This is a genomic window from Microbacterium candidum (assembly GCF_030315975.1).
Lineage (GTDB): Bacteria > Actinomycetota > Actinomycetes > Actinomycetales > Microbacteriaceae > Microbacterium > Microbacterium candidum.
In genome coordinates this window covers 417335-474206 of sequence record NZ_JASXSZ010000003.1, presented here as the reverse complement: position 1 = coordinate 474206, position 56872 = coordinate 417335, and the positions used below count along the sequence as shown (strand labels likewise).

Sequence of the window (56872 nt, the reverse complement as noted above, 5' to 3'; positions counted from 1 at the left end):
CATCGGCCTCAAGGCCTTCACCGCCGCCGTCATCGGCGGCATCGGCAACCTGTACGGGGCGATGCTCGGCGGGATCGTGCTCGGGATGCTGGAGTCCTTCGGCTCCGCCTGGTTCGGCGGCGAGTGGCGCGACGTCTTCTCGTTCGCGTTCCTCATCCTGTTCCTGACCTTCAAGCCCACGGGCCTGCTCGGCGCCCGCGTCGTGGAGAGGATGTGACATGGCACGCGACCTCGCTCTCGCGCTGAAGAACGTGCCCCTGCGGGCACCCGCCCCGCTCTTCGAGCGGACCCGGCCGCCGCGCGGCATCCTGAATTCGCAGATCGGATTCATGCGTGCGCTCGGCGCGCTCGCGTGCGTGTTCGTCGTGGTGCTGCCGTTCATCGACGCCTCGCGCTACACGATGTCCATCGCGACGAGCGCGCTCATCTACGTCATGCTCAGCATGGGCCTGAACGTGGTCGTCGGCTACGCGGGGCTCCTCGACCTCGGCTACATCGCGTTCTTCGCCGTCGGCGCCTACATCTCCGGCATCCTCACGACGACCCTCGGGTGGCCGATGTGGGCGGCCCTGCCGGCGACGATCCTCGCCTGCATGCTCGCGGGCATCATCATCGGCGCGCCGACGCTGCGGCTGCGCAGCGACTACCTGGCGATCGTGACGCTCGGGTTCGGGGAGATCATCCGCATCACGGCGAACAACCTCGACGTCACGGGCGGTCCCTCCGGCATCCACGGCATCCCGACCTGGACGTTCGGCGGCTGGAGCTTCGACGACGGCTTCACCCTCGGCGGCATCCAGTTCCCGCCGTACGTCGTCTTCTACTACTTCGTCGCGCTCATCGTCGTCACGGTCGGTGTCATCGGCGCGGGACGCCTGGCGAAGGGCAAGATGGGCCGCGCGTGGAAGGCCGTCCGCGACGACGAGGATGCGGCGGAGGCGATGGGCATCAACACCTACATCGCCAAGATCTCCGCGTACGTCATCGGGGCCGTCTGGGCGGGTCTTGCCGGTCAGCTCATGGCGACGCACCTGTCGGCGATCAGCCCGAACAGCTTCCAGTTCCTGTACTCGGTGCTGATCCTGATGGCGGTCGTGCTCGGCGGCATGGGCTCGACTCCCGGCGTCATCATCGGTGCGCTGTTCGTGTCGCTGACGCCGGAGCTGCTGCGCGACTTCGCCGAGTGGCGGTACCTCATCTTCGGCATCATGCTCATCATCGTCATGCTGTTCCGCCCGGCGGGGCTCTGGCCCGCGACGGCAGTGCTTCCGTGGCTCAAGAAGAAGGGCCGGGCTGAGGCGCCCGACTTCATGGAGGAGCCGGCGGAGCCGAGCGTCATGGAGTCTGCATCCGGTCTCCCCGCCGAGATGGCCGAAGAAGGAGAAGGACGATGACCGCGCTTCTCGAGGTCCGCGACCTGCGCCTGCAGTTCGGCGGCGTGAAGGCCGTCGACGGGCTGAGCTTCGACGTGCGCGAAGGCGAGATCCTCGCCGTCATCGGCCCGAACGGGGCCGGCAAGACGAGCGCGTTCAACTGCATCTCGGGGTTCTACCTTCCGACGTCGGGCTCGGTCGTCTTCCGCGGCCGGGACATCGTGCGCGAGGTGCCGGGCATCTGGCACCGCCTGCGGCTCGTGAACCTGCTGCAGAGCTTCGGGTTCTATCGCGTGCTGCCCTCGCGGGTGACGAAGTGGGGAATGGCCCGGACGTTCCAGAACCTGCGCCTGTTCCGCGAGCTGAGCGTCCTCGACAACGTCAAGACCGCGATGCACGCGAATCTCCGCGAGGGCTTCTGGTCGACGCTGCTGCACCTGCCGCGCTACCGGCGTGCGGAGGAGGCGTGCGCGCAGGAGGCGCGCGGATGGCTCGATTTCGTCGGCTTCACGGAGGACGAGGACCTCTACGTGACGCAGCTCCCGTATGGCGAGCAGCGCCGCGTCGAGATCGCCCGCGCGCTCGCCACGAGCCCCCGGCTGATCCTCCTCGACGAGCCGGCGGCGGGCCTGAACTTCAACGAGAAGCAGGCCCTCGCCGACCTCATCCGGAAGATCCGCGACATGGGGGTCGCCGTCGTGCTCATCGAGCACGACATGGGGCTCATCATGCAGCTCGCCGAGCGCATCGTCGTGCTCAACTACGGCAAGGAGATCGCCGACGGCACGCCCGACGAGATCAAGCACGACCCGATCGTCATCGAGGCGTACCTCGGCGTCGACGAGGAGGCGATCGACGACACGAAGCTGAAGACGGGCACCGTCTCCGCGGACATGATCGCCGAGGCGCTGGGGGGAGATCCGCGCAAGAAGAAGCGCGGCACGTCCGACGGAGGAACGGGGGAGAACCGATGACCACGCTCGAGGTGCGCGACGTCGACGTCTACTACGGGCGGGTGCACGCCCTCCGCGGGCTGAGCTTCACGGTCGAGGAGGGCGAGATCGTGTGTCTGCTCGGCAACAACGGCGCGGGCAAGTCCACGACCATGAACCTCCTCTCCGGGCTCGTGCGGCCGAAGGCCGGGTCGGTGCTCTGGGACGGGATGGATCTCGCCGCGGCGTCGCCCTGGAACATCGTGTCGGCAGGCCTCATCCATGTTCCGGAAGGCCGCCGGATCTTCTCGACGATGACCGTCCATGAGAATCTCCTCCTCGGCGGCTACACCGTCGGCGATCAGAAGAAGGTGGCCGAGCGGCTCGACCAGGTGTACAGCCTGATGCCGCGGCTCGCCGAGCGGCGCAAGCAGCAGGGCGGCACCCTGTCCGGCGGCGAGCAGCAGATGGTCGCCATCGGCCGCGCCCTCATCGGCGGACCGAAGCTCCTGCTGCTCGACGAGCCGTCGATGGGTCTCGCACCTCTCGTCGTGCGTCAGGTGATGGACATCGTCGCGGCCGTCAACGCGCAGGGGACGACCGTGCTCCTGGTCGAGCAGAACGCGAGGGCAGCGCTGAAGATCGCGCATCGCGCGTACGTCGTCGAGACCGGAGCGACCACGGTGTCGGGACCTGCGGCCGACCTCGCCAGCGACCCGCGCGTGATCGAGGCCTACCTCGGCGGCTGAGAGGATGCGGCGCGCCCGGCGCGTCGCATGCTCGCAGCAGGTAATATGTCACACACCACCACGATGCGAGAGGATTCCGGCATGCGGGTCATGGTGATCGGTGCAGGCGCGATCGGCGCGGCGTGCGCACTCGCGCTCGTCGAGGCCGGCGCGGACGTGGTCGTCGTCGACCGCGCCGGCGTCGCGGCGGAGACCTCCAGCCGCTGCGAGGGCAACATCCTCGTATCGGACAAGGCGCCGGGACCTGAGGCCGACCTCGCCATCCTCGCCCACACGGCATGGCGCGAGCTTGCGGACCGGCTCGACGCCGACCGTGCGCCGGGACAGCCGGCCACGGAGTTCGAGGCGAAGGGCGGCGTCGTCGTCGCATTCGACGGCGGAGCAGAGGCCCTCGAGGCGTTCGCCGGGGCGCAGCGGGGGATCGGCATCCGTGCGGAGGCGCTGGATGCGGCGCAGCTGCGCGAGCTCGAACCGCACCTCAGCCCGGCGGTGGCGCGCGGCATCCACTATCCGGACGATGCCCAGGTGCAGCCGAGTCTTGCGACGCAGGCCATGCTGGCCCGCGCGCGACGCTTCGGCGCGCGACTCCTGCTCACGGAGGTCACCGGCGCGCAGATCGGCAGCGGACGGATCGTCGCCGTCGACACCGCCGAGGGGCGCATCGGCGTCGACGCGGTCGTCAACTGCGCGGGCCCCTGGGCCGGCGAGGTCGCGGTGCGCCTCGGATCGCGGCTCGACATCCGACCGCGCCGCGGGATGATCCTCGTGACGACGCCGATGCCGCAGCGCGTGTTCCACAAGGTCTACGACGGCGACTACGTCGGCGCCGTGTCGAGCGGGGATGCGGCCCTCCAGACGTCGACCGTCGTCGAATCGACGGACGCGGGCACCGTGCTCATCGGCTCGAGTCGGGAGCGCGTCGGTTTCTCCGCATCCGCCGCTCTTCCGCCGCTCGCCGAGATCGCCGCGAAGGCGACGAAGCTCTTCCCCTTCCTCGCCGACACCATGCTCCTCCGGACGTACTTCGGGTTCCGTCCGTACGCACCCGACCACCTGCCCGCGATCGGCGCGGACGGTGAGGTCGCCGGTCTCTTCCACGCCGCCGGCCACGAGGGCGCGGGCATCGGACTCGCGCCGACCACCGGCGCGCTCATCGCGCACGCGGTTCTCGGCGCCGAACTGCCGCTGTTCGGCGGGAAGCCGTTCGATGCGACGCCGTTCCTCCCGACGCGCGAGAGCCTGAGGGCCGCGGCATGAGCGTCGGGATCCGCTTCGACGGCGACTCGATCGACGGGCGCGACGGGCAGACGATCGCGGGCGTCCTGCTCGGCGCCGGCATCCGCAGCTGGCGGACGGCCGGCGGCGCGGAACGCGGGGTGTTCTGCGGCATCGGCGTCTGCCAGGACTGCGTCGTCACCGTCAACGGCGTCGAGGGCGTGCGCGCGTGCCAGCGGCCGGCCGTGGACGGCGACATCGTCGAGAGGGAGGCGCGATGACCAGGGTCGCAGTCATTGGCGCCGGCCCCGCAGGGCTGGCGGCCGCGCAGAGCGCGCTCGCCGCCGGGGCGGACGTCGTCCTCCTGGACGAGGGCGAGCGGGTCGGTGGCCAGTTCTGGCGACACTCCGACCTCACCGACCGCAGGATGCAGCACCAGTGGGCGCGGTTCGAGCGGCTGCGCGATCTCGTCGAGCACGACGAGCGCGTGACCCTGCACCGGAGCACGAGTGTGTGGCGCATCGAGACCGAGGGCGGCATCCGCGTCCACGCGCTCGTCGGACCCGTGGACGGCACCGCCCGCACCGGGCTCACGATCGAGGCGGATGCCCTCGTCATCGCCACCGGGGCGCACGACCGCGCCCTGCCCGTCCCGGGCTGGACGCTTCCCGGAGTGGTCACCGCCGGTGCTGCGCAGGCGATCGCGAAGCGGGATGGCATCCCCATCGGGCGCTGTACTGTCGTCGCGGGGGCCGGCCCTTTCCTTCTCCCGGTGGCCGCGAGTCTCAGCATCGCCGGAGGAGAGGTCGTCGAGGTCGTCGAGGCGACCGGCTTCAGGGCGATCGTGAGAGGGTGGGGCCGCTCGCCGTGGCAGCTGGCGGGCAGCGCCAGCGCGAAGGTGCCCGAGCTCGCCGAGTACGCGCGCAGCCTCGTGAAGAGCCGGACGCCGTATCGCCTCGGCAGTGCCGTCACCCGCATCCACGGGGACGACCGCGTCGAAGCCGTCGCGATCCAGCGCGTGGCCGCCGACTGGCGTCCGATCCCCGGCACCGAGCGCATCGTCGAGTGCGACGCCGTCGCGCTCGGCCACGGGTTCACACCACGACTGGAGGCGGCGATCCAGGCCGGATGCGCGATCGGTTCCGACCGCTTCGTCGCGGTGGACGACGTGCAGGCCACGACGGTCGATGCCGTGTACGCGGCGGGGGAGATCACCGGGATCGCGGGCGCCGACGCGGCCCTCGCCGAGGGGGCTGTCGCCGGCTTCGCCGCCGCCGGGGGAGACCTCGCCGACGACCGCATGCGTGGCGCCCTCGCCGCCCGCCGCCGCATGCGACTGTTCGCGGAGCGGCTGCGGACCCACGACGTCCGCCCCGGCTGGACCGCCTGGCTCGACGACGAGACGATCGTCTGCCGCTGCGAGTCGGTCACACGCGCCCGCATCGTCGAATACGCCGGCACCTCGAGCCGCGGCATGCGGCTCGCCACGCGCGCCGGCCTCGGCGCCTGCCAGGGGCGCACCTGCGGGCGGACCGTCGAGGAGCTGACCGGCACGCCGATCGGCTACGACGCGCGGCCCGTGCTCGGCTCGGTCCGCATCGGCGAACTCGCCGCCATCAGCAGCACTCACCAACACAAGGAGCAGAAATGACCACCCAGACCATGGACCTCGGCGGTGTCGTCGTCGCCACCACCCTCGCCTTCAAGGAGGACGCCTCGGCGCCCGCCGGCCTCGCGGTGGACTACGACAAGTTCGCCCAGCACGTCGACTTCCTGATGAGCAACGGATGCCGCGGCGTCGGCCCGAACGGATCGCTCGGCGAGTACTCGTCCCTCACCGACGAGGAGCGCCGCAAGGTCATCCAGGTCGCCGTCGAAGCCGTCGACGGCCGCGGCATCGTGATCGCGGGCGCCCACGGCGTGGGCAGCCACCAGGCGCGAAAGTGGGCCGAGCTCGCCCGCGAGGACGGCGCCGACGGCGTCCTGCTGCTCCCGCCGACGATCTACCGCGCCAACGAGGGCGAGGTCATCGCGCACTACGAGGAGGTCGCGAAGGCGGGCCTGCCGATCATGGCGTACAACAACCCGTTCGACACGAAGGTCGACCTCGTCCCGTCGCTCGTCGCGAAGATCGCCGAGATCCCGGAGGTCGTCGCGATCAAGGAGTTCTCCGGCGACGTGCGGCGCGTGTTCGAGATCAAGGAGCTGTGCGACATCGACATCATCGCCGGTGCCGACGACGTGCTCTTCGAGCTGATGGTCAACGGTGCGGTCGGCTGGTTCGCCGGGTACCCGAACGCGTTCCCGCGTGAGGCCGTCGAGCTCTACAACCTGTGCGTCGAGGGCAAGTGGCTCGAGGCCCGCGACCTGTACACGCAGCTCGTGACGGTCTTCCGGTGGGACTCGCGCACCGAGTTCGTCCAGGCCATCAAGCTCTCGATGGACATCTGCGGCAACTCCTACGGCGGTCCGACCCGTCCGCCGCGCGGCCCGCTCAGCGCCGAGCAGCGCGCCCAGGTCACGGCCGACACCGAACGGGCGCTCGCCGCGCTCGCCGCTCGTTCCGCGGCGGTCGCCTGATGCGCGCTCGTCGCGTTCTCCAAGCGGTCGACTCCCACACCGAGGGGATGCCGACCCGCGTCGTCACCGGCGGGGTCGGCCGCATCCCGGGCGCGACGATGAACGACCGGCGCCTGTACGCGATGGAGCATCTCGACGACCTGCGCGGGTTCCTCATGAACGAGCCGCGCGGGCACGCCTCCATGTCGGGGGCGCTCCTCCAGCCACCCGCCCGTGATGATGCGGACTGGGGTGTCGTCTTCATCGAGGCGTCCGGGTTCCTGCCGATGTGCGGGCACGGCACGATCGGCGTCGCGACAGTGCTCGTCGAGACGGGGATGGTCGAGGTCACGGAGCCCGTCACCGAGATCCGGCTCGACGTGCCTGCGGGCCTCGTCATCGCGCGCGTCACCGTCGAGGACGGCAAGGCGAAGAGCGTCACGATCGAGAACGTGCCGAGCTTCGTCGAGCGCCTCGATGAGCGCATCGACGTGCCGGGCTACGGCGAGATCTCGTACTCGGTCGCCTTCGGGGGCAACTTCTACGCGCTCGTCGACCTCGACGCGGTCGGGCTGCCGTTCGACCGCGCGCGACAGGACGACATCGTCCAGGCCGGGCTCGCGATCATGGACGCGATCAACACGCAGCGTCCGCCTCGCCATCCCGAGATCGACGGCGCGAACCACGTGCACCACGTCGAGTTCATCGCACCGGGTTCGGATGCGGTGCGCTCCCGCCACGCGATGGCGATCCACCCCGGTTGGTTCGACCGTTCGCCGTGCGGCACCGGAACGAGCGCGCGGATGGCGGAGCTCTACGCGCGGGGGGAACTCGCTCTCGAGACGCCCTTTGTGAACGAGTCGTTCATCGGGACCGAGTTCACCGGGCGACTGCTCCGGGAGACGACGGTCGGCGACATCGCCGCCGTCGTCCCGACCATCACCGGCCGGGCCTGGATCACCGGGCTCGGCCAATACATGCTGGACGAGGACGATCCGTTCCCCGCCGGCTTCGTGTTCTGAACCCCGGAAGGATCCCATGGACATCGAACAGGTCGTCGCCCGTGCCGCCGCCGCATCCCGTCCGTTCGCGCAGACCGCTCCGCGCGAGCGCGCTGCCGCTCTGGTCGCCGCGGCGGACGCGCTCGATGCGAACGCCGGCGAGCTCATCGACATCGCGATGCGTGAGACGGGGCTCGGGGAGCCCCGACTCGTCGGCGAGCTCCGGCGCACCTCGAATCAGCTCCGCCTGTTCGCGGAGGTGATCGTCGACGGCGCCTACCTGGATGCGCGCATCGACGACGCCGATCCGGACTACGTGATCGGGCCGCGCCCCGACGTGCGCCGCGTGCTGCAGCCGGTCGGGCCGGTGCTGAACTTCGCGGCGTCGAACTTCCCGTTCGCGTTCTCTGTCGCCGGCGGCGATTCGGCGGCCGCGCTCGCCGCCGGCTGCCCGGTCATCGTGAAGGCGCATTCCGGCCACCCGGAGCTGTCCGCGCGGACGGCGGGGATCGTGGCCGGTGCGCTGGCCGGCGCGGGCCTGCCGGACGGCGTGTTCCAGCTGATCAGCGGGCAGGCGCACGGGGTCGAGGCGCTGCGGGACGACCGCATCCGCGCCGCCGCGTTCACCGGCTCCACGCACATCGGGACGATGCTCGCCCGCATCGCCGCGGAGCGTCCGCGCCCCATCCCGTTCTACGGCGAGCTCGGCAGCGTCAACCCCGTGTACGTCACGGCGGGCGCCGCCGCAAGGGAGCAGGACCTTGCGGCGGGCTTCCTCGGCTCGGTCACCGGGTCCGCCGGGCAGCTGTGCACGAAGCCCGGGTTCCTGTTCGTCCCGGCGGGAACCGAGCTCGACCTCGAGGCGGCGGCGGCCGTCGCGGAGCATCGCCTGCTCACCCCCGGCATCGGCGACGCGTTCGCGCGCCGGCGCGACGAGGTGTCCGAGACGGACGGGGTCACGGTCCTGTCACAGGGCACGGTGCGGGTCGACGACGCGGGGCACGCCAACGTCACCCCGGTCATCGCGCGCACCGACCTCGCCACCCTGCTCGCCGAGCGGGACCGGCTCCTCGAGGAGTCGTTCGGCCCGCTCGCCATCGTGGTGGAGTATCCGGATGCGGCGGCTCTGCCCGCCATCCACCGCGAGCTGTTCCCCGGCAACCTGACCTCGACGGTCCACGCGGCGGCGGGAGACGACATCGACGCGCTCGTCGAGGCGCTCGCCGAGACGAGCGGGCGCGTTCTGTTCGGCGGCTGGCCCACGGGGGTGTCTGTCACGAGCGCGATGCAGCACGGCGGACCGTTCCCGGCGACGACGACGGATGCCACGAGCGTCGGCACCGCGGCCATCACGCGATTCCTGCGCGGCGTCGCCTACCAGGGCGCACCGCAGGAACTCCTCCCGCCGCCGCTGCGCGACGACAACCCGTGGGGCGTCCCGCAGCGCCGCAGCCCCGCCGGTCTCTCCCAGAAGTGGGGAGCCCTCACCGGGGCGCACTGACCGCGACGAGGATGCACGTTCAGCGCAGGCTGAACCCCGAGGCCAGCGGGTCGGCAGGGTCGAGCTCGAAGTCGACCGTGCCGACCCGGAAGGCCTGTCCTGTGATCTCCGGGATGACCCCCTCGTCGGTCCGCTCCGCGACGCGGCCGAGGAAGGTCGTGCCGATGATCGAGTCGTGGGTGAGGGTCTCGCCCTCGGCGAGCTCTCCGGTCGCGGCGAGCAGCGCGATGCGCGCCGCGGTGCCCGACCCGCACGGGCTGCGGTCCACCTCTCCGTCGGCGAACACGGTGACGTTGCGCTGATGCGGGCCGTCGGCCGTCCGACCGAGGTCGTCGACGAGGATCGTGCCGTAGACGCCCGACAGGCGATCGTCGGTCAGCTGGGCTGCGGGATGCTCGTTGAGCGCCCACTTGATCTCGCGGCCCAGACGGATGAGGTCAGGGGTGTGCGGGGGCGTGACCTCGAGGCCGAGGGATGCGGCGGGCAGCGTGGCGTAGACCGCACCGCCGAAGACGAGGTCCGCCGTCACCTCGCCCAGTGAGGTCTGCACGGGGATTCCTCGTGCCAGCACCCGCGACTCCACGTTGCGGAAGACGATCGCGACGGTGCGTCCGCCGGCGCGCTGCACAAGCGCCTGCACGCGTCCGCTCGGCACGTCGATCGAGACGATCGCCTCGCCGTCATCCGGCGCTGCGACGATGCCGCGGTGCACCGCCCAGGCGCCGAGCGCCATCGTGCCGTGCCCGCACGCGGTGGAGAAGCCGTCCTTGTGCCAGAAGAGCACGCCGAAGTCCGCGCCGTCGTCGTCGGGCGGGGTGATGAACCCGCCGTACATGTCGTCGTGCCCGCGCGGCTCGAGGCACAGGAACCGTCGTACCTCGTCCGCGTGACCGGTCATCGCCGCCACGCGACGTTCGGCGACCGTCGCACCGTCCGTGGGGACATCCGTCACGATCCGGAACGGCTCGCCCGCGGTGTGCCAGTCTTCGCAGCTCCAGCGCATCATCGCGCTCCCTCGTCCTCTCGTCTCATCGCCGCGTGCGCGACGACGAGGTCCTGCCAGCCCATCCCGCAGGTCTTGATGACGCGGGGACGGTCGGACGGCGGGATGCGGCCGCCGAACACGTCGTGGAAGGTGAAGAGCTCGGCATCCGTCAAGGGCCCCTCCGCGATCGCCTGGATGACGTCCCCGGCCTCGGTGCGCGCGACGGCGCGCGACTCGACGATGACGTGAGAGCGGCCGAGAAGGTCGGCAGGCAGCTCGCGTGCGTCCGGCTCGTGGGAGCCGACCGCCACGACCACGGCACGGTCGGCGAGCGCGTCGAAGGATGCCACCGGAGTCCGTGCCGTGGTCGCGCACACGACGATGTCGGCCTCGACGAGCTCGTCGGGGGAGCCGACGGCGACGTCGAGTCCGGGTGCGGACGCGTCGGCGACGGCCCGCGCCGCGCGTTCCGGGTCGCGCCCGACGAACCGGACGTGCTCGATCGGACGGATGGCGCGCATCGCCCCGACATGGCGGACGCCCTGCGGACCGGTGCCGAAGACGACGAGGCGCATCGCATCCGGCGCCGCGACGACGTCGGCGACAGCCGCCGACACGGCGGGCGTCCGCAGCGCCGTCAGCTCGGTGCCGTCGATGAGCGCGGTCGGCGTCAGGGTCTCGCCGTCGATCAGGATGTAGAGCCCCTGGATGCGGTCGAGCCCCCGCCCGGGGTTGCCCGGTGCGACAGTGGCGAGCTTCTGGCCGACGAGCGGGCCGACCCGGCCGGGCATCAGAAGGAGCTGTCCGGCGTCGACGTCGACGATCGTGCGCGGGCTGTCGTCCTGCGGATCGAATCCGCCCTCGAGCGTCTCCTGGAGCGCGCGGATCGCGCGACCCATGGAGAGGCGACGGCGGAGGGATGCCGCATCCACCGTCGTCAGTGCCGAGAGGATCTCCGTCATGCCGACCATGGTATCCGGGTGATGTGTGACATTGCACCAGACTTTCCGCACGACTCGCCGCGGCCCGAGCGACACGCGTGTTCGCGGCACCCGTCGCGATCTGGCAGAATTGATGGTTGGACCGCCGCCCGACCCTCTAATCCGGCGAGCGGGCCGACTCTCGAGCTTCCGCCGGGTGTGCACCCCACGCTTCTGGCGACGTTCAACGTTCACACACACCATTCAGGAGAATCGTGGCTGTCAAGATCCGTCTCAAGCGGCTCGGCAAGATCCGTGCCCCGTACTACCGCATCGTCGTCGCCGACTCGCGCACCAAGCGCGACGGTCGCGTCATCGAGGAGATCGGCAAGTACCACCCGACCGAGGAGCCCTCGTTCATCGAGGTCGACTCCGACCGTGCGCAGTACTGGCTCGGCGTCGGCGCGCAGCCGACCGAGCAGGTCCTCGCCATCCTCAAGCTGACCGGCGACTGGGGCAAGTTCAAGGGCGACGCGAACGCCGTCTCGACGGTGAAGACCAAGGAGGCCAAGTCGGAGTTCTCCGTCGACGCCGCCAAGAAGTCGGTCATCAAGCCCAAGGCGGAGAAGAAGGCCGAGGAGGCCGCTCCCGTCGAGGCTGCGGACGAGGCCGCCGAGGCCGAGTCGACCGAGTCGGCCGAATAATCGTGCTGGCCGCCGCGCTCGAGCACGTCGTCAAGGGGATCGTCGATCATCCCGAAGACGTGCGGATCGTCTCGTCCACGTCGTCCCGCGGGGACGTGCTGCAGGTGCACGTGCACGCCGACGACCGTGGCCGGGTGATCGGGCGCGGCGGCCGAACCGCGAAGGCCCTGCGCACCCTCATCGCCGCCCTCGCTGACGGCCGCCGCGTGCGCGTCGACGTCGCGGACGACTGATGGCCGAGGTCAAGGTCCCGCGCAACTCCCCAGACTCGAAGCCCGCGCGCACGCAGCTGCGCGTGGGGCGCCTCCTGAAGGCCCATGGCCTGAAGGGCGCCCTGAAGCTCGAGCTCTACACCGACGACCCGGATGGGCGCTTCGTCCCTGGGGCCGTCTTCACCCTGCAGGTGCCGGAGTCCTCGCCGTGGCACGGCAAGTCCGTCACCATCCGCGAATTCCGCTGGATGAACTCGCACCCCGTCGTGTTCCTCGAGGGCGTCGACGACCGGACAGAGGCGGAGAGCCTCGTCCGTGCGATCCTCTGGATCGACCAGGACTCCGCAGAGGAGGCGTCGGAGGACGACGCCTGGTACGACCACCAGCTCGTCGGGCTCGACGTCGTCCGCGACGGCGCCTCCGTCGGCCGCGTCCTGCGCGTCGACCATTTCCCCGCACAGGATCTCCTCATCGTCAAGAGCGGCGATCGCGAAGTGCTCGTTCCGTTCGTGAAGGCGATCGTCCCCGAGGTGGACATCGCCGCCGGTCGCGTCGTCGTGACGCCGCCGCCGGGTCTGTTCGAAGACCTCGCCGCGTCGGATGAGGACGAGTCGGGGCCCGCCGAGGACGCCGCCGATACCGCCGCAGGCGATGCATCCGCCGCAGGCGATGCATCCGCCGAGGGCGAGTCGGCCGAGGCCTGATCCCTCACATCCTGCGCGCGAGTCGCGTGAGTCTGTCGTGACGGCGACTTAATCCGCGCGAACGCGCTCCGGAACATGGTTTCGCGATCATCGGGCCATGAAGCCCGTCACGCACGCCGTCTGCTCGTACTGCGGCGTCGGGTGCGGTGTCGCCGTCACAGCGGCGCCGGGTCCGAACGGACCCAGGGTCGAGAAGGTCATCGGGAGCCGGACGCATCCCGCCAACAGCGGGCGCCTGTGCACCAAGGGTGCGACCCACGTCGAGTTGATGGCAGCGCCGGGTCGCCTCACGACCGCGCTCGTCCGCCCGACCCGTGAGGAGCCCGCGGCCGCGGCGGGGTTGGACGAAGCGATCGCCGAGACCGGTGCGCGCGTGCGGGCGATCATCGATGAGCATGGTCCGGATGCGGTCGCCCTGTACGTGTCGGGCCAGATGTCGATGGAGGCGCAGTACCTCGCGAACAAGCTCGTGAAGGGCTGCATCGGCGGCATCCACATCGAGTCGAACTCGCGGCTGTGCATGGCGTCGGCGGGGAGCGGCTACAAGCAGTCCCTCGGCGCGGACGGCCCGCCGGGTTCCTACGAGGACATCGATGTCGCCGACCTGTTCCTCGTCATCGGTTCGAACATGGCCGACTGCCACCCCATCCTGTTCCTGCGGATGGCGGACCGGTTGAAGCAGGGCGCGAAGCTGATCGTCGTCGATCCCCGTCGCACGGCGACCGCCGACCGCGCCGACCTGTACCTGCCGATCGCGCCGGGAACGGATCTGGCGCTCCTGAACGGCCTCCTCCATCTCCTGGTCGTCGGCGGCGCGATCGACGCCGACTTCATCGCCGCTCACACCGATGGCTGGGGCGGGATGCCCGAGTTCCTCGCCGACTATCCGCCCGCACGCGTTGCGGAGATCACCGGACTCGACGAGGCCGACATCCGCACGGCCGCGCGCTGGATCGCGGATGCGGACGAGTGGATGACGCTGTGGACGATGGGTCTGAACCAGTCGACGCAGGGCACGTGGCACACGAACGCCATCTGCAACCTGCACCTTGCCACGGGCGCGATCTGTCGCCCGGGCAGCGGACCGTTCTCGCTCACCGGTCAGCCGAACGCCATGGGCGGGCGCGAGATGGGATACATGGGGCCAGGGCTCCCGGGGCAGAGGAACGCGCTGGATGCCGACGACCGCGCGTTCGTCGAGGAGGTCTGGGGTCTTGCTCCGGGGACGATCCGCGCTGAATCCGGGCGCGGGACCGTCGACATGTTCCGGTCGATCGCGGCGGGAGACATCAAGGCGGTCTGGATCATCTGCACGAACCCCGTCGCGTCGGTGGCGAACCGTGCGAACGTGATCGCTGGACTGGAGTCGGCCGATCTCGTCATCGTCCAGGACGTCTTCACCGACACCGCGACCGCGCGCTATGCGGATGTGCTGCTTCCCGCCGCTCTGTGGGTGGAGTCGGAGGGGGTCATGGTCGGCAGCGATCGCACGATGAATCTCGTGGAGCGTGCGATCGATCCGCCCGGCGACGCGTTGCCGGACTGGGCGATCATCTGCCGTGTCGCGGAGGAGATGGGTTACGGCGAGGCTTTCGCGTTCGACACAGCAGCCGAGGTCTTCGACGAGAGCCGGCGCTTCTGGAACCCGCGGACCGGGTGGGATATCCGTGGGGTGACGCACGAGCGGCTCCGCACCGGACCCGTGCAGTGGCCTGCACCTCCCGACGACCCCGAGACGCGGCATCCGATCCGGTACCTCAACGACGGGGTGAGCCAGACGCCGCATCGGGAAGCAGACGGCTCCACGCCTCGGCTCGCCTTCGCCACGCCGTCGCGGCGCGCGCAGTTCCTCGCCCGTCCGCACCTCGGCCCCTCGGACCTGCCCGACGACGAGCACCCGTTCGTCCTGAACACCGGGCGTCTGCAGCATCAGTGGCACACGATGACGAAGACGGGGCGCATCGAGAAGCTCACGCGGCTCGCACCCGACCCGTTCGTCGAGATCCATCCTGACGATGCCCGCACGCTGGGCATCTCCGAAGGCGACCTCGTGGAGATCGCCTCGCGCCGCGGGACCGCCGTCCTGCCGGCCGTCGTCACCGAGCGCGTGCGCCCCGGATGCTGCTTCGCGCCCTTCCACTGGAGCGACGGGCAGCACGCCGTCAACGCCGTGACGAGCGATGCCGTCGACCCGGTGTCCCTCCAACCGGAGTTCAAGCATGCCGCGGTCGCCCTCCGGCGGCTGGCTCCCGCCGCGCGCCCCGTGCTCGCTTCGCCGGTCGTGGCGGCCGGCTCGGGGGAGCCCGCCGGCGTGACGGTGATGTGGGGCTCGCAGACCGGAACGGCGGAGGAACTCGCGGCGACGTCCGTCGCTACGCTCGCCGGACGCGGCATCCCGGCTCGCTCCGTCAGCATGGCGGACATGTCCGTCGACGATCTCTCGGAGCTCGACACGCTGCTGGTGGTGACCTCGACGTTCGGCGACGGAGGCCCCCCGGACAACGCCGCGAACCTGTGGGGTCAGCTCTCGACGGCGGAAGGTCCGCGCCTCGACGGCCTCGACTATGCGGTGTTCGCGATCGGCGACCCGAACTACGACGACTTCTGCGGCCACGGGCGCGGGCTCGACACGCGCCTCGGCGCGCTCGGCGCGACCGCACTCCTGCCGCGCGTGGATTGCGAACCGGACTACGCCGACCGCGCCGCCGCATGGATCGACCGCGTGATCGCAGAGCTCGCTCCCGGCGTACCGGCGGCTCCCGCCTCTGCGGCCCCTGCGGTGAAGCGTCTGTTCACGCGCGACAATCCGGTCCACGCCGAACTCGTCACGAACGTGCTGCTGAGCGGTCCGGGCTCGGCGAAGGAGGTGCGGCAGCTGGGACTGGACATCGCCGACGCCCGGGTCTCGTACGATGCCGGAGACGCGCTCGGCGTCGTGTGTGCGAACACGTCCGCCACGATCGCCGAATGGCTGGATGCGACGGGTCTTGTCCCGCGGAGCATCGTGGAGGTCGACAATGCGGAGCGCTTCCTCGTCGATGCGCTGGCCGGCCTCGACATCACCGCCGTCACCCCCGACCTCCTCGCGTTCGTCGCCGCCCGCAACGCGGATGCGACGCTCGCCACCCTGCTTCGTCGCGAGAACAAGAGCAGGCTCGAGCAGTACCTGTGGCGCACGCAAGCCGTCGACCTCCTGCGCGACTTCCCGGTGGCTGCGAGCACGCAGGAGTGGATGACGGTCCTCAAACGCCTGCAGCCGCGCCACTACTCGATCTCGTCGAGCCCGAAGGAGAGCCCCGGCGAGGTCCAGCTGACCGCATCCATCGTGCGGTTCGAGACCGAGTCCGGTCGCCCCCGGGGCGGAGTCTGTTCGACGTTCCTCGCTGACGGCGCCGGCGCGCCGGTGTTCCTCCGCCGGTCGTCCTCGTTCCGTCCGCCTGCCGATCCCGACGCGCGGATGATCATGGTCGGCCCCGGCACGGGGATCGCGCCGTTCCGCGGCTTCCTGCACGATCGTCGCGCGGACGGGCACACCGGGCGGAACTGGCTGTTCTTCGGCGAGCAGCACGAGGCGACGGACTTCTACTACCGGGATGAGCTCGAGGGCATGCGTGACGACGGCTTCCTCACGCGCTTCGACGTCGCATTCTCGCGCGACCAGCGGCGGAAGATCTATGTGCAGGACAGGATTCTGGAGCACGGCGTCGAGCTGTGGCGATGGCTGCAGGACGGTGCGCACTTCTACGTGTGCGGCGACGCGAGCCGCATGGCGAAGGACGTGGACGCCGCGCTCGCGCTCATCGCACGGCGCCACGGCGGGCTGTCCGAGACGGATGCGGCCGGCTTCCCCGGCTCGCTCATGGCCGAGGGACGCTACCGTCGCGACGTCTATTGACGAATGCGTGAGCGGGCCGTCCGGAGACGGCCCGCCCCGCGCGGAGGCTTAGATCCGCTGCATCCGGAGCGAGCGCCGCGGCAGCACGTAGAAGACGAGTGTGAGCGCGAGCAGGATCGCATAGGCGACGACGAAGCCGACGAAGGCTGCGGTGTACGAGCCGCTCGCCAGGCGAGCGGCGTTGAGGGCCTGCGGGATGATGAACCCGCCGTACGCGCCGATCGCCGAGACGAGGCCGAGGGCCGCGGCCGCCTGGCGCTGAGGCAGCCCCCGCGCGGCGAAGACCGCGGGGATCATCCGGTACGTCGACCCGTTCCCGGCTCCGGCCGCGGCGAAGAGGACGAGGAAGCCGCCGAGGAAGATCCAGAAGCTGTGCAGCGGCATCGTCCAGACGACCGCGCCGGCGACGCAACCCATGACGGCGAACGCGGCCACCGTCACGCGGGCACCTCCCAGTCGGTCGGCGAGGCGTCCGCCCCACGGCCGGGCGAGCGACCCGATGAGAGCGCCGAGGAAGGCGAGGGAGACTGTCGCCCCACCGACCTGGATGCTGGAGTACGTCGGGAACTGATCCGCGATGAGTTTCGGGAAGACGGCTGCGAACCCGATGAAGGAGCCGAACGTCCCGATGTAGATGACGGCGAGCATCCAGAGGTGCGGCTCGCGAAGCGCGGCGAGGGAGGCGCCGACATCCGCCTTCGCGGACGACAGGTTGTCCATGCGGCGCCACGCGCCCCACACCGCGAGAAGGATGAACGGGACCCACATCCACCCGGCCAGCGACATGCCGAGCGCAGCGCCGGCGCCCAGCGCGACGACGACCGGGACGGCGAACTGCGCGACCGACGTACCGAGGTTCCCTCCTGCGGCGTTGAGGCCGAGCGCCCAGCCTTTCTCTCTCTGCGGGAAGAAGTAGGTGATGTTCGCCATGGAGCTGGCGAAGTTCCCGCCGCCCAGGCCCGCAAGCGCTGCGACCCCGAGCAGCACCGCGAACGGCGTGTGCGGGTTCGCGACGACGACACCGAGGGCGATCGTCGGAACGAGGAGGAGACCGGCAGAGATCATCGTCCAGTTGCGTCCGCCGAAGCGCGCGACCATGAACGTGTAGGGGAAGCGGAGGGTCGCGCCGACGAGGCTCGGCAGGGAGATCAGCCAGAAAGCCTCCGAGCTGGACAGGGTGAAGCCGGCGCCCGGCAGCAGCACCACCACGATGCTCCAGAGCTGCCAGACGATGAAGCCGAGGAACTCGGCGAGGATCGACCACGCCAGGTTGCGCCGGGCGATCGCACGCCCCTCGGCATTCCAGAACGCGGCGTCTTCCGGGTTCCAGCCGTGGATCCAACGGCCGGGGCGGTGGATGAGGACGGATGTCGAGCGGTCGGGGGCGGTCGTCGTCGTCATGGTGCTCCTCTCGCCGTGCTGCACGGCTCGTCGTGTGACACGACGCTAGGGACGCTGTGTTCCGGCCTGAGACGCGCGGGGTTGCCGCCGGGTCACACTCTCGTCACGACGAGGGTGCGAGACCGGTGAGGGCCGCGTCACGCCGGCGAAACACGAGGCTCGGCGAGGTCGAGCCGATAGCCGCGCTTCACCACGGTCTTCACGACACCGGCGCCGAGCGCGTCCCGTACGCGGGCGACGGCCATCTCGACCGCGTGCGGATTCTCGCCGGAGCGGGGCAGCGCTCGCTGGATGGCGGGGCGCGACAGCACGGCGCCGTTCGCGTCGAAGAGGGTGCGCACGACGTCGGCGCCCGTGCGCGAGAGCGGGATGAATCGCCCGTCCAGCACCGCACCGGAGCTGCGCAGTTCGAGCCTGCCCGCGGCAGTCTCGCGACTCGGCGCGCGCCCTGCGCCGTAGTGGCCGACCACGGCCCGGACGAGGGAGCCCAGGCGCCCGCGTTCGGCGACGAGCGGCATGAGGCCGGCGCGTTCGAGCGGCTCCGCGGTGATAGGTCCTACGGCGGCCGCGAGGACGCGCTCCGCGTCGACGAGGGCGCGGATGCCGTCGAGGACGCCCGCAGAGCCGGCCGCGCCGACCCATGCGGCCGCGCCGGGCGCCGACGTGAACAGGACGGCGTCGATGTCGCCGTTCGCGGTGTCGGTCACCGAGCGTGTGACGGCATCGGGATCCGGCGGCGGCCCCCATCGGTACACGGTGAGGCTCACGACATCCGCTCCGGCGCCCTCGAAGAGATCGTCGAGACCGTCCGCGCCCGAGCCGTGATGCTGAACCGCGATGCGCCGGCCGGCCACTCCTTGCGCAAGGAGATACTCGCCCAGCTCGGCGGAGGTCTCCGACTCCGCGACCCAGTCGGCCGTCAGTCCCGCCTGCTGGATGGCGCCCCGGGCCTTCGGGCCGCGCGCGACGATGCGAGCCCCACGGAGCGCGGCGAGGAGCTCGTCGAGGTGCCCGGCCTCGTCAGCGGCCTCCATCCACCCGCGGAAGCCCACCCCCGTGGTGGCGACCACGATGTCGGGCCGGTGTTCCATGAGCTCCCGCGTTCGCGCGAGCAGCGTCTCGTCGTCGATGTGGGGGAGGATCGTCAGGGCCGGCGCGTGCCGTACGACAGCACCGTGCCGTTCGAGCGCGGCGGCCAGCTCGCCCGCGCGCCGGTCGACGGCGATCACCATCGTGCAGCCTGCGAGGACGGTCGAGAGCGGAGGTCGGGGCGCGGACGTCACGGGACGACCCCGTTCGCCACCCCGGCCGAAGGAAGGAGCAGATCGGCGCGCGCCACGTCGCCGACCACGATGACGGCCGGGTTGCGGATGCGTGTGCGCCCCGCGTCGAGGACGATGTCGCCGAGCGTGCTGCGCGTCGTCCGCTGATCGTGATGATGGCCGCGTTCGACGATCGCGACGGGGCGGTCGGCGGGGACACCGGCGCGGAGCGCGTCGGCGACGATCCGGGGGAGCGCGCTCACGCCCATCAGGATGACGGTCGTCACCTGCTCGTCGCGCAGCGCCGCACGTGTCGAGGCGGTGAGCTCGGTCTGCCCGTGGACGACGTGGACGGCCGTCGCGACGCCGCGGTGCGTGACGGGGATGCCCGCGGCCTGAGGGACCGCGACGGCGCTCGTGATCCCCGGCACGACCTCGACGGGGATGCCGGCGGCGAGGCACGCGGCGACCTCCTCGCCGCCGCGTCCGAAGACGAAGGGGTCGCCGCCCTTCAGCCGCACGACGTGGAGGCCGGCGCGCGCGCGATCGATGAGGAGCGCGTTGATCCGGTCCTGGGGCACGGGGTGGTGTCCTGGATGCTTGCCGACATCGATCACCTCCGCGTCCGGCTTCAGCTCGCTCCGGATGTCGACCGGCCCGAGCCGGTCCATCACGACGACGTCCGCATCCGTGAGCCGCCGCCATGCTCGCAGGGTCAAGAGGTCGAGGGGGCCGGGGCCACCGCCGATGAGATCGACACGCCCGATCCGGGTCATCGCACCGCCTCGATGCGGAGGAAGACCTCGCCGTCGTCGACGGCCGCGGGCCATACCCGCAGGTCGTGACGCTCCTTCCCCTGCGTGTCGAGGCACACGCCGGTGCGCAGGTCGAAGACCTGCTTGTACATGGGGGAGGCGACGGTCGGGGCATCCGCGCGCGTGCCGACGATGCCGCGCGCGATGACATGCGCACCGCAGTACGGGTCGAGATTCGCGATCGCGTGGACCCGACCGCCGTGCGTCAGGAAGAGCGCGACCTGCTCCTCGCCGACGAGCGCGGCGCGTCCGCGTTCGACTTCCAGGTCGGAGAGCGAGCAGACGTGCACCCATGAGGGGGCATCCGTCTGCGAATCGATCGTGTCGGTCCATGTCATCGGCGCACCTCCAGCGTCGTTCCGGCGATGACGACGTGTCCGTCGGCTCGGTCCTGCGCGGTCGCGGGTCGCGGCTGTCCGCGCTCGGCCGCGTAGGCGAGCGAAGGGTCCGGCATGGTCGGCGCGTTGACGAAGGAGGCGAACCGCCGGAGGCGGTCGGGGTCCTCCAGCGTCGCGCGCCACTCGTCCTCGTAGGAGCCGATGTGCCGGGCCATCGCGGCGTCGAGGTCCGCACAGAGGCCGAGACTGTCGTCCAGGACGACGGCGCGCAGGCCGTCGACACCGCCCTCGAGCTCCTCGAGCCATGGCGCCGTGCGCTGCAGTCGGTCGGCGGTGAAGATGTAGTACATCAGGAACCTGTCGATCGTCCTGATCAGCGCATCGTCGTCGAGGCCCTCGGCGAGGAGCACGGCATGCCGTGGCGCGAAGCCGCCGTTGCCGCCGACGTACATGTTCCAGCCCGACTCGGTGGCGATCACCCCGACGTCCTTCCCGCGTGCTTCGGCGCACTCGCGTGCGCACCCGGACACACCGAGCTTCAGCTTGTGCGGAGAGCGAAGGCCGCGATATCGCAGTTCGAGCCGGACAGCCATGCCGACCGAGTCCTGGACGCCGTAGCGGCACCACGTCGATCCGACGCACGACTTCACCGTGCGCAGGGCCTTCCCGTACGCGTGGCCGGACTCGAAGCCGGCATCCACGAGTCGCCGCCAGATCTCGGGCAGCTGTTCGATCCGCGCACCGAACAGGTCGATGCGCTGGCCGCCGGTGATCTTCGTGTAGAGCCCGAAGTCTCGTGCGACGGCGCCGATCGACAGGAGTCCGTCGGGTGTGATCTCGCCACCGGGGATGCGGGGGACCACGGAGTAGCTGCCGTCCTTCTGGAGGTTCGCCATGACGTGATCGTTGGTGTCCTGAAGCGTCGCGTTCTCGCCGTCCAGGATGTGCCCGCGGACGAGCGTCGCGAGGATGCCGGCCAGGGTCGGCTTGCAGATGTCGCAGCCGCGACCGCTCCCGAACCGTTCGATGACCGCGCTGAACGTCGTGAGTCCGGACACCCGGACGGCGTCGAACAGCTGGCGCCGGGACAGGTCGAAGTGCTCGCACAGCGCGCTGCTCATGACGGCGCCCGTGGCGGCGAGTTCGGCGCCCACGATCTTCTTCACCGTCATGACGCACGAGCCGCAGGCGGCCCCCGCCTTGGTGCAGCGCTTGACGTCGGCGACGTCGGCACACCCCTCGTCTCTCACCGCATGCCGGATGGCTCCGGCGGTCACGCTGTTGCAGGAGCACACGAGTGCGTCGTCGTCGAGGTCGCCGGATGGTGCGGCGAGGCCGCCCTCGGGCAGGAGATAGGCCGCGGGGTCGCCCCCGAGCGCGCCGCCGACGAGTGGGCGCAGCGCGCCGTAGGCCGAGGCGTCGCCCACGAGGACGCCTCCGAGGAGTGTCTTCGCGTCGTCGGAGAGCACGAGCTTCTTGTACAGGCCGGCGACGGGATCGGAGTACACGACGTCCAGGGCGCCCGGGGTCGTCGCGAACGCGTCGCCGAAGCTGGCGACATCCACTCCGGACAGCTTGAGCTTCGCCGACAGGTCGTATCCGGGGAACGTGGCGTCGCCGCCGAGGAGGCGCGAGGCGACGACCTCGGCCATCGCGTAGCCCGGGGCGACGAGCCCGACGCACTGTCCGCCGAAGTTCGCGACCTCGCCGATCGCGAAGATGCGCTCGTCCGAGGTCCGGCAGGCGGCGTCGATCAGCACTCCGCCGCGCGGGTCGACATCCAGCCCGGAGGCGCGCGCCAGTTCGTCGCGAGGACGCACCCCCACCGTGAACACCACGACGTCGGTGCGCGCGTACGTGCCGTCGCGGAATTCGAGCCCGGTGACCTGACCGGTGCGGTCGGGGTCGAGCCGCGTCGTGATGGCGCCTGTGCGCACGCCGATCCCGCGCGACTCGATGAGTCGACGCAGCGCGTCGCCCGCCGGCAGGTCGAGCTGGGCGGACATCAGCCGGTCCGAAGCCTGGATGACGGTGGATGCGACTCGGAGTCCCTGCAGCGCGCCCGCGGCCTCGAGCCCGAGCAGACCACCCCCGACGACCGTGCCGGTGAGCGGCCGCGCGAGCTGCTCCGCGCGGCGCTCGACGAAGGCGCGCAGCCGCTCGACGTCGTCGAGCGTGCGATAGACGAAGCATCCTTCGAGGCCGAATCCCTCGACCGCGAGCCGCGCGGCGTAGGAGCCCGTCGCGAGCACGAGCTGGTCGTATCCGACGCTCGTCCCGGTCCGTGTCGTGACGCGTCGCGCGGACCGGTCGATGCGGGTCACCGGGTCGCCGGAGAGGAATCGGACCCGTGGGTCGTCGAGGACCGAGCGCTCGAGCGTGAGCTCGTCGGCGGTCGAGCCCGAGAAGAACGACGTCAGACCGACGCGGTCGTAGGGGTGCCGCCCCTCCTCGCCGACGACGGTGACCCGCCAAGAACCGTCCGACCGGCTCAGCAGGCTCTCGACGAAGCGGTGGGCGACCATTCCCGCGCCGACGACCACGACGTGCGCCGGACGATCGCGGACGGTGCTCATGGCCTCACCGTACGAGGACGTTGTTGCGCGGGTGTCAGCGGATTGTTTCGGGCTGTTGACGTCGCGTCGGTGCATGTGCGCGGTCATGGCGTCTCCGTTCCACGAGGGGCCTGGCGTGGCGGCCACGCTAAGCGGGCGGTGTTTCGCGCGCGGCGGCGCGGGATTGCCTGCAGCGAACGGTTCCCTCACATCGGCGTGCGACCGTTGGTGAGGACGGGGACTCGGCGGGTCGCCCGGCTAGCATCGACGGGTGCGCATCGACGTCCTGACGATCTTCCCCTCCTTCTTCGACGTGCTCGAGGTCTCGCTCCTCGGCAAGGCTCGGGGTGCAGGGCTCCTCGACGTCCGCGTGCACGATCTGCGTGACTGGACGCATGACCGGCACCGCACCGTGGACGACACGCCCTACGGCGGCGGGGCCGGCATGGTGATGAAGCCGGAACCCTGGGGCGAGGCGCTGGATGCCGTGACCGAGGGGTCCGAGCGTCCCGTCATCGTCTTCCCGTCTCCGGCCGGTGAGGTCTTCTCGCAGCGCACGGCGCGCGCTCTCGTCGAGACCGACCACCTCGTCTTCGGCTGCGGGCGGTACGAGGGGATCGACGAGCGCGTGTTCGCGTATGCGGCGACGCTCGGGGAGGTGCGCCTCATGAGCCTCGGCGACTACGTCCTCAACGGCGGGGAGGTCGCCGCGATGGCGATGATCGAGGCGGTGGGCCGCCTCATCCCCGGCGTCGTCGGCAACCCCGAGAGCCTCGTGGAGGAGTCGCACGAAGACGGCCTGCTCGAGTACCCCTCGTACACGAAGCCGTCGTCGTGGCGGGGATACGAGGTCCCGCCGATCCTCTTGAGCGGCAACCACGGCGCGATCGCGGATTGGCGTCGCGCGCAGCAGATCGTCCGCACGCGCGAGCGCCGCCCCGACCTGATGCCCGGCGAGTAGTGCGCCGCCGCCCGAGGGGGCAGACTGTCCGCATGCGGCGAGCGAAGATCGTGGCGACTCTCGGACCGGCTACGGAGGACGACGGGACGATCGATGCGCTCATCGGCGCCGGCGTCGATGTCTTCCGGCTGAACCTCAGTCACGGCGATCGCGCGACCCACGAAGCCGCGTACGCGTCCGTGCGGCGCGCGGCCGCCGCCGCTGGTCGCCCCGTCGGCATCCTCGCCGATCTGCAGGGACCGAAGATCAGGCTCGGCGCCTTCGCCGACGGCGCTCAGCCGCTCGCGCCCGGCGACGACTTCACCATCACGACCGAGGACGTCCCCGGGACGCGCGAGATCGCGAGCACGACGTATGCAGGCCTCGCTGCGGACGTCGCCCCGGGCGACACGATCCTCATCGACGACGGACGTGTGCGGCTGCGGGTGATCGAGACGGACGGCGTCCGCGTGCACACGGTGGTCGTGGTCGGCGGCACGGTCTCCGACCACAAGGGGATCAATCTCCCGGGCGTCGCGGTGAGCGCGCCGGCCCTGACCGCGAAAGACGAGTCCGACGTCCGCTGGGCGCTCGCACTCGGGGTCGACCTCATCGCGCTGTCCTTCGTGCGCAGTCCGAAGGACGTCCTGCGCGTACAGGTGGTCATGGCCGAGGAGGGGCGCCAGATCCCGGTGATCGCCAAGATCGAACGACCCGAAGCGGTCGATCGGCTGCAGGAGATCATCGACGCGTTCGACGGCGTGATGGTCGCCCGCGGCGACCTCGGCGTCGAGCTCGCCCTCGAGTCCGTTCCCATCGTGCAGAAGCACGCGATCGAACTCGCGCGCCGATGGGCGAAGCCGGTCATCGTCGCGACGCAGATGCTCGAGTCGATGATCGAGCACCCCGTGCCCACGCGCGCGGAGACCTCGGATGTCGCGAACGCCGTCATCGACGGAGCGGATGCCGTCATGCTCTCCGGAGAGACGAGCGTCGGCGCCCATCCGGTCGCGACGGTCGAGACGATGGCCCGCATCATCGCCTCCACGGAGGACCACGGGCTCGACCGCATTCCGCCTCTCGGCACGAGACCGCACACGCAGGGGGGCGCGCTCACGCTCGCGGCGCTGGAGATCGCGGAGTTCGTGGATGCCTCGTACCTCTGCGTGTTCTCGCATTCCGGCGACTCCGTCCGCCGGCTCTCGAGACTGCGGCATGGGACGCCGATCATCGGCCTCACGGATCTCACGAGCACGCAGTCGCAACTCGCGCTCGTGTGGGGCGTTCAGCCCTACGTTGTTCCGCTCGCTGAGACGACCGACGGGCTCATCCGCGAGCTCGACGACCTCCTGCGGTCGACGGGGCACGCCCAGGACGGCGACCACGTGGTCGTGATCGCGGGGGCGCCGCCCGGGACGACGGGATCGACGAACAACGTGCGCGTGCACGTGGTCGGCGGGCTCGCCGGCACCTGAGCCCGGCCCGCCTCAGCGGACGCCGAGGTAGGAGCGGTCGGTCAGGACGATCGGTCCGTCCGCCGTCATGGCGACGGTGTGCTCGGAGTGCGCGCCCCGCGAGCCGTCGACGCTGCGGAGGGTCCAGCCGTCCGGGTCGGTCACGAGCTCGTCCGTCGTCGCGAGGAACCACGGCTCCAGGGCGAGGACGAGTCCGTCGCGCAGGGGATACCCGCGCCCGGTTTTGCCGTCGTTCGCGACATGAGGATCGCCGTGCATCACGCGGCCGACGCCGTGGCCGCCGAAGTCGGTGTTGATCGAGTAGCCCTCGCCGTGCGCGACCGCGGCGATCGCCGCGGAGATGTCGCCGATGCGGTTGCCGACGGTCGCCGCGGCGATCGCCGCATCCAGCGCCCGTTCAGTCGTCTCGATGAGCCGGAGGTCCTCGTCCCGCGGCGTGCCGACGATGAAGGAGACGGCTGAATCGGCGACCCAGCCGTCCACCGAGACCGCGAAGTCGAGTGAGACGAGGTCTCCGTCGCGCAACGCGTAGTCGTGGGGGAGGCCATGCAGGACCGCGTCGTTGATCGATGTGCAGATGACCTTGCCGAACGGGCTCGCGCCGAACGACGGGTGGTAGTCGATATAGCAGGACTCCGCGCCCGCACGGCGGATGAGGTCGTGCGCGCGACGGTCGATCGCGAGGAGGTTCGTGCCCACCTTCGTCTCATCCCGCAGGGTCGCCAGCGTCTCGGCGACGAAGCGGCCGGCGGGTCGCATCTGCTCGATCTCGGCGGGGGTGCGCAACTCGATCATCGGGTTCCTTCCGTTCCGATCCATTCTCGCGGATACGGCGTGCGATCGCTGTGAGGATGCCCCGCGCGGCGCCCGGAGGGCTCCGGAGCGTGAGCCTCCGGCGTACCATCGGAGGCATGTGGCTGCGGCGTGGTTTCTTCGGGTGGCTCTTCCCGTCGGCCTTCATCCTGCCGCTGTGGCTGTTCGTCGCGTGGCTCATCTTCAGCCGGGGCGGCTGGGCCTTCGTGTGGGTCCTGTTCCTCGCGATCCCGTCGGTCTTCATCGGCCAGATGATCCTCGCTCTGCTCGTGCGTGCGCGGGGGACGGTGCGGGCGCAGCGCGCCGTGTCCTGGTGGGATGTCGCGGGCTTCACGATCTGGCACTGCCTGACGATCTCGCTCGGCTTCTACAACACGACGTGGTGGGCGCCGGTCTTCATCCTCACGGTGTTCGTCTTCGTCGGGCTCCTGTGGCTCGTGCTGTGGGAGCTGTGGCGGGAGGCGAAGCCGACGGCCATCGTGCGCTACACGTCGACCGGAGTGGGCTACATCCCCGCGGAGCAGCCGACGTCGTCGCCCACGGCAACCGTCGCCGATCCCGAGGTGATCGTCATCACCGAGGCGAAGCCGCCGTCGGCTCCCTGACGTTTTTGCCGCACGCGTCATCCATGGCAGAATGGATGTTTGTGCCCTGAAAGGTTCTGCCTCAGGGGAATCACGCCGTCTGGCCTTGCCGGCGGTCCGGGGCACCGACATCCTTTTCCCAACGACATCTCGCAGTCGACCTGTGGCGGCTGCAGGAAGTGAAGATCATGCAGATCCTCGACGCCGTCGACGCGGCCTCGCTCCGCTCCGACATTCCCGAGTTCGCCCCCGGCGACACGGTGAAGGTGCACGTCAACATCACGGAGGGCAACCGCTCCCGTATCCAGGTCTTCCAGGGCGTCGTCATCGGCCGCTCGGGCGACGGCGTGCGCGAGACCTTCACCGTCCGCAAGATCAGCTTCCAGGTGGGCGTCGAGCGCACCTTCCCGGTGCACTCCCCGGTGATCGACCACATCGAGGTCGTCACCCGCGGTGACGTGCGTCGCGCGAAGCTGTACTACCTCCGCAACCTGCGCGGCAAGAAGGCCAAGATCAAGGAGAAGCGCGACAACTGAGTCCGCCTCCCAGACGAACGCCCCGGCGATGCCGGGGCGTTCGTCGTTTCTGGGTGGTTTCGCAGATGGATGCGGCGATCCTCGGTGCGTTCCGGGCCGGAGGATGTGCGACCCTTGAGGGACCCGATCGCAGGACGCGGTCGAACGCGCGCGAAGGATGCCATGACGACCGAGAACTCCGCCGGGTCGGCCGCACACCCCGCCACGGGCTCCACCTCCACAGCTTCGCGCCGACGCGGATGGGTCTCACTCCTGCGCGACATCGTCGTGATCGTGGCCGTGGCGATCCTCGTGTCGCTCGTGGTGAAGACCTTCCTCGTGCGGTCGTTCTACATCCCGTCCGCGTCGATGGAGGACACGCTGCAGGTGCAGGACCGCATCCTGGTCGACGAGATCACCCCGCGCTTCTCGCCGTACCAGAAGGGCGACGTCGTCGTCTTCCGCGATCCGGGCGGCTGGCTTCCGCCGAGCACGGCGCCCGCACGCCCGTTCGTCGTCGAGGCGGGGGACTGGCTGCTGTCGCTCGTGGGCCTGTCCGCGCCGGACAGCGACGACCATCTGATCAAGCGCGTGATCGGCGTCGCGGGCGACCACGTCGTCTGCTGCAACGCCGTCGGCCAGATCACCGTGAACGGCACGCCCATCGACGAGACGTCGTACGTCAAAGTCCAGCCGGGCAAGAGCGTGCCGACGCCCGTGCCGTTCGACGTCGTCGTCCCGGCGAACTCGCTGTGGGTGCTCGGCGACAACCGTGACCGCTCGCAGGATTCCCGCTACCACATGGCGGAGCCGGGCAAGGGCTTCGTGCCGCTCGACAACGTCGTCGGACGCGCCTTCGTCATCACGTGGCCGTTCAACAGGTTCGGGCTGATCGACTTCCACCACGAGGTCTTCGCGTCGGTGCCGGCGCCGAGCAAGACGCCATCGCCATGACCGTCGTCGAGCCGCGGCTGACCCTGGAGCGCAAGCTCCTGCGCGAGCACGCGCTCGTCGTCGCGTGCGACGAGGTCGGCCGGGGCGCGCTGGCGGGCCCGGTCGCTGTGGGCGCGGTGGCCGTGGATGCGGCGCGCGCGCGCAAGCGCGTCCCGCAGGGCCTGCGCGACTCGAAGCTCGTGTCGGAGCTGCGCCGTCCGGAGGTCGCGGCGAGGGCCGCCGCCTGGGTCGGCGCGAGCGCCGTCGGCTGGGCGAGCGCTGCCGAGATCGACGAGGTGGGCATCATGCGCGCCCTCGGCAACGCGGCGATCCGGGCGATCGCCGAGCTGCGCGCCGCGGGAGTGGTGCCCGAGGAGGGCATCGTGATCCTCGACGGCAACTACGACTACATCACCGCGGCCGGGGCGACGGGACTCACCGTCCGGTCGGTGATCAAGGCCGACCGCGACTGCGCGAGCGCGGCCGCGGCATCCGTCATCGCGAAGGTCGCGCGGGACGACCTCATGCGCGACCTGCACGACCAGGCGCCCGTGTACGAGTGGGCTCGCAACAAGGGCTATGCGAGTCCCGAGCACCGCGAGGCGATCCGCGTGCACGGCCTGAGCGTCCACCATCGGCGCTCGTGGGCGATCGCAGATGCCCCGACGCTCTTCTGAGCGCTCGGCGCGCTGTCCGTCGCCGTAGGATGGACAGACCATGGACGAGGAATTCGACGACTACGACCGTGAACTCGAGCTCGCTCTGTACAAGGAGTACCGGGACCTCGTCTCGCAGTTCCAGTACGTGATCGAGACCGAGCGCCGCTTCTACCTCGCGAACGAGGTCAACGTCGTCCGTCGCGACACGGAGCACGACTTCTACTTCGAGATCTCGATGACCGATGTGTGGGTGTGGGACATCTACCGCGCCGACCGCTTCGTGAAGTCCGTGCGCGTGCTGACGTTCAAGGACGTCAACGTCGAGGAGCTGTCGCGGCGCGACTTCCACCTGCCCGAAGAGCTGTCGCTCGACAGCTGACGTCTCCTCCCCAGGTCCGGCTGTGCCGCCGATTTCGGCGGATTGCTGACAGCGCCCGGATTCGGCCGTCGGCGCCTGTCCCGCCTTGCCAGCATGTCGGGCATGGCAGCGAAGGACGACCTGGGTCGCGCGGGCGAGGACCGCGCAGCCGACCATCTGCGAGCGGCGGGCTACCGCATCCTCGACCGAAACTGGCGCACCCGCGGCGGTGAGATCGACATCGTCGCCGAGCGCGGCGGCGTCATCGCCGTCGTCGAGGTGAAGACACGGAGCGGCGACCTCTTCGGCGATCCGCTGGAGGCGATCGACGCCCGCAAGCGTGCACGGCTGTGGGGTCTCGCCGCGGCGTGGCGCAGCTCGCATCCCGACGCCGGGGAGCTGCGCCTGGATGCGATCGCGATCACCGGGCCCGACCCGGCCACAGCACGGCTCGTGCACCTGGAAGACCTGCGGTGACCGTCGCGCGCACCTGGTCGGTGGCGCTGACCGGGCTCGAAGGCACGATGGTCGAGGTCGAGGCCGATCTGTCGAAGCAGACGCCCGAGTTCCGCATCATCGGGCTGCCCGACAAGGCTCTCGGCGAAGCCGTCCAGCGCGTGCACAACGCATGCGACAACAGCGAGCTGCCGCTGCCGCGAAGACGCCTGACCGTCAACCTCTCGCCGGCCGGCCTTCCCAAGCAGGGCGCCGGATTCGACCTGGCGATCGCGATCGCGTCGCTCGCGACGGAGGGCGGGATGGATGCGGCGTCCGTCGCGACGACCGTCCATCTGGGCGAGCTCGGTCTCGACGGGCGGTTGCGCCCTGTGCCGGGCGTCCTTCCCGCCGTGATCGCCGCGCATCGGCGGGGCTTCACCCGGGTCGTGGTCCCGGAGGCGAACCGCCGGGAAGCCGAGCTCGTCGAGGACATGCGCGTCACCGGCGCGGCGACGCTCGCCGAGGTGGCGCGGCTTCACGGAGCAGAGGTCGACGTCCCCGAGGTCGCCGCGATCCCGCCCGAAGCTCCCGTGCCCGAGGAGCGCGGCGAGCACCTCGACCTCTCCGAGGTCATCGGCCAGGGCGAGGCGGTCGACGCGCTGCTCGTGGCGGCGGCCGGCGGGCATCACATCATGATGAGCGGCCCTCCGGGTGCGGGGAAGACCATGCTCGCCCGCCGCCTTCCCGGCATCCTCCCCCCGCTCGACCGCGACGCGGCGCTCGCCGTCGCCTCCGTCCGATCGCTGTCGGGCGACCCGATCACATCGCTTTCGCACCTGCCTCCCTTCGAGGCCCCGCACCACACTGCGAGCGTCGCCGCGTTGATCGGGGGAGGGTCGCGCATCATCCGCCCCGGCGCGATCGCGCGCGCGACGGAGGGCGTGCTCTTCCTCGACGAGGCGGGGGAGTTCCCGGGAAGCGCACTCGATGCCCTGCGCCAGCCGCTGGAGAACGGGTACATCGAGATCCACCGCTCGGGGCAGACTGCGGAATTCCCCGCGCGGTTTCAACTCGTCCTCGCGACTAATCCGTGCCCGTGCGGCGACTACGGGGTGCGCGGCGGCTCCTGCACGTGCGCCCCCTATGCGATCCGTCGCTACCAGAGCAAGCTGTCCGGGCCTCTCCTCGATCGGGTCGACATCGAGCTCGCGATGACCCGCGTCTCCGTCGCGCACATGAGCTCGGGGTCGGTCACGACGACGGCGGCGGCGCGGGAACGCGTCATCGAAGCGCGCGACCGGGCCGCTTGGATCCTGCGCGACACCGATTGGCGGACGACGTCCCAGATCAAGGGGTCATGGCTGCGGCAGGGGCCGTTCGCCCCGGAGCCCGCGGTCCGCAGGCCGCTCGACAACGCCCTCGCGCGGGGCACTCTCACGCTGCGCAGTTACGACCGCGTCCTGCGGATCGCGTGGGCGTGCGCCACCCTGGCGGGTCGCGATCGGCTCGCGCTCGACGACATCGGTCGGGCGCTCTACCTCAAGAAGGGCATCCGCACATGACTCGGTTCACGTACTCCGCCGCGCACGGGCGGGCCCTGGTCGCGCCACTGATGCCCGGCGACGACGTCGATCCCGACGTCGTCTATGCAGCCGCGGTCTGGAGCGGCCTCGCAGAAGGCGGCGACCGGGTCGCCGGCGCGCTCGTCCAGGCGAGGGGAGCCGTCGATGCGCTGGGTCTCGTGCTGGCCGAGGAGAACGGGCAGGATGCCGCGGGCGTGAGCCCGAAGGAGTGGTCCGACGCGGTGGCGCGCTGGCGCCCGCGGCTCGTCCAGGACGAGCTCGACCTGCCGCTGCACCGCGCGGCGGCGAGCGGAGTCCGTCTGATCCTGCCGGGCGAGACGTGCTGGCCGCGCGGGCTCGACGACCTCGGACCGCACGCACCGCTGTGCCTCTGGGTGCGGGGGGATCCCGCGACCCTGACGCGACTCCACGCGTCGATCGCGCTGGTCGGTGCGCGGGCAGCGACCGGATACGGGGAGCACGTCGCCAGGGAGCTGTCGTCGGATCTGGCTCAGCGAGGGCTCGGGGTCGTCTCCGGAGCCGCCTACGGGATCGACGCCGCGGCGCACCGCGCGGCGCTCGATGCCGCGGGACTCACCGTGGCGCTGATGGCGGGCGGCGTCGATCGCCCGTACCCGGCCGGTCACCTGGAGCTCATCGACGCCATCGCGCGCACAGGCGCCGTCGTCAGCGAAGTCCCGTGCGGCGGGTCGCCGACGAAGTGGCGCTTCCTCGCCCGGAACCGGCTCATCGCCGCGATGTCGGACGCCACGGTCGTCGTGGAGGCGGGGTGGCGCAGTGGCGCGCTGAACACGGCGAATCACGCATCGGATCTCGGCCGCCCTGTCGGAGTGGTGCCCGGCCCCGTCACGAGCCCCGCGTCCGCGGGTTGCCACCGACTGCTGCGCGACACCGCACGAGAGGTGCGGTGCGTGACCTCGGCCGACGAGGTGATCGAGCTGATCTCCGGCGGCGGAATGTTCACCATGTCCGCGATGCGTTCAACGGCCGGCCCGGAAACGCCCGAAGCCGACGTCCGACCGCGGACGGACGATCGCACGCGGGTCGGCGATGCGCTGAGCCTGCGGAGCGCACGCACCGTCGACGAAGTCGCACGCCGCAGCGGAATGGCGGTCGCGGATGTGCAGCTTCATCTCGGGCTCATGCGCCTCGACGGAGAGGTCGAACAGGACGGACATGGCTGGAGGAGGCTTGCGACGGCTCGGTGATCACGCGTGTGACGCGTGGGCACGGCGCAGCGCGGAGGCGGGGGCCAGCAGGCGCGAGGCGTGGGCCGGCCGGCGTGTGCCGCTCTCGACGCGGGCCGCAAGAGCGCGTCCGGGCGAGCCCGTTCCGGCGCGCCCGTGACGGCGACGACGGACCACGTCGCAGGATGGACGCATGGAACTGGACGACGCGGCCGACGCCTACGCGGCGCATCTCGCGGACGTGCGGCGCCTGTCGCCCGCCACGGTGCGGGCGTACCGGTCCGACCTGACCGGGCTCGCCGCGTCCATCGGGCACGTCCCCGTCGCAGAGATCGATCTCGAGCACCTGCGCACGTGGCTGTGGGAGCGCACGCAGGCCGGGGAGGCGCGCTCGTCGATCGCCCGGCGTACGGCGTCGGCGCGGGGCTTCTTCGCGTGGGCGCTCGAAAGCGAGCTCGTCGAGACCGACCCGTCGCTGCGCCTCGTCGCTCCCAAGCGGAGTCGTCCGCTCCCGAAGGTCGCATCGGCGGACGGACTGGCCGGCGCGCTCGACGCGCTGGCGGCGGCGGCCTCGAGCGGGGATGCGGTCGCCCTCCGCGATCACGCGATCATCGAGCTCCTCTACGCGACCGGCGTGCGCGTCTCCGAACTGTGCGGGCTCGACCTCGAGGATCTCGATCGCGACCGCGCGACCGCCCGCGTGCTCGGAAAGGGCTCCAAAGAGCGCGTCGTGCCGTTCGGCACGCCCGCGCTCCGCGCTCTCGACGCCTATCTCGTGCGCGGCCGGCCCGCGCTCGCCGCGCGGGCAGATGCGAGCGGGTCTCCCCAGGCCGCCGGGGGGCCGGGACGCGAGAACGCGGCTGTCGGCGCGGCAGAGGGACGACAGGCCACCACTGCCGGTACGACGGCCGGAAGACACGCCACGGCTGCGGCCGCGGCCGCGTCTGTGTCTTCGGCGACAGCCGCGCGCCGGCACTCGACCGCGCCCGGACGCGCCGTGTTCCTCGGCGTCCGCGGCGCGCGCATGGCACCGCGGGCCGTGTACGACGTCGTCACCCGCGTCGTCGGTCCGGTCGTCGGGTCCGCGGCCGTCGGGCCGCACACGCTGCGCCATTCGGCGGCGACACATCTGCTGGACGGGGGAGCGGACCTGCGCTCGGTCCAGGAGATGCTCGGTCACGCGAGCCTCGGCACGACCCAGATCTACACCCACGTCTCGAGCGAGCGTCTGGCGGCCGCCTACCGTCTCGCCCATCCGCGAGCCTGAGGCATCCGACGTCCGGGCGGCGCGGTGATCGAGCGCGCCGGGCTCGCACGCGCCGGTTCGCGCGAGAGTGACGCCAGACCGAGTCAGGAGCGTTGTCTCAGTCGCAGCACGGCAGGAGCACCGCCCGCGGCACTCCACCGAGCAGGAGCAGCGGGTTGATGTATCGCCCGTCGAGTCGCACCCCGAAGTGCACGGTCCCCGGCGCGGCGTGGCCTCCGACGGCGATCGAGCCGACCTCAGCGCCCCGTGGGACGACGTCGCCCGGACGCAGTTCCGATCGGATCGGCTCGAGAGTCGTGACGAGTCCGTCGCCATGATCGATCGTGAGGATGCCGCGCCCCGCGACGTCGCCGGAGAATGCCACGACCCCCTCCGCGGGACTCCGCACGCCGGCTTCCCCGACGGGCGCGAGGTCGATGCCGCGGTGGCCCGGCGCGTAGTCGTCCACGGGAGCGACGTACGCTTCGACGATGCGGAGCCCGCGCAGCGGCCAGACCCAGCCTCGGCCCGTCAGGTCCGCGCCCGCGGCGGAGGATGGTGCGAGCACGAGCGCGATGAGGAGCGCGACGGATGCGGCCGCCCGGCCGAGGAGGCGAGTCATCCGTCGATCGTGCCCTGCGGGTCGTGCGTGCGGGACGGGGGTGCTCCGGAACCGTGGATGACGCATCGATGGACGTCGCGGGGGAGGAGACGTGATCTCGCCCTGTGGCTGATAGACTTTCCGATGCACTCCGCTCGTCGGGGTGACTCCGCGTGCCCACAGTCCGAGGCGAACTCGCACGGGCGGCATCCCACACCCAACGGTCCTGCAGTAATTCTGCGGGTGGGTGTGTGCCGGGCACCAGGCGTGACGATCGCCGATCGTCGCGAAGAACCGAACAGGGCGCCGCACGGCGCCGGAACAGGAGAACGGCCATGGCCGTCGTCACCATTCGCCAGCTGCTCGACAGCGGCGTCCACTTCGGACACCAGACCCGCCGGTGGAACCCGAAGGTCAAGCGCTTCATCCTCACGGAGCGCAGCGGCATCCACATCATCGACCTTCAGCAGTCGCTCGCCTACATCGACAAGGCGTACGAGTTCGTGAAGGAGACCGTCGCACACGGCGGCACCATCCTCTTCGTGGGCACCAAGAAGCAGGCGCAGGAGGTCCTTGCCGAGCAGGCGACCCGCGTCGGCCAGCCCTACGTCAACCAGCGCTGGCTCGGCGGTCTGCTGACCAACTTCAGCACCGTCTCCAAGCGCCTCGCCCGTATGAAGGAGCTCGAGGAGCTCGACTTCGAGGACCCGGCCGCGAGCGGCTTCACCAAGAAGGAGCTCCTGCTCAAGCGTCGTGAGCTCGACAAGCTGCACAAGTCGCTCGGCGGCATCCGCAACCTGCAGAAGACCCCGTCGGCTCTGTGGGTCGTCGACGCCAAGCGCGAGCACCTCGCCATCGACGAGGCCAAGAAGCTCGGCATCCCGGTGATCGGCATCCTCGACACCAACGCCGACCCGGACGAGTTCCAGTACCCGATCCCCGGCAACGACGACGCGATCCGCTCGGTCTCCCTGCTGACGCGCATCATCGCGGACGCCGCCGCCGAGGGCCTCATCCAGCGCCACCAGCCGTCGGCTGAGGCCGAGGACGCCGAGCCGCTCGCCGACTGGGAGCGCGAGCTGCTCGAGCAGGGTGCCGCCGCCGCTGAGGCCGACGCCGTCGAGCTCGCCGCCGAGGCCATCGCGGTCGAGGAGATCGCCGAGGAGCTGGCTGTCGAGGCGGTCATCGCCGAGGCCGCGGGTGACGAGGCCGCCGCCGAGGAGCTGGCCGTCGAGGCCGTCGTCGCGGACGAGATCGCGGAGGAGCTGGCCGAGGAGGCCGTCGCCGAGGAGATCGTCGCCGAGGAGCTGGCCGAAGAGGCCGAGAGCACCGAGGCGTAAGAGCCGTCTTCAGTCGCGGCGGAGTCGTCTCAGGACGGCTCCGCCGCGACATCCACGAGTACTGACAGATACAAGGAGCCGCCACCCATGGCAAACTTCACCATCGCCGACATCAAGGCTCTCCGTGAGCAGCTCGGCACGGGCATGGTCGACACGAAGAAGGCCCTCGAAGAGGCCGACGGCGACATGGACAAGGCCGTCGAGATCCTGCGCCTCAAGGGCGCGAAGGGCAACGCGAAGCGTGCCGACCGCTCGACGAGCGAGGGCCTCGTCGCCGCGCGTGAGAGCGACGGCAAGGTCACGCTCATCGAGCTGAACACCGAGACCGACTTCGTCGCGAAGAACGAGAAGTTCATCGCGCTGGCCGACAAGGTCGCCGACGCCGCCGCCGCGGTCGCCGCCGACTCGGCCGAGGCCGCCCTCGCCGCCCCCGCGGGCGCGCAGACCGTCGGGGAGCTCATCTCGGACGAGGCCGCGATCCTCGGCGAGAAGGTCGAGCTCCGCCGGGTCCGCACGCTGACCGGCGACAACTTCCAGGTGTACCTGCACCGCACGAGCAAGGACCTCCCGCCGCAGGTCGGCGTGGTCGTCGCCTACAGCGGCGACGACGCGGAGACCGCTCGCAGCATCGCGCAGCACATCTCGTTCGCGAACCCGAGCTACCTCTCCCGCGACGACGTCCCCGCGGCGGACGTCGAGAGGGAGCGCGAGATCGTCACCGAGATCTCGCGCAACGAGGGCAAGCCGGAGGCCGCCCTGCCGAAGATCGTCGAGGGCCGCGTGAACGCGTACTTCAAGCAGGTCGCCCTGCTCGACCAGGACTACGCGAAGGACAACAAGCTGTCCGTCGCCCAGGTCGCGAAGGACGCCGGGATCACGATCACGGACTTCGCCCGCTTCAAGGTCGGCGCCTAGTCAGCGCACGAAGGCCCGCACCGGTTCGGTGCGGGCCTTCGCCATGTAGATTTTGACTCGCGACGAGAGGAAGACACGTGATCACTGAGACCACCGGGCGCCGCCGCGTCCTCCTGAAGCTGTCCGGAGAGGCGTTCGGCGCCGGTCAGCTCGGCGTCAATCCCGACGTCGTCAGCCAGATCGCACGCGAGATCGCCGCCGCCGTCGACCGCGTCGAGATCTCCGTCGTCGTGGGCGGCGGGAACTTCTTCCGCGGCGCCGAGCTTAGCCAGCGCGGCATGGACCGTGGGCGCGCCGACTACATGGGCATGCTGGGGACGGTCATGAACGCCCTCGCCCTTCAGGACTTCCTCGAGCAGGCGGGGGCTGCCACGCGTGTGCAGTCCGCCATCGAGATGACCCAGGTCGCCGAGCCCTACATCCCGCGGCGCGCGGAGCGCCACATGGAGAAGGGCCGCGTCGTGATCTTCGGTGCGGGGGCAGGGCTCCCGTACTTCTCGACCGACACCGTCGCCGCCCAGCGCGCCCTGGAGATCGACGCCGATGAGGTGCTGGTCGCGAAGAACGGCGTCGACGCCGTCTACACGGCGGACCCGAAGAAGGATGCATCGGCGACGAAGATCGACCGCATCACCTACCTCGAGGCGCTCCAGCGCGGACTCAAGGTCGTCGACTCGACCGCGTTCAGCCTGTGCATGGACAACAAGATGGACATGCGGGTGTTCGGCATGGAGCCGGCCGGCAATGTCACCCGGGCTCTCCTCGGCGAGAGCATCGGAACCCTCGTCACGGCGTGACGACACGACGGATGCGCGCTGCATCCGCCGCTCGGGGCGCTTTCCGCGCGCCGACTAGACTGATGTGAACTTCTGGACCGAATGGAGCCCTCGTGATCGCCGACGTTCTGGCTGAGACCGCAACCCGCATGGACCGGGCCGTGGAGGCCGCGAAGGACGACTTCGCGACCGTCCGCACGGGCCGCGCGAACCCGCAGCTGTTCCAGAAGGTCATGGTCGACTACTACGGCACGCCGACGCCGCTCGCTCAGCTCGCATCGCTCAACAACCCCGAGGCGCGCACGCTCGTCGTCAACCCTTACGACAAGTCCGCGCTGAAGGCCATCGAAGAGGCCATCCGTGCGATGCCGAATCTCGGCGCCAACCCGACGAACGACGGTGCGCTCATCCGGGTCACGCTGCCGGAGCTGACCGCCGAACGCCGCAAGGAGTTCGTGAAGATCGTGCGCGGCAAGGGCGAGGACGCGAAGGTGCACGTCCGCGGCATCCGCCGCAAGGCCAAGGACGACCTCGACGCGCTGAAGAGCGAGTACGGCGAGGACGAGCTGGCACGCGCGGAGAAGGAGCTGGACGCCGTCACGCGCGCCCACGTCGACGCGATCGACGAGGCGCTCAAGCGCAAAGAAGCAGAGCTCCTGGAGGTCTGAGGCTCACCGATGTCCGATGCCCCCGGCGACCGCACTCCCGGCGAAGAAGACGCGCCTCGGCCGCCTCTTCGCAGACGGGACGTGCCGCGGCGCCCGGACATGATCGACCCGTCGATGACAGCCGAGGCCGCGACCGGCCCGAACGCGACCCCGCCGGCGTCCCCGGTGCCGGCGACGGCCCCGACCCCGGCGGCTCCGTCGGAGGAGTCCGCGCCCGAGCCGGAAGCGGCGCCCGAGCAGGCGCCCGCGCCGGATCCGTCGCCCGCGCCCGAGTCTGAGCGTGACGCGGTGCCGACGGGGGAGAACGGATTCCAGGCGCAGCTGCGCTCCGCCCGTGGCGAGTTCGGCCAGCAGGTCGCCCAGGCCCGCGCCGACTTCGAGGCCACGAACGAGAAGATCAAGGCGCGCACGGGACGCGATCTCATCGTCGCGATCCTGATCGGTCTCGTCCTCGGTCTCGTCGTCCTGGGTTCCCTGCTGTTCATCCCGTGGCTCTTCGCGCTGATCGCTCTCGCGGCGTGTCTGCTGGGCGTCTTCGAGTTCTCGCGGGCGTTGCAGGGGGCGGGCCGCAGGATCGACGTCATCCCGCAGCTCGCGGGCGGCGCGCTCGTCCTCGTCGCCGCCTTCTTCTGGTATCCGTGGGTGCACTGGGTCGTGGTGTTCGCGGTCACGGCCCTCATCCTCGTGTGGCGCTTCATCGGCCAGATGGCCGCCCGCGACGGGCGCATCTACGGCGACGTCCTGGACGACGCCCTCGCCGGCGTCTTCGCGTTCCTGTACGTCCCGTTCCTCGGCAGCCTCGGCCTCGTCCTCCTGCGTGAGCCGCGCGGCCAGTGGTGGGTGCTCGCCTTCATCATCATCGCGGTCGTGGCCGACATCGCCGCGTACGGTGCGGGCCTCTCCTTCGGGCGGCACCCCATGGCTCCTCGGATCAGCCCGAAGAAGACCTGGGAGGGCTTCGCGGGGGCGGCTGTCGGCGCTCTCGCGGCGGGGATGCTGCTGGCCTGGCTGATGCTCGACCTGCCGTGGTGGGCGGGCATCATCATCGGCGCCGTCATCCTCACGACCGCGACGATCGGCGACCTGGGCGAGTCGATGATCAAGCGCGACATCGGCGTCAAGGACATGAGCTCGTGGCTCCCCGGCCACGGGGGCGTCCTCGACCGCCTGGACTCGATCCTCCCGTCCGCTGCGGCCGCTCTGACCCTGTACCTGCTCCTCTCCCCACTGGTGATCGCATGACTTCGAACGACACGACATCCCCCGCACTGTTCCCGCTGGAGCGCGGCCGGACGAAGGGCTACGAGCGGCGGGCTGTGGACGCGTTCCTCGTCCGCGCGCGCTCGGCGTTCGAGAACGGCGGCGACGGCGGCGTCAACGCCGCGACCGTGCGTGCCGTGTCCTTCCCCCTGGTCCGCCACGGGTACTCGGTGGTGGCGGTCGACACGGCGCTGGCGCGCATCGAGAATGCGTTCGCGGCACGCCAGCGCGATCAGGCGATCGCGGTGGACGGCGCGGCGGCGTGGCTCGACACCACCCGCCGGGATGCGCAGGTGATCCTGGACAGGCTGAGCCGGCCGCAGAAGCAGCGTTTCGACCGCGTCGGCTTCGGCCGCTGGGGCTACCGCATCGACGAGGTCGACATCGTCGCGGACAAGATCTCCGCCTATTTCACGGCGGGAACGCCCATCTCCGCTGAGCAGGTGCGATCAGTCGCGTTCCGGATGCAGCGGGGCGGCTACCGCGAGACGCAGGTCGATGCGGTGCTCGACGCCGTCGTCGAAGTGATGCTGGCCGTCGCATAGGCGACTTCGTGCCGCGGATCCGCGACACGGCGCGTCCTCGGATGGCGCGCCCAGGCTCTCCTCGCTAGACTCGGGCACACTGTGACTTCCGGCAACGAGATGACTCCCGAAACATCCCGGCGGATGATGCGCCACGCCGCAGCAGCGGCGGCAGCTGCGGCCGCAGCCCAGGCGCCTGCTCCCGTCACGTCTGCGCCGACCCTTCCGACGGTCGCATCGACGCCACGCCGTGTCGCGACTGCGCCGGCGAAGCCGGCGTCGAAGCGTCACGGCACAGCCCGCTGGTCGCGTCGACGCGGGGTCACGACGGCGTTCGCCGGCATCGCGGCACTCGGGTTCGCCGCCGCATACATCGGTCCTCTCGGTGCGGCGTTCACGCCGCACGCCGAGGCCGCGGTCACCCCGGTGACCCTCTACACGTCCACCATCCGCGATGCGCAGACGTTCGTCGCCGCGGACGGCGCCGGCCAAGCGGCCGATCTGCAGCGCGACACCTACACGGTCTACGTGCCGCCGAAGCCCAAGCCGAGCCCCAACGCACAGGCCGCTGCCGCGTGGAAGGCGCCGTTCGTCGTGCCGAACCCGGGCAGCGCGCAGGCGATCGCCTACGACATGGTGAAGGCCCGCGGATGGGGCGACGACCAGTTCGCGTGTCTCGTCGCCCTGTGGAACCGCGAGTCCGGGTGGCGTGTCAACGCGTACAACTCGAGCGGCGCCTACGGCATCCCCCAGGCACTTCCCGGCAGCAAGATGGGCGCCTACGGCGCCGACTGGCAGACGAACCCCGCCACGCAGATCCAGTGGGGCCTCGGCTACATCTCCGGCCGCTACGGCACGCCGTGCGGGGCATGGGGCCACTCGCAGAGCACCGGCTGGTACTGACGTGCCTCGGTCCAACCGCCGTCGGCCCGAGCCGTCGGACGGCGGGTCACTGGACCGCATGATCGCCGGATTCAAGCGCACCGAGGTCAAGCGCGGCATCGAGTGGACCGTGCAGCCCATGAGCGCGGCGCAGGCGCTCAACGTGTACACGTGCCCCGGCTGCGGACGATCCATCGAGCCGGGGACGGCTCATCTCGTGGCCTGGCGCGCGGACGGCATCATGGGCGACGCCGCCGATCTCGCGGCTCGCCGTCACTGGCACTCCCACTGCTGGAAGGTGTATTGACGTGGAGATCCGCGGACCCGTCCTTCTGCCCGCCGAGCGCACGGACATCGAGCTGCACACGCTCGACGGTCTGACGCTCGTTGGCGAGCTCGCCGTTCCCGTCGAACGGGCGCCGGTCGCGACGCTCGTGACGCTGCATCCGCTGCCCACGGCCGGCGGGTTCATGGACTCGCACATCCTCCGCAAGGCGGCCGGGCGGCTGCCGGCGCTCGCCGACATCGCGGTGCTCCGCTTCAACACGCGCGGCACGTCGTCGCCGCGCGGGACGAGCGAGGGCGTCTTCGACGGGGGCCGGGCCGAGGCGTTCGACGTGGCCGCGGCGATGGAGTTCGTGACGGAGCGGGGGCTGCCGCATCCCTGGCTGCTCGGCTGGTCGTTCGGCACGGAGCTCGCGCTGAAGTACGGGCGCGACCACGGTGCCGAAGGGGTGATCCTGCTCTCGCCGCCTCTTCACCGGACGACGGGCGAGGAGCTCGCCGCGTGGGCCGACGACCCGCGCCCGGTCGTCGCGCTGATCCCGGAGTTCGACGACTATCTGCAGCCGCCCGAGGCCGCCGAGCGCTTCTCCGTGGCCCCGAACATCACGCTCGTCCCGGTCGTCGGCGGCAAGCACCTGTGGGTGGGGGAGACCCAGACCCGCCGCGTGCTCACCGAGATCGTCGCCGCGATGAACCCCGATGCACTGCCCCTCCCCACGGAGTGGGACGAGAGCTGACGCGCGTTTCGGCTCGTCCAGCGTCAGGTGGCGGTTTCGACTCGCTTCGCTCGCTCAACCTCGACCCGCCCGTGCGTCAGTCCGCTTCGCGAAGTGACCCTCGGCGCGTCAACGTTCGTTCTGACGCGGGATGACGACCTGCCGGTAGATGATCAGGACGCTGGCGGCGACGGGGATCGCCACGAGGGCGCCGAGGAGTCCCAGGAGCGACCCGCCCGCAAGAGCCGCGATCACGACGACGGCGCCCGGGACCGAGACGGCGCGGTTCATGATGCGCGGAGAGATCACGTACGCCTCGAGCTGCATGTAGATGATGTAGTAGATCGCGGCGATCCACCACGCGTTCGGGTTCGACGCGAGCCCCGGGATGAGGCACGTGAGGACGATGATCGTCGAACCGGTCAGGGTGCCGACGAGCGGGATCAGCGAGAAGAAGAACGCGATGACCGCGAGCACGGCGGGGAAGGGGGCGCCGATGATCGTCAGGAAGATCGCGCTGAGGACGCCGTTGATGACGCCGAGCGCCACCTGGCCCATGACGTAGTAGCCGACGGAGTCGGTGATCTGCTCCGCGAGGTCGATGAAGCGTTCGCGCTTGGATGCGGGGACGAGCTGGTAGACCGCGCCCTTCAGCGAGGGGGTGGACGCCGTGAAGTAGATCGTCAGGATGAGGACGATGAACGCCCCCGTCATCCCCGCGATGATCGCACCGCCGATCGTGATGATGCTGCTGCCGACCTGCGCGCCGATCTTGCCCACATCGAGCGACTGGTACCAGTTCTGGATGTAGCGGAAGACCTCGTCGACGTTGAGCGCCGGGAACGTCGCGTGCAGCCAGTCCTTGATCGCGGTGATCGGATCGACCTTGCCGTTCTCGACGAGGTGCTGGATGGCGGTGACCAGCTGCGACACCTGCCCGACGATGATCGGCACGATCATGAGCACGATGCCCGCGAAGACCAGGAGCACCGCCACGATCGTGATCAGCACCGCGACCCAGCGGCGCACGCCCCGGCGCTCGATGAACGCCACGATCGGCTCGAGGCCGAGTGAGAGGAACAGCGCCGTGCCGATGTAGAGCAGGATCGTCGACAGCGTCTGGATGCTGCCGATGAGGAGCAGGCCGAGACCGACCCCGAGCGTCGCGACGAAGGCGATGCGGAACGGATTGGTGATCTTCACTGCGGCCTTCCCGGGCGACGGAATGTGTCTGGACAGGATACCGACAGGTTCCCCGGCGTCCGGGAGCGGCATCCTCCCACGCGACATTCAGGTCGTCTTCGCTACTCTGAAATGTCTGACTGACTGCTCTGCGCGCCCCGAAGCGCAGGCTGTGGAGGGTTACTCGTGCGATTCGTCTGGGCCGTAGCGGCCTTCGTCCTCGCCGCTCTGATGATCGGCGCGGGCATCGCCGAACGCACGGTCTTCCAAGGACCGACCAGCACGTCCGCGACGATGCCGGCGACGTCCAAGGCCCCGTTCGTGCTCATCGACGGCGCCGTCCTCAACTCCCGTGAGGGCACGCAGACGGTGCGCGCCCAGGGGAGCGGAAAGCTCTTCGCGTCGTACGCCCGCACGTCGGACCTCAAGGCCTGGCTCGCCGACACCTCGTACGACGAGATCACGATGGGCAAGAACGGCAAGCTCTCCTCCACGGCGGTCGCGGCGACGGTGACGCCGCCGACGGACTCCCAGGGCGGCGGCGGCGACGGAGGCGATGGCGGTGATGCCGCAGCGCCGGCCCCCGCCACGCACAGCCCCGTCGGCTCCGACCTGTGGCTCGACGAGTTCCAGCAGGACGGCGTGCTGATCGCCCCGATGAAGCTCCCGGCGGGCACGAGCGTGCTCATCGCGACCGACGGGACGAAGCCCGCGCCCAGTGCGATCTCGATCACCTGGCCGCTGCAGACCGCGACGCCGTGGTCCGGTCCGCTGATCCTCGGCGGCGCGATCCTCATGGCAGTGGGCGTCCTGCTCTACTTCCTCGCGATCCGACACATCCGCCGCTCGCGCGGCCCCCGCCGCAAGGCTCTTCCTCCGCTCCCGGTCACCGAGCCGATCGACCTCTCCGAAATCCAGGCGGACAAGGGCGTCATCAGCGCGACGCCGCAGGCGAGGCGCTCGCTCACGAGTCGGCGCGCGTTCGCCGCGATCCCGATCGTCGCGGTGTCGGCCCTCGCCTTCACCGGCTGCTCCGCGGACGCGTGGCCCCAGTTCGCCGCCTCCGCGTCGCCGTCGCCGAGCGCCTCCGTCATCGTGCCGGCAGGCCAGCAGGCGCCCGCCGTGACCGAGGGGCAGGCCGGTCGCATCCTCAACCGCATCGCGAAGACCGTCGCCGAGGCGGACGCGAAGAACGACGACACGCTCGCCGGCACCCGCCTCGACGGTGCGATGCTCGCCGAGCGCGTGACGAACTACACCGTGCGCGGAAAGGTGCCGGACTACAAGGCGCTTGCGGCGATCCCGACCTCGCCGTTGACGGTGACCCTGCCGCAGGCGCAGGACGGATGGCCGCGAACGGTCATGACCGTCGTCAGCGACCCGACCGACAAGAAGGTCGCCCCGACGATGATGGTCATGACGCAGCAGGATCCGTGGTCGGAATACAAGCTCACGTACTCGGCAGGCATGGAGGCGCAGGCGGAACTGCCCGCCGTCGCCGCAGCCTGGGTCGGGGCCCCGCAGGTCCAGCCCGACTCGAAGTTCCTCGTGATGGCGCCGCAGGACGTTCCCACCGCCTACGCGGACCTGCTCACGAACGGCGACAAGAGCGCGTTCGCGAAGGAGTTCGACAGCGAGGCCGACAAGCTGCGCGTCGCCATCGAGAAGTCGCACAAGGAGCAGCTCGACGCGTTCAACCAGACGGGCGCGCAGACCGGGTCGATGTCGTTCTCCTCGACCGCGGGAGACCAGCCTCCCGTCGCGCTCGCGACGCTCGCCAGCGGCGCGATCGTCGCCGTGAACGTGTTCGAGACGGTCACGGTCAAGCCGACCCAGGACGGGGCGCAGATCAAGCCGACCACCCCCGCCGTCAAGGCGCTCGCCGGCGATGCCTCGTCGACCGGCATCGCCACGACCTACAGCGATCAGCTGTTCTTCTACGTCCCCGGCCAGGGGTCGACCGACAAGATCCGTCTGCTCGCGTACAACAGCGGGCTCCACGACGCACAGGCAGCGAGCAAATGAGCGATATCGCACCCGGAGCCGTCATGCGCGGCGCCGTCGATCTGTCCGCACTCCGCAATCGTCCCCAGGCACCGGCACCGGCTGCGGATGGCGCGGCACAGGGCGCGGCATCCGTCCCGTCTCTCGTGATGGATGTCACGGACGAGACGTTCCCGCAGGTTCTCGAGCTCTCGCGCACCGTGCCCGTCGTCGTCGACCTCTGGGCCGAGTGGTGCGGTCCGTGCAAGCAGCTGAGCCCGGTGCTCGAGCGCGTCGTCACCGAGCTCGCCGGCCGCGTGGTCCTGGCGAAGGTGGACGTCGACGCCAACCCGCAGCTGTCGCAGGCGTTCCGCGCCCAGTCGATCCCGATGGTCGTCGCACTCGTCGCCGGTCAGCCCGTGCAGATGTTCACCGGTGCCGTGCCGGAGCAGCAGGTCCGCGAGGTCGTGGCACAGCTCCTCCAGCTCGCCGCCCAGAACGGCGTGAGCGGAACGGTGGCCGTGGACGGCGAGGAGCCCGCTGCGGCGGATGACGCCGCTGAGCCGGCGCTGCCGCCGCTCCACGCCGAGGCGTTCGACGCGATCGAGGCGGGCGACTACGCGCGTGCGGTCACGGCGTACGAGAAGGCACTCGCGGAGAACCCTCGCGATGAGGATGCGCGCACAGGTCTCGGCCAGGTGCGGCTGCTCCAGCGTGTCCAGGATGCCGACCTGCAGGAGGCTCGTGCCGCCGCCGCAGCGAACCCGACGGACGTCGAAGCGCAGTTCGCGGTGGCCGACCTCGACGTCTCCGGCGGCCATGTCGACGACGCCTTCGGGCGCCTCCTCGACCTGTTCGCGGAGCTCCCGTCCGATGAGCGCGGTCCCGTGCGCGAGCGGCTGCTCGAGCTCTTCTCACTCGTCGGGGACGCCGACCCGCGCGTCATCCGTGCGCGCGGGCGGCTCTCCAGCCTGCTGTTCTGAGCTCCGGCGTCAGTCCTTCGCGCTGTGCGCGAGCCACAGGACGCCGAGCGGCGGGATGCGGACCACGGCGCGCCCCGAGGCATCCGTCGTCACGTCGCCGGCGTTGCCGACGCCGGAACCGCCGAACGCCGTCGCGTCCGAATTGAGGATCTCGTGCCACGTCCCGCTCTCGGGAAGGTCGAGCGCGTGGCCTTCGCGCGGATTGCCGGCGAAGTTGCAGATCGCGACGACGGTGTTGCCGTGGTGGTCGCGCCGGGCGAACGCCTGCACGTTCGGGTCCCAGTGCGGGGCGCCCAGGCGTGAGAACGCGGCGCCGTCCGCATCCCGCGCCCACAGGGCGGAATGTGCGCGGTAGACGCGGTTGAGTTCGGCGACGAAGGCCTGGAGCTGCGCGTGCGAGGGCTGGTCGAGGATCCACCAGTCCAGGCTTCGCGCTTCCGACCATTCGGAGAGCTGCCCGAACTCCTGGCCCATGAAGAGCAGCTGCTTGCCCGGGTGACCCCACATGTAGGCGAGGAACGCCCGCATGTTCGCGAGCTTCTGCCAGTGGTCGCCGGGCATCTTGCCGAGGAGACTTCCCTTGCCGTGCACCACTTCGTCGTGCGAGATCGGCAGCACGAAGTTCTCGCTGAAGGCGTACACGTACGAGAACGACAGCTCGCCCTCGTGGTGGGACCGGTAGAGCGGATCGCGCTCGATGTAGCGGAGCGAGTCGTTCATCCAGCCCATGTTCCACTTGAACCCGAATCCGAGCCCGCCGGCGCTCGTCGGAGCCGTGACGCCCGGGTAGCTTGTGGACTCCTCGGCGATCATGGCGATGCCGGGATAGCGCTTGTAGGCGGTCGCGGTGACCTCCTGCAGGAACCCGATCGCCTCGAGGTTCTCCCGCCCGCCGTGCTTGTTCGGCTCCCATTCGCCGTCCTCGCGCGAGTAGTCGAGGTACAGCATCGAGGCGACCGCATCCACACGCAGCCCGTCGACGTGGAACTCCTCGAGCCAGTACAGCGCGTTCGCGACGAGGAAGTTCCGCACCTCGCTGCGGCCGTAGTCGAAGATGTAGGTTCCCCAGTCGCGGTGCTCGCCGCGCCGCGGGTCGGCGTGCTCGTAGAGCGGGCGGCCGTCGAATCGGGCCAGTGCGAAGTCGTCCTTCGGGAAGTGCCCGGGCACCCAGTCCATGATGACGCCGATGCCGGCCTGGTGCAGCCGATCGATGAGATACCGCAGATCGTCGGGGGTCCCGTAGCGGCTCGTGGGCGCGTAGTAGCCCGTCACCTGGTAGCCCCACGACCCGCCGAAGGGGTGCTCGGCGAGCGGCAGGAACTCCACGTGGGTGAAGCCCTGTGCGGTGACGTAGTCGACGAGCGGGTCAGCGGCGTCGCGGTAGGAGATCCCGGGCCGCCACGATCCGAAGTGCAGCTCGTAGACGGACATCGGCTCGGAGACGGGCGTCTGACGGGCGCGCCGCTCGAGCCACGCGTCATCCCCCCACTCGTGCGCAGACGGGCCGACGACGACGGATGCGGTCGCCGGCGGCGTCTCGGCGAACCGCGCCATCGGGTCGGCCTTGGTGGTCCACCAGCCGTCGGGCGTCAGGATCTCGTACTTGTAGACGGAGCCCGCACCGAGATCGGGGACGAACAGCTCCCACACGCCGGACGCGCCGAGCGACCGCATCGCGTGCCCCTGGCCGTCCCAGCGGTTGAAGTCCCCGACGACGCGCACCGCGCGCGCATCCGGTGCCCACACCGTGAACGCGCTGCCCTCGGATCCGCCGCTGACCCGCACATGGGCGCCGAGCGCCTGCCAGAGCTGTTCGTGCCGGCCCTCGCGGATGAGGTGCAGATCGAGCTCGCCGATCGTCGGCAGGTGGCGGTACGGGTCGTCGACGTCGTCGTCGGGAGCGCCCGCGTACGTCGCGACGACGCGGTACGAGCCGGCGGAGCCTGTGTGCGCGCCCTCCCAGATGCCGCTCCGCACGTGCTCGAGCGGCACCCGCGTGCCGTCGTCGAAGACCGCCGTGACGGTGTCGGCGAGCGGGCGACGCGTCCGCACCGCCCACGCGTCGCCGGAAGGATGCAGCCCCAGCACGTCGTGCGGGGCGTGGTGGGAGCCGCCGGCGACGGCGTCGAGGAGGCCCGGATCGATCGTGGTGCTCATCGCAGTTCCTTCACGTGCAGGATGTGGACGGGCTCGGCGAAAGCGTCGAGACGCACGAAGTTGTGATCCGTCCAGGTCCAGGTAGCGCCCGTGATGAGGTCTTCGACCTCGTAGTGGCGGCCGGGCTCGAAGCCCCAGACCCTCGTGTCGAGGTGCACCATCGTCTCGCGCACCGAGTGGGGATCGACGTTCGCGATGACGAGGATCGTGTCCTGGGTCTGGCCGTCCGGCGAGAAGATGGGAGGCAGGTGCTTCGAGTAGACGAGGATGGCGTCGTCGTCGCTCCAGTGCACGGAGAGGTTGCGCAGCTGCCGCAGGGCGGGGTGCGCCCGCCGGATCTCGTTGAGCCGCCGGAGGTATGGCGCGAGCGAGTCGCCGCGGGCCTCCGCGTCCGCCCAGTCACGCACCTTGTATTCGTACTTCTCGTTGTCGATGTTCTCCTCGGACCCGGGCCGGGCGACGTTCTCGTACAGCTCGTAGCCCGCGTAGACGCCGTACGTCGGCGCGGCCGTCGCGGCGATCGCCGCACGCACCTTGTAGCCCGGACGCCCGCCGAACTGCAGGTACTCGGTGAGGATGTCGGGCGTGTTGACGAAGAGGTTCGGCCGTAGGAAGTGGTCGGTGTCGTGCGCGAGTCCCGTGAGGAACTCCTCGAGCTCGGCCTTCGTGTTGCGCCACGTGAAGTACGTGTAGCTCTGCTGGAAGCCCGCCATCGCGAGAGCCTGCATGGGGGCGGGACGGGTGAACGCCTCGGCGAGGAACACGATGTCGGGGTCCTCGGCCGTGACCTCGCCGATGAGCCACTCCCAGAACTGCAGGGGCTTCGTATGCGGGTTGTCGACGCGGAAGATCCGCACGCCCTGCGCGATCCAGTGCCGGACGACCCGCAGCGCTTCGGCGCGGATGCCTGCCGGATCGTTGTCGAAGTTGATCGGGTAGATGTCCTGGTACTTCTTCGGCGGGTTCTCCGCGAACGCGATCGTCCCGTCGGGAAGCGTCGTGAACCACTCCGGGTGCTCGGCCACCCACGGGTGGTCGGGGGAGGCCTGCAGGGCGAGGTCGAGCGCGATCTCGAGACCGTTGTCGCGCGCCGTGCGGACGAACCGCCGGAAGTCCGCGAGCGTGCCGAGGTCGGGATGGACGGCGTCATGACCGCCGGACGCGGCTCCGATCGCCCACGGCGACCCGGGATCTCCCGGCTGCGGGTCGAGCGTGTTGTTCCGGCCCTTGCGATTGGTCTCGCCGATCGGATGGATCGGAGGCAGATAGACGACGTCGAACCCCATCGCGGCGACCTCGGGCAGCCGCCTGGCGGCGGATTTGAAGGTGCCGGTCTTGATCGTCCCGTCCTTCAGGCGCTTCGCCCCCTCCGAGCGGGGGAAGAACTCGTACCACGCGCCGACGCCGGCCCGTTCGCGCTCGACGAGCAGCTCGAGCTCGTCGCCGAGGGTCATGAGCGCCGTCGCGGGTCTGAGGGTGAAGTAGAACAGCAGGTGCGGATCCTGAACGAGGTCGAGCGCGTCGGCATCGTCGACGTCGTGGGAGCGCAGGGATGCCGCGGCGGTCTTCAGTGTCTTGCGCTCGGCGGCCGGGCGGTCCTTCTCCGTCGCCGCGCGTTCGAACAGGCGCGCCCCGATCTCGCGCATGAGCGGTGCATCGACGCCGGCCGCGATCTTCAGCTCCGCCGCATGCGCCCATGTCGCGTACTCGTCGGCGAAGGCCTCGAAGCGGTACGTCCAGACGCCCTGCTCGTTCAGGAGGATCCGCGCCCGCCACCGGTCTGTTCCGTCGTCGAGCGGGCGCAGGACATGCAGCGACTCGTCGCCGCTCGGACTTGTCAGCCGCACGTGCACGCCGATGATGTCGTGCCCTTCGCGGAACGCCGTGACCTCGAACGGCACGACCTCGCCGGCATACGCGGACGGCCGGAAGAGGCCGCCGGGCACCGACGGTGACGGGAGGACGAGCGGAATACGGGGCGCCGTCGTGGTGCGCTCCGTCTCCCATTCGACCGCGGGGCGGACGGGGATCGGGATCGCGCTGCGCCAGGGTTTCGACGAGGTCGGGCTCACGTGTCGAACATAGCGCGGGAGCGTTACGCGGAGACGTCGACGCGGAACAACGTCATCGAGGTCGGCGGCATGTGGACGGTGTCGCCGGCGCGGAGGGCCGGGGCATCCATCGCGGGTCGCTCGTCCGCGCTCGACCACAGGGGCACGAACTCGGCGTCGTCGAGGTCGGGCAGCGTCACATCGATCGGGCTCTCCATGCCGTGTACGACGAGGAGGATGCGGTTGGGCGCCTCCACTTCGGGCGTGGACTCGGCGACGTACTGCAGCGTCCGGTGCGCGGGGCTGTTCCACTTGTCGATCGACATGGTCTCGCCGTGCTCGTCGTACCACTCCATGACGGATGCCGACGGCGTGTGCTCGCCGAGGCGCGCGAACCGGATCGGTCGCAGCGCCGGATTCTCTCGGCGCAGACGCGTGAGCGTGCGCACGTGCTCGAGGAGGTCCTCCTGCCACGGCGCGTGGTCCCAGGACAGCCACGTCAGGGTCGAGTCGTGGCAGTAGGCGTTGTTGTTGCCGCGCTGAGAGCGGCCGACCTCGTCCCCGGCGGTGATCATCGGGACGCCCGAGGAGAGCAGGAGCGTGCCGAAGAGGTTGCGCATCGCCCTGCGGCGCGTGGCGAGGATGCGCTCGTCGTCGGTCGGGCCCTCGGCACCGTGGTTGAAGGAACGGTTCGTGTCCGTGCCGTCGCGGTTCTGCTCGCCGTTGCCCATGTTGTGCTTGACGTCGTACGAGACGAGATCGCGCAGGGTGAATCCGTCGTGCGCGGTGACGAAGTTGATGCTCGCGAGCGGGCCGCGCTCGACGCTGAAGGTGTTCGCAGACCCGGCGAGACGGTGGGCGAACCCGCTGACGCCGTCGGGTGCGAAGCCCGCGCGTCGCGCGTAGTCGATGTCGCTCAGCCAGAAGTTGCGGGCACGGTCGCGGAAGCGATCGTTCCACTCCATCCAGCCGTCGCCGAAGTTCCCGGTCTGCCAGCCGCCCAGTCCGACGTCCCACGGCTCGGCGATCTTCTTGACATCGGCGAGGGCCGGGTCGTCGATGATCGCGCGCAGCAAGGGATGCTCCGGCGTGAACACGTGCTCCGCATCCCGTCCGAGCGTCGTCGCGAGATCGAAGCGGAAGCCGTCGATGTGCATCTCCTGCGCCCAGTAGCGCAGGGAGTCGAGGACCAGGCGCGACGCCGCATCCGTCGACGTGTCGAGCGAATTGCCGCACCCGGTGACGTCGATGTACGCGCCGTCGTCGGTCTGGCGGTAGTAGGAACGGTTGTCGATGCCGCGCAGGCTCGTGCGCGGGCCGCCGATGCCCTCTTCCGCGGTGTGGTTGTAGACGACGTCGAGGATGACCTCGAGGCCCGCCTCGTGAAGGAGCCGGACCATGCCTTTGAACTCGCGGAGGATGCCGTCCGGACCTTCTCGACGCGCCGCTTCGCTGGCGTACGCGGCGTGCGGGGCGAAGAAGCCGAGCGTGTTGTATCCCCAGTAGTTCGTCAGCCCGTGGCGGACGAGGCGCTCCTCGGACGCGAACGCGTGGACCGGGAGGAGCTCGACGCTCGTCACGCCCAGCGAGACCAGATGGTCGATCATCGCGGGATGCGCGAGGCCCGCATACGTGCCGTGGAGCGCCGGGGGGATGAGAGGATGCCGCTTCGTGAGGCCGGTGACGTGGCCTTCATAGATCACGGTGCGATCGAGCGGCACGGCGGGCTTGCGCGAGTCGCCCCAGTCGAAGCCCGTGTCGACCACGACGGAGCGGTACCCGTCGCGGTGGGGCAGGATACCGCGGCCGTAAGGATCGAGCAGCAGGGTCCGCGGATTGAACGTGTTGCCGGGGCCGGTCGGCCCGGACACCCGCAGGGCGTAGGGAACGCCTGGGCGCAGCAGCGGCGTCGTCACCGTCCACACTCCGCCGCCGGCGGGGGAGAGATCGGCCGTCTCGGTGATCCAGTCGAGGTCCAGCTCGTCGAAGACCACGAGCTCGACCGCGTCGGCGTGCTCCGACCACACGCGGAGGGTGCCGACCCCGTCATCGAGCGTCACGCCGAGGTCGTCGAGGTCTCGGCGCAGCAGGTCGGGCGTGCTGGTCGGCTCGGAGGTCTGGGTGGCGGTGGCCATGCCAGTACCCTAACGGCCGCGGGACCGGGTATCGCTCCATGCGGCACTCGGTCCCGCATGCGTCCGGGCGTGCGAAAGTGGAGGGGTGACCGTCTACCTCGACCACGCCGCCACGAGCCCGCTGCGGCCCGAGGCGCGGGATGCGTGGCTGGCGGCATCCGACGTCGTCGGCAATGCCTCTTCGATCCACGGCGGGGGACAGGCGGCGCGCCGTGTGCTCGAGGAAGCGCGCGAGGCGCTGGCCGCCGTGCTCGACTGCGACCCGATCGAGGTCGTCTTCACCTCGGGCGGCACCGAGTCCGTGAACCTCGCCCTGAAGGGCCTGTGGTGGGGGCGGGATGCTGCGACGAACGCGATCGTGCTCCCCGACGGCGAGCACCACGCCACCCTCGACACCGTCGGCTGGCTCACCGCGCACGAGGGCGCGGCCGTCGTTCCGGTCGGTCTCGATGCGGTGGGCCGCATCCGCCTCGACGTCTTCGCCCGCGCGCTGCCGGGTGCCGCTCTCGCGACCGCCCTCGTGGCGAACAACGAAGTCGGCACGGTGAACGACGCGGCGGGTCTCGCGGCGGCGGCCCGGGATGCGGGCATCCCGCTGCACCTCGACGCGGTCGCCGCGCTGGGGCACGTGCCCGTCTCGTTCCGGGCGTGGCAGGGGACCAGCGCGCTGAGCGTGTCGGCGCACAAGATCGGCGGCCCAGTCGGCGTCGGAGCCCTCGTCGTCGGTCGGGCGTCGCATCCGGTCGCACTCCTGCACGGGGGCGGGCAGCAGCGCGGCCTCCGCTCGGGCACCCAGGACATCGCGGGCGCAGCCGCTTTCGCGGCGGCCGCGGTCGCCGCCGAAGGGGAGCGCACAGCGGAGTCGGCGCGCCTGGCGGCCCTGCGCGACCGGCTCGTGGTCGCCGTCCGAGAGGCGGTCCCCGCGGTGCAGCTGCTCGGCGACCCGGATCACCGCCTGCCCGGCAATGCGCATCTGCTCTTCCCGGGCGCGTCGGGGGAGACGCTCCTGTTCCTCCTCGACCAGGCGGACATCTCGGTGTCGACGGGGTCGGCGTGCCAGGCCGGAGTCGCCGAGCCGTCACACGTGGTCCTCGCGCTCGGGAGATCAGAGGCCGATGCGCGGTCCGTGCTGCGGGTCACGCTCGGCCGCACGAGCACCGACGCCGACGTGGACGCGCTCGTGGCTGCGCTCCCGGCGGCCTATGAGCGCGCGCTGGCGTCTGCATCCCGCTGATCGACCGCGGGACGGCCCCTGGTGTCTCCGAGGGTGACTAGCCTGGCCGTGTGACAGCGGAACAGGCACACAACGATCCCGTCCAACGCCCCGTCCTCACCGATGCCCAATGGGCACGGCTGTGCGCCTTCGGCACTCCCGAAGACGTCGAGGCCGGTGACTACGTCTTCCGGTCCGGCGTGCGCGACTATCCGCTGATCCTCGTCGAATCCGGAGAGATCGAGGTCGTACGCGACTCGCTCTTCTGGATCGAGGAGGCGATCATCGCGCACATGGGCCCGCGCACGTTCGTCGGCGAGCTCGGCGTCCTGAACGGACAGGGCGCTTTCCTGTCCGCCCGGGCCAGCGAATCGGGTCGCATCCTCAGGGTCGAGCGCGCCGACCTGAGGCGGCTGATGGCCGAAGACGACGAGTTGTGCGATCTGATCCTGCATGCGCTGTGGGCGCGCCGGGAGTCCCTCCGTCGTGGACCGGCGGCCCTCACCCTGAAGCTCGTCGGGCAGACGGGATCCAGCGAGCTGCTGTCGCTGCGCCGATTCGCGGAGCGGCTCGATCTCGTGCACAAGGCGATCGAGGTCGAGCCCGCCGAGATCCCCGCCTACACCGGCGGGCACGGGATGTCGGCCGACGATCTGCCGGTCGCGTTCATCCAGGGAGAGCCGCTGCTGCACGCGACACCGGGTCTCGTCGCCGAGCGTCTCGGGCTCAGCTACCAGGGCCAGGCCGACGAGATCGTCGACCTCGTCGTCGTCGGCGGCGGTCCGGCGGGCCTCGCCGCCGCGATCTACGGCGCCTCGGAGGGCCTGGAGACGGTGCTGCTCGATGCGATCGCGCCGGGCGGCCAGGCCGCGTCCACCTCGCGCATCGAGAACTTCCTCGGCTTCCCGTTCGGGGTGACGGGTGGGAGCCTCATCGACCAGGCATGCCTTCAGGCGCTGAAGTTCGGCGTGCGCGTCTACGCACCGTGCGAGGCCGTCCGGCTCGAGCGGGTCGGCGATCTCCTCGACATCACGCTCGCCGATGGGCGGGTCATCCGGGCGCGCACCGCGATGGTCACGTCGGGCGCCGCCTACCGTCGCCTGGCGCTCGACCGCTGGGAGGACTTCGAGCGCGCAGGCATCCACTACGCCGCGACGCAGCTCGAACTGCGCCAGGTGATGGAGAGGCCCGTCGTCGTGATCGGCGGGGCCAACTCCGCCGGCCAGGCGGCGCTGTACCTCGCCGCGAACGGATGCCCCGTGCACCTGATCGTGCGCGGGGACGATCTCGGCGTGCGCATGTCGTCGTACCTCATGGATCGCCTGCGAGACGACCCTCGGATCGACATCCACACGGCATCGAACGTGGTGGGTCTCGGTGGCGGCCGAACTCTCGAGAAGGTCACGATCGACAGCGTCGGCGAGGTGGATGCCAGCGGGCTGTTCTGCTTCATCGGCGCCGATCCCGCGACGGGATGGCTGGGCTCGCTCGATCGCGACGACGACGGGTTCCTTCGCACGGGCACGGATGTGGCGGTCCAGACGCTCGAGCACTGGCAGACCCTGGGTCGCGAGCCGCTTCCCTTCGAGACATCGCTGCCCCGCGTGTTCGCCGCGGGCGATGTGCGGCGCGGATCGATGAAGCGCGTCGCCGCGGCCGTCGGCGAAGGATCGAGCGCAGTCGCCTCCGTGCATCGCGCGCTCGCCCTGAGCTGAGCGACACCCCGGCCTCACACCGTCGTCTCGAGCGGGTAGCGGCGCCGCAGGATCACGCGCTGCGCGAGCGTCCACGCCACCGTCGTCGCGAGATAGAGCGCCGCGGCGAGCGGGACGAAGAGCGCGAACACGGCGGTCGTGAACTGCAGCGCGCCGGCGACGCGCGCCATCCCGGCCCCCGCAAGGGGGCCGGCGGCTGCGTCGCCGTCCGACGGGAGGCGGAACGCCCGCCGGGTGAGCTCCGCGACGACCACGATGACGGCGATGACGAGGGCGAAGACGGTGAACGTCGCGGCGGTCGCGGTGCCCGATGCGATCGAGCCCACGACGCTCGCGCCGAGTGGGACCCCGAACAGGTGGTGGGCGAGGAGCGCATTCGGATGCCCGGCGATCGCGGGATGCAGGAACACCGCATACACGATCGCGACGACGGGCGCCTGCGCGAGCATCGGGAGGCAGCCTGCGAAAGGCGACGCCTTCTCGTCTGCGTACAGCTTCATCGTCTCGCGCTGCAGGCGCTCGGGGTCCTTCTTGTGCTTCTGCTGCAGCGCCTTCAGCTTCGGCGCCAGGCGGCTCCTCGTCTGCTCGGCTTTCGCCTGGGAGATCCCGACGGGGATGAGGGCCGCGCGGACGAGCAGAGTGAGGAGGATGACCGCCGTCGCCGCCGCGGCGGCACCGGCGAGGGGTTCGAGCAGCTGCGCGAGCTGCATCAGGAAGGAGTAGGCCGCGCTCAAGATGGCGGCGACGGGTGGGAAGGCGTAGATGTCCAAGGTTCGTCCGTTCGTCCGGATGGCGTTTCGTGGGCGTGCGGCCACGAGGGCGCCGTCGGACGGCCCGAAGGGGACGAACGGCGGACGGCTACGCGGCCAGGGCCGCGAAGCCGGGTGCGCGCGGACGGGAGTGCCCGGGCGCGTCCGGATGCGTCTCGGTCAGGCGCGTCGCATCGCTGATCGCCCGTCGCGGATGCGGGGCAGCGGAGTCGAGCGTCTCGCCGGGAGAGCGCGTGAGGGAGACCGCGACGGCGAGGAGCGCGAGCAGCGCGAATGCCGCCGTCGCCGCCACGAGGGCGAACGCTCCGGCATCCGTCGCAAGTGCCGTGGAGACGAGCTCGAGAACGGTCCGCGTCATCGTCGCGATCGGGGCCACCGTCGCATGGACGAGGTCGAGGAGGAGACGCAGCATGACGCCGATGGATGCCATCACGACGATCTCCTCTCCTCGGATCCATTCAACACCACGTCTGTGGACAACCGCCCTGGCCTGTCGGAGGGATGCGGCAGGGTGGAACGCATGACGGCGACGACCACGACCCGCACCGAGGCCCTCGATATCCTGCGCGCCCTCGTCGGGAGGGACGACGCGGATTTCCACGACGGGCAGTTCGAAGCGATCGAGGCGCTCGTGGACGACAGGAGACGAGCGCTCGTCGTGCAGCGCACCGGGTGGGGCAAGTCCGCCGTGTACTTCGTGGCGACGCTGCTGCTGCGCAGGCGCGGCGCAGGCCCGACGGTGCTCGTCTCACCTCTGCTGGCGCTCATGCGCGATCAGATCGCCGCCGCCTCGCGCGCGGGCGTCCGCGCCGTCAAGATCGACTCGACCAACGCGCACGAATGGGCTGATGTCGAGGAGATGCT

Annotated in this window: 54 protein-coding genes (2 of these 54 cut by a window edge); 39 read left to right on the top strand and 15 right to left on the bottom strand. The window is 70.5% G+C overall.

What is annotated here, in order from left to right:
- The 10 genes from QSV35_RS11680 to QSV35_RS11635 all read left to right on the top strand — a co-directional run.
- A protein-coding gene (locus QSV35_RS11680; RefSeq protein WP_286288924.1) for a branched-chain amino acid ABC transporter permease crosses the window boundary here: on the top strand, positions 1-217 show its end. The gene continues 671 nt to the left of window position 1, outside the view; the window shows 217 of its 888 coding nt (coding positions 672-888); its start codon lies off the left edge, out of view; the stop codon is at positions 215-217.
- A 1-nt stretch (position 218) separates the two neighbouring features.
- Positions 219-1394 carry a branched-chain amino acid ABC transporter permease gene (locus QSV35_RS11675; protein ID WP_286288923.1) on the top strand — a complete coding sequence of 392 codons (1176 nt, stop codon included), beginning with the start codon at positions 219-221 and terminating at the stop codon, positions 1392-1394.
- Positions 1391-2347, top strand: a complete 957-nt coding sequence (locus QSV35_RS11670; protein ID WP_286288922.1) for an ABC transporter ATP-binding protein — start codon at positions 1391-1393, stop codon at positions 2345-2347. The genes QSV35_RS11675 and QSV35_RS11670 overlap by 4 nt, the downstream gene beginning before the upstream one ends.
- Positions 2344-3054: an ABC transporter ATP-binding protein gene (locus QSV35_RS11665; protein ID WP_286288921.1), complete on the top strand. Its 711-nt coding sequence runs from the start codon at positions 2344-2346 to the stop codon at positions 3052-3054. The genes QSV35_RS11670 and QSV35_RS11665 overlap by 4 nt, the downstream gene beginning before the upstream one ends.
- 81 nt (positions 3055-3135) lie before the next feature.
- The gene (locus tag QSV35_RS11660; RefSeq protein ID WP_286288920.1) at positions 3136-4311 is read left to right on the top strand and encodes an NAD(P)/FAD-dependent oxidoreductase; all 1176 of its coding nucleotides are present in this window, start codon (positions 3136-3138) and stop codon (positions 4309-4311) included.
- Positions 4308-4550: a (2Fe-2S)-binding protein gene (locus QSV35_RS11655; RefSeq protein ID WP_286288919.1), complete on the top strand. Its 243-nt coding sequence runs from the start codon at positions 4308-4310 to the stop codon at positions 4548-4550. Before QSV35_RS11660 ends, QSV35_RS11655 begins: the two co-directional genes overlap by 4 nt.
- Complete coding sequence (locus QSV35_RS11650; RefSeq protein WP_286288918.1) at positions 4547-5920, top strand: FAD-dependent oxidoreductase; 1374 nt, start codon at positions 4547-4549, stop codon at positions 5918-5920. The genes QSV35_RS11655 and QSV35_RS11650 overlap by 4 nt, the downstream gene beginning before the upstream one ends.
- A complete protein-coding gene (locus tag QSV35_RS11645; protein WP_286288917.1) occupies positions 5917-6849 on the top strand; it encodes a dihydrodipicolinate synthase family protein in 933 nt (310 codons plus the stop codon). The genes QSV35_RS11650 and QSV35_RS11645 overlap by 4 nt, the downstream gene beginning before the upstream one ends.
- The gene (locus tag QSV35_RS11640; protein ID WP_286288916.1) at positions 6849-7850 is read left to right on the top strand and encodes a proline racemase family protein; all 1002 of its coding nucleotides are present in this window, start codon (positions 6849-6851) and stop codon (positions 7848-7850) included. The genes QSV35_RS11645 and QSV35_RS11640 overlap by 1 nt, the downstream gene beginning before the upstream one ends.
- Positions 7822-9330: an aldehyde dehydrogenase (NADP(+)) gene (locus QSV35_RS11635; protein ID WP_286289107.1), complete on the top strand. Its 1509-nt coding sequence runs from the start codon at positions 7822-7824 to the stop codon at positions 9328-9330. Before QSV35_RS11640 ends, QSV35_RS11635 begins: the two co-directional genes overlap by 29 nt.
- A gap of 19 nt (positions 9331-9349) precedes the next feature.
- Here QSV35_RS11635 and QSV35_RS11630 read toward each other — a convergent pair whose 3' ends face one another.
- Positions 9350-10336, bottom strand: a complete 987-nt coding sequence (locus QSV35_RS11630; RefSeq protein ID WP_286288915.1) for a proline racemase family protein — start codon at positions 10334-10336, stop codon at positions 9350-9352.
- Positions 10333-11277: an ornithine cyclodeaminase family protein gene (locus QSV35_RS11625; protein WP_286288914.1), complete on the bottom strand. Its 945-nt coding sequence runs from the start codon at positions 11275-11277 to the stop codon at positions 10333-10335. The genes QSV35_RS11630 and QSV35_RS11625 overlap by 4 nt, the downstream gene beginning before the upstream one ends.
- Before the next feature lie 233 nt (positions 11278-11510).
- Between QSV35_RS11625 and rpsP the strand changes: the two genes are divergently transcribed.
- The 4 genes from rpsP (at position 11511) to QSV35_RS11605 (ending at position 16750) form a co-directional block, all read left to right on the top strand.
- On the top strand, positions 11511-11939 hold the full coding sequence (gene rpsP, locus QSV35_RS11620; RefSeq protein ID WP_286288913.1) for a 30S ribosomal protein S16: 429 nt from the start codon (positions 11511-11513) through the stop codon (positions 11937-11939).
- A gap of 2 nt (positions 11940-11941) precedes the next feature.
- A complete protein-coding gene (locus QSV35_RS11615) occupies positions 11942-12172 on the top strand; it encodes an RNA-binding protein (RefSeq protein ID WP_286288912.1) in 231 nt (76 codons plus the stop codon).
- On the top strand, positions 12172-12855 hold the full coding sequence (gene rimM / locus QSV35_RS11610; RefSeq protein WP_286288911.1) for a ribosome maturation factor RimM: 684 nt from the start codon (positions 12172-12174) through the stop codon (positions 12853-12855). Before QSV35_RS11615 ends, rimM begins: the two co-directional genes overlap by 1 nt.
- A gap of 97 nt (positions 12856-12952) precedes the next feature.
- Positions 12953-16750: a bifunctional nitrate reductase/sulfite reductase flavoprotein subunit alpha gene (locus tag QSV35_RS11605; RefSeq protein ID WP_286288910.1), complete on the top strand. Its 3798-nt coding sequence runs from the start codon at positions 12953-12955 to the stop codon at positions 16748-16750.
- Between the two features lie 48 nt (positions 16751-16798).
- Here QSV35_RS11605 and QSV35_RS11600 read toward each other — a convergent pair whose 3' ends face one another.
- The 5 genes from QSV35_RS11600 to nirB all read right to left on the bottom strand — a co-directional run bounded on the left by QSV35_RS11600 (position 16799) and on the right by nirB (position 23142).
- The gene (locus QSV35_RS11600; RefSeq protein ID WP_286288909.1) at positions 16799-18151 is read right to left on the bottom strand and encodes an MFS transporter; all 1353 of its coding nucleotides are present in this window, start codon (positions 18149-18151) and stop codon (positions 16799-16801) included.
- 137 nt (positions 18152-18288) lie between these two features.
- On the bottom strand, positions 18289-19434 hold the full coding sequence (locus tag QSV35_RS11595) for a uroporphyrinogen-III synthase (RefSeq protein ID WP_286288908.1): 1146 nt from the start codon (positions 19432-19434) through the stop codon (positions 18289-18291).
- The gene (cobA, locus tag QSV35_RS11590; protein WP_286288907.1) at positions 19431-20189 is read right to left on the bottom strand and encodes a uroporphyrinogen-III C-methyltransferase; all 759 of its coding nucleotides are present in this window, start codon (positions 20187-20189) and stop codon (positions 19431-19433) included. Before cobA ends, QSV35_RS11595 begins: the two co-directional genes overlap by 4 nt.
- Positions 20186-20566, bottom strand: coding sequence for a nitrite reductase small subunit NirD (gene nirD, locus QSV35_RS11585; protein ID WP_286288906.1), 381 nt, complete (start codon positions 20564-20566; stop codon positions 20186-20188). Before nirD ends, cobA begins: the two co-directional genes overlap by 4 nt.
- Positions 20563-23142 (bottom strand): nitrite reductase large subunit NirB, encoded by a 2580-nt coding sequence (gene nirB, locus QSV35_RS11580; protein ID WP_286288905.1) that lies wholly within the window; start codon positions 23140-23142, stop codon positions 20563-20565. Before nirB ends, nirD begins: the two co-directional genes overlap by 4 nt.
- Before the next feature lie 250 nt (positions 23143-23392).
- Here nirB and trmD point away from each other — a divergent pair, with 250 nt between their 5' ends.
- Together trmD and pyk are read left to right on the top strand one after the other, a co-directional pair.
- Positions 23393-24082 (top strand): tRNA (guanosine(37)-N1)-methyltransferase TrmD, encoded by a 690-nt coding sequence (gene trmD / locus QSV35_RS11575; protein WP_286288904.1) that lies wholly within the window; start codon positions 23393-23395, stop codon positions 24080-24082.
- Positions 24083-24114: 32 nt separating this feature from the next.
- Positions 24115-25536, top strand: coding sequence for a pyruvate kinase (gene pyk / locus QSV35_RS11570; RefSeq protein WP_286288903.1), 1422 nt, complete (start codon positions 24115-24117; stop codon positions 25534-25536).
- Positions 25537-25548: 12 nt separating this feature from the next.
- Here the strand turns inward: pyk and map are convergent, their stop codons facing one another.
- A complete protein-coding gene (gene map, locus QSV35_RS11565) occupies positions 25549-26331 on the bottom strand; it encodes a type I methionyl aminopeptidase (protein WP_286288902.1) in 783 nt (260 codons plus the stop codon).
- Positions 26332-26447: 116 nt separating this feature from the next.
- Here map and QSV35_RS11560 point away from each other — a divergent pair, with 116 nt between their 5' ends.
- From QSV35_RS11560 to QSV35_RS11520, 9 genes are all read left to right on the top strand, one after another.
- A complete protein-coding gene (locus tag QSV35_RS11560; protein ID WP_286288901.1) occupies positions 26448-26954 on the top strand; it encodes an MFS transporter permease in 507 nt (168 codons plus the stop codon).
- Between the two features lie 167 nt (positions 26955-27121).
- Positions 27122-27469, top strand: coding sequence for a 50S ribosomal protein L19 (gene rplS / locus QSV35_RS11555; protein ID WP_286289106.1), 348 nt, complete (start codon positions 27122-27124; stop codon positions 27467-27469).
- Positions 27470-27631: 162 nt separating this feature from the next.
- A complete protein-coding gene (gene lepB / locus QSV35_RS11550) occupies positions 27632-28402 on the top strand; it encodes a signal peptidase I (RefSeq protein WP_286288900.1) in 771 nt (256 codons plus the stop codon).
- On the top strand, positions 28399-29058 hold the full coding sequence (locus QSV35_RS11545) for a ribonuclease HII (protein WP_286288899.1): 660 nt from the start codon (positions 28399-28401) through the stop codon (positions 29056-29058). Before lepB ends, QSV35_RS11545 begins: the two co-directional genes overlap by 4 nt.
- 40 nt (positions 29059-29098) lie before the next feature.
- The gene (locus QSV35_RS11540; protein ID WP_286288898.1) at positions 29099-29419 is read left to right on the top strand and encodes a DUF2469 family protein; all 321 of its coding nucleotides are present in this window, start codon (positions 29099-29101) and stop codon (positions 29417-29419) included.
- A 102-nt stretch (positions 29420-29521) separates the two neighbouring features.
- Positions 29522-29875: a YraN family protein gene (locus QSV35_RS11535; RefSeq protein WP_286288897.1), complete on the top strand. Its 354-nt coding sequence runs from the start codon at positions 29522-29524 to the stop codon at positions 29873-29875.
- Positions 29872-31398 carry a YifB family Mg chelatase-like AAA ATPase gene (locus QSV35_RS11530; protein ID WP_286288896.1) on the top strand — a complete coding sequence of 509 codons (1527 nt, stop codon included), beginning with the start codon at positions 29872-29874 and terminating at the stop codon, positions 31396-31398. The genes QSV35_RS11535 and QSV35_RS11530 overlap by 4 nt, the downstream gene beginning before the upstream one ends.
- Positions 31395-32627 (top strand): DNA-processing protein DprA, encoded by a 1233-nt coding sequence (dprA, locus tag QSV35_RS11525; RefSeq protein WP_286288895.1) that lies wholly within the window; start codon positions 31395-31397, stop codon positions 32625-32627. The genes QSV35_RS11530 and dprA overlap by 4 nt, the downstream gene beginning before the upstream one ends.
- Positions 32628-32799: 172 nt before the next feature.
- Complete coding sequence (locus QSV35_RS11520) at positions 32800-33873, top strand: tyrosine-type recombinase/integrase (RefSeq protein WP_286288894.1); 1074 nt, start codon at positions 32800-32802, stop codon at positions 33871-33873.
- Between the two features lie 97 nt (positions 33874-33970).
- On the opposite strand, the gene QSV35_RS11515 is transcribed toward QSV35_RS11520, so the two are convergent.
- Positions 33971-34474, bottom strand: a complete 504-nt coding sequence (locus QSV35_RS11515; protein WP_286288893.1) for a murein hydrolase activator EnvC family protein — start codon at positions 34472-34474, stop codon at positions 33971-33973.
- A gap of 314 nt (positions 34475-34788) precedes the next feature.
- On the opposite strand from QSV35_RS11515, the gene rpsB reads away from it, so the two are divergent.
- The 9 genes from rpsB to QSV35_RS11470 all read left to right on the top strand — a co-directional run bounded on the left by rpsB (position 34789) and on the right by QSV35_RS11470 (position 41840).
- Positions 34789-35793, top strand: a complete 1005-nt coding sequence (gene rpsB, locus QSV35_RS11510; RefSeq protein WP_286288892.1) for a 30S ribosomal protein S2 — start codon at positions 34789-34791, stop codon at positions 35791-35793.
- A gap of 87 nt (positions 35794-35880) precedes the next feature.
- Entirely contained in the window at positions 35881-36708 is an 828-nt protein-coding gene (gene tsf, locus QSV35_RS11505; protein ID WP_286288891.1) for a translation elongation factor Ts, read from the top strand.
- A gap of 77 nt (positions 36709-36785) precedes the next feature.
- The gene (gene pyrH / locus QSV35_RS11500) at positions 36786-37505 is read left to right on the top strand and encodes a UMP kinase (RefSeq protein ID WP_286288890.1); all 720 of its coding nucleotides are present in this window, start codon (positions 36786-36788) and stop codon (positions 37503-37505) included.
- Between the two features lie 92 nt (positions 37506-37597).
- The gene (gene frr / locus QSV35_RS11495; protein ID WP_286288889.1) at positions 37598-38152 is read left to right on the top strand and encodes a ribosome recycling factor; all 555 of its coding nucleotides are present in this window, start codon (positions 37598-37600) and stop codon (positions 38150-38152) included.
- A gap of 9 nt (positions 38153-38161) precedes the next feature.
- Positions 38162-39394, top strand: a complete 1233-nt coding sequence (locus tag QSV35_RS11490) for a phosphatidate cytidylyltransferase (protein WP_286288888.1) — start codon at positions 38162-38164, stop codon at positions 39392-39394.
- On the top strand, positions 39391-39957 hold the full coding sequence (locus tag QSV35_RS11485) for a DivIVA domain-containing protein (RefSeq protein ID WP_286288887.1): 567 nt from the start codon (positions 39391-39393) through the stop codon (positions 39955-39957). Before QSV35_RS11490 ends, QSV35_RS11485 begins: the two co-directional genes overlap by 4 nt.
- Before the next feature lie 123 nt (positions 39958-40080).
- Positions 40081-40839, top strand: a complete 759-nt coding sequence (locus tag QSV35_RS11480) for an aggregation-promoting factor C-terminal-like domain-containing protein (protein WP_286288886.1) — start codon at positions 40081-40083, stop codon at positions 40837-40839.
- A gap of 1 nt (position 40840) precedes the next feature.
- Entirely contained in the window at positions 40841-41125 is a 285-nt protein-coding gene (locus QSV35_RS11475) for a hypothetical protein (RefSeq protein WP_286288885.1), read from the top strand.
- 1 nt (position 41126) lies between these two features.
- Entirely contained in the window at positions 41127-41840 is a 714-nt protein-coding gene (locus QSV35_RS11470; protein WP_286288884.1) for an alpha/beta hydrolase, read from the top strand.
- Between the two features lie 108 nt (positions 41841-41948).
- Here QSV35_RS11470 and QSV35_RS11465 read toward each other — a convergent pair whose 3' ends face one another.
- On the bottom strand, positions 41949-43022 hold the full coding sequence (locus tag QSV35_RS11465; RefSeq protein ID WP_286288883.1) for an AI-2E family transporter: 1074 nt from the start codon (positions 43020-43022) through the stop codon (positions 41949-41951).
- Positions 43023-43187: 165 nt separating this feature from the next.
- On the opposite strand from QSV35_RS11465, the gene QSV35_RS11460 reads away from it, so the two are divergent.
- A complete protein-coding gene (locus QSV35_RS11460; RefSeq protein WP_286288882.1) occupies positions 43188-45026 on the top strand; it encodes a DUF8094 domain-containing protein in 1839 nt (612 codons plus the stop codon).
- Positions 45023-45967 carry a tetratricopeptide repeat protein gene (locus QSV35_RS11455; protein WP_286288881.1) on the top strand — a complete coding sequence of 315 codons (945 nt, stop codon included), beginning with the start codon at positions 45023-45025 and terminating at the stop codon, positions 45965-45967. Before QSV35_RS11460 ends, QSV35_RS11455 begins: the two co-directional genes overlap by 4 nt.
- 9 nt (positions 45968-45976) lie before the next feature.
- Here QSV35_RS11455 and glgB read toward each other — a convergent pair whose 3' ends face one another.
- The 3 genes from glgB to glgX all read right to left on the bottom strand — a co-directional run bounded on the left by glgB (position 45977) and on the right by glgX (position 52310).
- Positions 45977-48124: a 1,4-alpha-glucan branching protein GlgB gene (gene glgB / locus QSV35_RS11450; protein WP_286288880.1), complete on the bottom strand. Its 2148-nt coding sequence runs from the start codon at positions 48122-48124 to the stop codon at positions 45977-45979.
- Positions 48121-50070 (bottom strand): alpha-1,4-glucan--maltose-1-phosphate maltosyltransferase, encoded by a 1950-nt coding sequence (locus QSV35_RS11445; protein WP_286289105.1) that lies wholly within the window; start codon positions 50068-50070, stop codon positions 48121-48123. The genes glgB and QSV35_RS11445 overlap by 4 nt, the downstream gene beginning before the upstream one ends.
- A 149-nt stretch (positions 50071-50219) precedes the next feature.
- Positions 50220-52310, bottom strand: a complete 2091-nt coding sequence (gene glgX / locus QSV35_RS11440; protein WP_286288879.1) for a glycogen debranching protein GlgX — start codon at positions 52308-52310, stop codon at positions 50220-50222.
- Positions 52311-52395: 85 nt separating this feature from the next.
- Here glgX and QSV35_RS11435 point away from each other — a divergent pair, with 85 nt between their 5' ends.
- Positions 52396-53544, top strand: a complete 1149-nt coding sequence (locus QSV35_RS11435; RefSeq protein WP_286288878.1) for a cysteine desulfurase family protein — start codon at positions 52396-52398, stop codon at positions 53542-53544.
- 50 nt (positions 53545-53594) lie between these two features.
- On the top strand, positions 53595-55238 hold the full coding sequence (locus QSV35_RS11430) for an FAD-dependent oxidoreductase (RefSeq protein WP_286288877.1): 1644 nt from the start codon (positions 53595-53597) through the stop codon (positions 55236-55238).
- 14 nt (positions 55239-55252) lie between these two features.
- Here the strand turns inward: QSV35_RS11430 and QSV35_RS11425 are convergent, their stop codons facing one another.
- Complete coding sequence (locus QSV35_RS11425; RefSeq protein ID WP_286288876.1) at positions 55253-56008, bottom strand: YidC/Oxa1 family membrane protein insertase; 756 nt, start codon at positions 56006-56008, stop codon at positions 55253-55255.
- An 88-nt stretch (positions 56009-56096) separates the two neighbouring features.
- Positions 56097-56438: a DUF6412 domain-containing protein gene (locus tag QSV35_RS11420; RefSeq protein ID WP_286289104.1), complete on the bottom strand. Its 342-nt coding sequence runs from the start codon at positions 56436-56438 to the stop codon at positions 56097-56099.
- Positions 56439-56528: 90 nt separating this feature from the next.
- Between QSV35_RS11420 and QSV35_RS11415 the strand changes: the two genes are divergently transcribed.
- Positions 56529-56872 carry the 5' end (the start) of a RecQ family ATP-dependent DNA helicase gene (locus tag QSV35_RS11415; RefSeq protein ID WP_286288875.1) on the top strand. It continues 1771 nt past the right edge of the window, so the window shows 344 of its 2115 coding nt (coding positions 1-344); the start codon lies at positions 56529-56531; its stop codon lies beyond the right edge, outside the window.

Coding starts and splice junctions, on each gene's coding strand:
- QSV35_RS11535 (WP_286288897.1), top strand. CDS start 29,522: ATGGCAGCGAAGGACGACCTGGGTCGCGCGGGCGAGGACCGCGCAGCC.
- QSV35_RS11640 (WP_286288916.1), top strand. CDS start 6,849: ATGCGCGCTCGTCGCGTTCTCCAAGCGGTCGACTCCCACACCGAGGGG.
- map (WP_286288902.1), bottom strand. CDS start 26,331: ATGATCGAGTTGCGCACCCCCGCCGAGATCGAGCAGATGCGACCCGCC.
- QSV35_RS11515 (WP_286288893.1), bottom strand. CDS start 34,474: ATGACTCGCCTCCTCGGCCGGGCGGCCGCATCCGTCGCGCTCCTCATC.
- rimM (WP_286288911.1), top strand. CDS start 12,172: ATGGCCGAGGTCAAGGTCCCGCGCAACTCCCCAGACTCGAAGCCCGCG.
- QSV35_RS11675 (WP_286288923.1), top strand. CDS start 219: ATGGCACGCGACCTCGCTCTCGCGCTGAAGAACGTGCCCCTGCGGGCA.
- glgB (WP_286288880.1), bottom strand. CDS start 48,124: ATGAGCACCACGATCGATCCGGGCCTCCTCGACGCCGTCGCCGGCGGC.
- QSV35_RS11650 (WP_286288918.1), top strand. CDS start 4,547: ATGACCAGGGTCGCAGTCATTGGCGCCGGCCCCGCAGGGCTGGCGGCC.
- rpsB (WP_286288892.1), top strand. CDS start 34,789: ATGGCCGTCGTCACCATTCGCCAGCTGCTCGACAGCGGCGTCCACTTC.
- rplS (WP_286289106.1), top strand. CDS start 27,122: ATGCAGATCCTCGACGCCGTCGACGCGGCCTCGCTCCGCTCCGACATT.
- QSV35_RS11670 (WP_286288922.1), top strand. CDS start 1,391: ATGACCGCGCTTCTCGAGGTCCGCGACCTGCGCCTGCAGTTCGGCGGC.
- QSV35_RS11455 (WP_286288881.1), top strand. CDS start 45,023: ATGAGCGATATCGCACCCGGAGCCGTCATGCGCGGCGCCGTCGATCTG.
- nirB (WP_286288905.1), bottom strand. CDS start 23,142: ATGAGCACCGTCCGCGATCGTCCGGCGCACGTCGTGGTCGTCGGCGCG.
- QSV35_RS11560 (WP_286288901.1), top strand. CDS start 26,448: ATGTGGCTGCGGCGTGGTTTCTTCGGGTGGCTCTTCCCGTCGGCCTTC.
- QSV35_RS11520 (WP_286288894.1), top strand. CDS start 32,800: ATGGAACTGGACGACGCGGCCGACGCCTACGCGGCGCATCTCGCGGAC.
- lepB (WP_286288900.1), top strand. CDS start 27,632: ATGACGACCGAGAACTCCGCCGGGTCGGCCGCACACCCCGCCACGGGC.
- pyk (WP_286288903.1), top strand. CDS start 24,115: ATGCGGCGAGCGAAGATCGTGGCGACTCTCGGACCGGCTACGGAGGAC.
- QSV35_RS11655 (WP_286288919.1), top strand. CDS start 4,308: ATGAGCGTCGGGATCCGCTTCGACGGCGACTCGATCGACGGGCGCGAC.
- QSV35_RS11600 (WP_286288909.1), bottom strand. CDS start 18,151: ATGACGACGACGACCGCCCCCGACCGCTCGACATCCGTCCTCATCCAC.
- QSV35_RS11480 (WP_286288886.1), top strand. CDS start 40,081: ATGATGCGCCACGCCGCAGCAGCGGCGGCAGCTGCGGCCGCAGCCCAG.
- cobA (WP_286288907.1), bottom strand. CDS start 20,189: ATGACCCGGATCGGGCGTGTCGATCTCATCGGCGGTGGCCCCGGCCCC.
- QSV35_RS11645 (WP_286288917.1), top strand. CDS start 5,917: ATGACCACCCAGACCATGGACCTCGGCGGTGTCGTCGTCGCCACCACC.
- QSV35_RS11540 (WP_286288898.1), top strand. CDS start 29,099: ATGGACGAGGAATTCGACGACTACGACCGTGAACTCGAGCTCGCTCTG.
- dprA (WP_286288895.1), top strand. CDS start 31,395: ATGACTCGGTTCACGTACTCCGCCGCGCACGGGCGGGCCCTGGTCGCG.
- QSV35_RS11485 (WP_286288887.1), top strand. CDS start 39,391: ATGACTTCGAACGACACGACATCCCCCGCACTGTTCCCGCTGGAGCGC.
- nirD (WP_286288906.1), bottom strand. CDS start 20,566: ATGACATGGACCGACACGATCGATTCGCAGACGGATGCCCCCTCATGG.
- QSV35_RS11490 (WP_286288888.1), top strand. CDS start 38,162: ATGTCCGATGCCCCCGGCGACCGCACTCCCGGCGAAGAAGACGCGCCT.
- QSV35_RS11605 (WP_286288910.1), top strand. CDS start 12,953: ATGAAGCCCGTCACGCACGCCGTCTGCTCGTACTGCGGCGTCGGGTGC.
- glgX (WP_286288879.1), bottom strand. CDS start 52,310: ATGGCCACCGCCACCCAGACCTCCGAGCCGACCAGCACGCCCGACCTG.
- QSV35_RS11545 (WP_286288899.1), top strand. CDS start 28,399: ATGACCGTCGTCGAGCCGCGGCTGACCCTGGAGCGCAAGCTCCTGCGC.
- QSV35_RS11665 (WP_286288921.1), top strand. CDS start 2,344: ATGACCACGCTCGAGGTGCGCGACGTCGACGTCTACTACGGGCGGGTG.
- QSV35_RS11630 (WP_286288915.1), bottom strand. CDS start 10,336: ATGATGCGCTGGAGCTGCGAAGACTGGCACACCGCGGGCGAGCCGTTC.
- QSV35_RS11660 (WP_286288920.1), top strand. CDS start 3,136: ATGCGGGTCATGGTGATCGGTGCAGGCGCGATCGGCGCGGCGTGCGCA.
- tsf (WP_286288891.1), top strand. CDS start 35,881: ATGGCAAACTTCACCATCGCCGACATCAAGGCTCTCCGTGAGCAGCTC.
- QSV35_RS11420 (WP_286289104.1), bottom strand. CDS start 56,438: ATGGCATCCATCGGCGTCATGCTGCGTCTCCTCCTCGACCTCGTCCAT.
- QSV35_RS11625 (WP_286288914.1), bottom strand. CDS start 11,277: ATGACGGAGATCCTCTCGGCACTGACGACGGTGGATGCGGCATCCCTC.